Here is a 57,294-nt window from a genome sequence, read left to right as displayed (position 1 = left end):
GGCCAGCAGAACAAGATGGTCGAGGAGCGCGCCTACCAGATCTGGGAAGAGGAAGGCTGCCCCGAGGGCAAGCAGCTCGACCACTGGCTGCGCGCGGAACAGGAAGTCGCCGAGCTGTCCAAGCTTCATTGACCCAGAGGCCCGGCTTGGCGGCCGGCTACTCGGCCGCCATCAGGATGCGCGGATCATGGTGGTCGGCGGCCGGCGTGCCGGCCGCCTTGGCCTGCCCGCCATCGTCAGGACGGCGATACCCGGACACGTAGCGGTCGAGTGCGACAAGACAGTCGGCGAGCGTGCCGGAGCCGATGGCCTTGCAGTCCTCGAAAGCATGCGGCTCCGGCCGCATCCAATGGGTAAGGTAGCAGTCCTCCCGTCCATCGAGTGTCAGCGTCAGGGCAAAGCGCCCTTCCCGGCCGATGCCGGCGTGGGCGGAGCGAAGGCGCGCCTGGACCTGATCGATGGTCAGGGCGCCGCGTCGATTGCGTTCGGTCATATCAGGCAGCCTCCTCGAAGGCTTGGGTCTCCATCCGCCGCGCCCAGGCGGCGTCGCGCGACAGCGCGTCGATGAGTTCGGTGGCCGGTCGGGCCGCATCGGGGGCGGTGTCGGAACGCAGGAGCCGGCCAAGCTGCATGGCCAGCCCCTCCGCCTCGTCCTCCACCCAGCGGATGAAGCGCCGGCGTCGTTCTCCCGCGTTCCAGTACCAGGCGGGAAGCTGGCCGTGGGTGCGCTCCACCTCCCCCTCCCAGCTTCCCATCCGGAACAGCCCGCTTGGGGAGCGGTCGGCACGACCGATCGTGGGCATTTGAGTGGATGTTGTCATGCGGCCTCTCGGCCATCCTCCTCCTCGCGGCGGAGGATCTCGGCCTTCTTCTGGGCAAAGAGCCCGGTTATGCGGTGTTGAGCGGCGCGGTCGACGGTTCCGATGTCGCGCAGGCGGGTGCCGACACCGGCACGCCAGACCTCCTCCAGATCATCCAGGTCCAAGCAGCCACCCAACCGGCGTTTCACTTCCGCCTCGAACGCCTCGATGGCGGCGGGCTGCAGATCGGGGTTGCCCTTGGCAGCGTAGAAGGCCTCCGACTCCTCGCGGTACTTGCTGTCGTCGAACTGGCCCATATAGACATCGGCGGCCAGCCCGAGCTGCAGCAGGCATTTGCCGACCGCATCGGTCATCGACATCTTGAAGCACTCGTCGTCCGGCATCTCGATGCCGTTGCGGCGACGGACCATCTCGGTGCCACCCCATTGCGGCCCGGTCCAGCATTTCTCCCCATTGGCCGGGTCGAGATACCAGACGCGGGCGCAGATGAAGACCATGCGCTCCGCAATGGTCCAGTCCACCTGCTCGTAACCCCAACCCTTGCCGACCGGGCCAAAGGTTTCGGTCATCATCTGGAAACGCCAGGTGGGGTCGATCTGCGTCCCGCGGAATCCGCCGGATCGGGTGAAAGGCTTGGTGGCCTTCGGGTCCGTGCGCTTCAGGCGGTTCCAGATATGCAGATGGTCCATGCCCCCCGCGGCGGCCGGTGCTTCCGGCGGCGGGGGCTGGGGCATGTCGGCCTTCGCCGACGCATGGCCGGCGGCCTCGCGCGTGCTCTCCTCACGGACGTTCTCGACGACGGTGTCGGTCTTGCTCATACGGCCCATCGAAACGAATCCTCTTTCTCACACGTCCTTGTGTTCCCCTCACCCCAGCCGGCGGCCAGGACGGCCTCCAGGCTCGGGTGAGGGGAATAATCCGGCTTCCAGACCTCGGCACCGTCGAGCGCCCGGCGCGACGGCAGCCCGTAACGCAGTGACAGCCGCCCGTCCCGATCGCGGCTGACATACACCCCGTTCGCAAAGGCGATCCGGGCGTCGTCCGGCATCAGGGCCTTCAGAGCGGTCTCGACCTCCCTCACCGTTCGGACGGTGTGGCGCTGCCCAGCCAGCGTGGCGGCCAGAGCGGCGAAGCGGTCGTGCCGGCCCATATCGACCACCCGGAATTCCTCCCGCCGCGGGGCGTCCACCGCCGGTTGACCGGATGGCTCGACATCGTTGGTGACGTACCACCAGAAGGCCTGAAGCGTGTCCAGCAGGCGCCCGGCGTCGGACGCGGAGCGCTCGATCCATTCGACCTCATGCCCGGTGGGGCGCAGGATCGAAAGCAGACCACGCTCCATTCCCGTCACCAGGAACTGGTGCTGGAGCTGCCACCAATAGCGTTCGACCAGTGCGGCGTTCGTCTGGAAGCCGGAGCTGAACTTGGCTTCCACGATCAGGTCGGACGGCGCTTCGGTCGCCTCCCCCTCCCAGGCGAAGAAATCGGGATGCGCCACCATCCAGTCGAAGTCCGGGTGTGCGGCTGTCACCTTGGCAGCCACACAGGACAGGCCGGTCGCGCGCGTGACGAAGCGAGGGTGCAGGTGTTCCGTAGCGATCCCGATCTGCACCGCCGCTACGAAATCGAGCTCGGCCGGCTCGGCCCGCCCGGTCTTCTCCCGCCACAGCGCCGGCCACTCCCCGGCCATGATCCGCACCGCGTCGGACGATCCGACGCATCCCGCGCGGAGTGCACGCTGCTCGTTGCTGATGGTCATGGATTCAACCGTCCGATGCGTTCCCGCAACTCTCCGGCACGCTCCGCGGCCGGAGTCATCAGATAGTGTGCGAAGTCGCATCATTCAAGAACAAAAACAGAACCTTGAGCCTTGCAGTACCGATTATAAAGTTTATGCCCAGAATATTTCCGATAATATACTTGAGTATATGGCAATCTTCATTGCCAGAAACGAAAATTTTATAAAAATTATTGAGGCGCTACAAAATATCTAACGAGTTATCCACTGAATTAATTTTACAAACCCTGCCGTCAGGTCAAGCGGAATCGGCACCCACCGTTACAGCCTAAGGACTCGCAAAACGTGCACCGCGACTCCGGCAACCCTCGCATCCGCAATACTGGCCGGGCCGCAACCCGGGTCGGTGGACACCGGCAGAAGGTGGGGCGGGAAAAAGCGGTAGGCGCAAAAGGCTCCACCGCCGACCGTCACCACCACGTCACCAACCCGCGGCTCCAGCACGTCGGGAGGTTCCAGCACCACCTTGTCCTCCGGCAGCACCCCGGCCGCATCAAGACTGCGTGACGCGATGGTGAGAGCGAAGGCCCGCGGCGAGGCCGACGGCTCCACAGCCACACACCCTCCGTTCTGCCGCAGCGCGGCGGCCAGGAACGCCTCCGCCGCACGACGGCCGAGGGCCAGCAGAGCCACCACCTGGTCATGGTCGAGCAAGGGAACGCGCACGACAGGCGCAGGCTCCATCCCGTCAATGAACCGTGGTTCGGACCCGGCCGCCCGTGCCAGCCGGCCGATCGTTTCGGCACTGGGCAGGCTGCCGCGGGCAGGATCGCTGAGGAAGCGGGTCAGGCTGCTCGGCGTGACCTGGGCAAGCCGGGACCAGTGGGCGGCGCTCCACCCCCGCGCTTCCATCACCGATGTCGTCCAACGCAGTAGCGCGCGCCGCGTGTCGTCCATGCTCCGCCTTCCCGCTACGCGGTCCACCGCCTGATAGCCAGCCCGCCACCGGCGCGATTATCTGGCCGCCCCTACCCGATGGCGCAAGGCATCCTTCCGGACGACGGCGGGCCACCGCCACGCTTGCGCCGGGTCCGGACGCTCCCCACCTTGCTGCGGAACATTGCAGGGAGAGGGACCATGATCATCACCACCACCGATTCCGTCGAGGGCCGCCGGGTCGTGGAGTATCTGGGCGTCGTCACCGGCGAGGCGATCATCGGCGTGAACATCTTCCGCGACATGTTCTCCGGCATCCGCGACATCATTGGCGGCCGGGCCGGCGGTTATCAGAACGCACTGCGTGACGCGCGCGAGGCCGCCTTCACGGACATGCAGGACATGGCCCACAGCCGTGGCGCCGATGCGATCGTCGCCGTTGACGTGGATTACGAGGTTCTGGGCAAGGAGAACGGTATGCTGATGGTGTCGGTCAACGGGACGGCCGTCCGCCTCGGCTGACGAAAGCGGGCGCGTTCCACAATCCGTGCATCACCGGCATGTCAATGCCGGTGGTTTGCCATAATCTCTCTGGCCGGACCCACCCCGCGAGGAGCCCGGCCATGAGAGTTCCGCCCCTATCGATCCGCACCGTGGCGAACGCCGCGCGCGCCCTGGCATTCACCCTGATGGCGTTGCTGCCGGTTCATACGGTGCGAGCCGATTGCCTGCCCATCGCCGGGCTTCCCGGCCTGCTCATGCCGGCGAGCCTGACGCTTGCGGCAGCACCCGCTTCGGGATCGGTGCGGCTGACCTTCCTCGGCCATGCCAGCTTCCTCATCGAAACGGCAGGGGGAGTGACGGCGGTCACGGACTACAACGGCATGTTCCGGCCGCCGATGCTCCCCGACATCGTCACCATGAACAACGCCCACTCCACGCACTACACCGAGCTTCTGGACCCCGGCATCACCCATGTCCTGCGCGGGTGGGAAACCGGCGGCATGGCCAAGCACGATGTGGAGGTGAAGGACCTGCGCGTGCGCAACGTGCCGACCAACGTGCGCGACTACGGCGGAACGCGGGTGGCCGGCAATTCCATCTTCGTGTTCGAGACGGCGTCGCTGTGCATCGCCCATCTGGGCCACCTGCACCATGACCTGACCGACCTGCATCTCGGCGAGTTGGGCCTGATCGACGTGTTGCTCGTACCGGCCGACGGCGCCTACACGTCAAGCCACGAGACGATGCTGAAAGTGATCGACCAACTCAAGCCGTCGGTCATCATCCCCATGCACTGGTTCTCGCAATCCCGCCTCGCGCAGTTCCTGGCAAAGCTGGAAGGGACCTACACGGTGCGGACGCTTGGAACGGCTGATGTGACCCTGTCCCGCGCCACCCTGCCCCATCGCACCGTGCTGGTGCTGCCGGGGGATCATTGACGGCCGGGATGCCTCACGGCCCGATGTAGAGGCCGGAAACGCTGCGCTGATCGGCGATGTAGACCGAGCATCGGCTGTCCTGGTCCTCGAAGAAATAGACCTTTCCAGGCGCACGCTGGGACTGGGCATCGAGAAGGTTGGTGCCGTTGCCGAAGGCGACGCCGTAACGTCGGTCGGCGGCGCGAGCCCAATAGAAGCCGTCGATCCTCTGGACGAAGGCACCGCGGCGGCAGAGGTCGGACAGGCGGCGGTCACGTGTGGCAATCCCACGCAACCCGTCCGGCAGTTTGTAGACGACCTGTGAACGCCGATACTGGGTCCGTGGCGGGTGGAATTCGGGGATCCCATAGGTGCGCATCGGAGGGCGCAACGACGTGCCGTCGCTCGGGGGTACAAGGCCGAGCCGTTGCTCGGCCAAACCCGGCCCGGCAAGCAGCGCAAGCAGCAGAGCGAGGAATGGTACGCGCATGGTCACCTTCGGAACGGGTGCCACATGTTACCACCCTGTAACCGTCAACGCACGGACGGGTTGTTGGCGACGAAGGCGAAATACGGCAGCCGCCGCAACGCGTCGGCGACCATCAGATAGGCGACGACGAAAGCCACCAGCGAGGCCATGAAGTAGCCGTATCCGTACCAGGCGAAGCCCAGGTCGCTGAACAGCAGGGTGAAGAGACCGTTGGCGACCAGGTAGACGGTCTGGGCCAGCAGGTTTCGGCGCCGCAGGTCGAAATAGGACAGCACCACCGTGCACACCAGGAACAGCACCTGGAACAACGCCCCCAGCGCGCCGAAGCGGAACATGCCGATCTGCTGGAAATGCAGGCCGAGTGCCCCGACGATGGCGGGCGCCAGAAAGATGGCGAGAGCGCAGACGGCTCCCTGGAGAATGACGAGATTGCGCGAGCTTTCAAGCAGGGCGGTGACGATCAGCCGATGGTTCCGCTCGATCTGCGCCCAGGTGGCGTGCCGCTGGATGTCGCGGTAAAAGGCTTGGTAATGCTCGAAGAAGCGCGTCTCGATGTTGACGGTGAACAGCGTCAGCGCCGGCACGATGGTCAGATAGGCCATGAACATGGCGCTGTCGTAGGGAGTGTAGATGACCATCGCCCCGGTCACCACCTCACGCTCCGGCGCGAACCACATGATCCATTTGTCGACCCACACGGCCAGCGTGGCGACCAGCCCGATGAGCGCCAGATCCCAGTAGCGCCGGAAGTAGGCTAGGAAATCGAACAGCCGCGCCACCCGATACGGATACTCGGCGAAGACCCGCGCGATCAGCGCGAATTCGATGGCCGCCAACCCCGCGGTGAACCCCCACAGCATGCCGACCGGTCCCAGCCACGCGCCCAGCAACGCCGACCCCACGAACCCGGCGAACATGCCCGCCGCGAAGGCGACGGTGACCGTGACATAGTCCTTCAGCGCCGACAGGAAGATCGACACCACCCATATTCCGGCAACCACCACGAAATTCGCGATCGCGGCAAGGGCCATACCCGCGGGGAGACCGCTCAGCAACAGATAGAAGGGGCCGGCGGTCAATGCCGAGACCGCGTTGGCGAGGCCGAGGCAGGCCAGAAGCATTCCCGGCGCCACTTCCACCCGCTTGGCATAGATGGCATCGGCCAGGAAGCGTGTGGCGACCAGCACCAGCGGCCCGGTCAGAACGACGCTGAAGCAGAAGTTGTAGATGACGACGACGCGGAATTGGGTGAGTTCCACGTCGTCCACGATGGTCCGGCCGATCACGTTGATGCCGGCCAGCGCCAGGATGGTGAACATCCAGGGACCGGAGGTGATGAAAGCCGAATGGGCATAGCCCTGGACGATGCCGAGCAGATCATCCCGGCGGGCGAGCTTCCGCAGCGCGAAACCAATCCCCGCCATACTAAGCCGCCTTCCCGACGGTTACCGGCCGGTCCGGCTTGTCGATGTGTTCGTTGTAGAGCGCGCGGTAGATGCGGTCGATCTCCACCTTGTCGTAATAGCGGCGCACCCGCTCGCGGATGGCGGCGGCGCAGCGTTCCCGCCAGGGAGCGTCGAGCAGCAGCGCCCGCAACTCCCGTGCGGTGGCGAGCGGCGAGGCGAGCGGCGTGATCGCCCCACCCGGCCCCAGGGGCGGATCCTCATCCGGCCGGCCGAGGATCAGCTCCGAGCAGGAGCCGACGTCGGTCGCCACCGTCGGCACCCCGGACGCTCCGGCTTCGAGGATCACCAGCGGCTGTGCCTCCGACACGGACGTGAGCGCGATGGCGTCCACACGGCCCAGCCAGTCGGTCAGCTTCACGCGGCCGGCGAAGATCACCGTCCGCTCGAGACCGAGATGGGCGACGATCGACCGGCACTCCTCCACATAGCCTTGATCCTCCTCGGTCGGGCCGAGGATCATCGCCTGGAGATCCGGGATTTCCTCCCGCAGGATGCCGGCGGCGCGAATGAAGGTTTTCACGTCCTTGATGGGCACCACACGGCCGATCAGCGCGATGGTCGGCGGCCGCTCGCCATCCTGCCGGACCACCTTGGAATAGCCGGCGTAGTCGATGCCGTTGGGGATGATGCGCAGCTTGGCTGGATCGGCCCCCTGCCGGAGCTGGAAGACCTGGTTGCCGCCATACAGGGTCACGATGGCGTCGCAGGCGTCGTAGCAGGCCTTGGAATAGCTGGCGAAGGTGTCGAGCCAGAGGTCGCGCAGATCGCGCTTCTTGCGCTCGACGGCGAGGGAGGAATCGCCGCCTTCGAACAGCCACTCGGCCATGAGGATCTCGATGCGGCGCTCGTTGGTGTAGATGCCATGCTCGGTCAGGATGGCCGGGCGCCCGCTTTCCAGCCGCGCCCGCGTCGCGAACAAACCGGCATAGCCGGTGGACACCGCGTGGTAGACCCGCGCCGGCGGCATGGGGGTCAACATGGTCGCGTACATCCCGCCCATCAGGGCCCGCATGCCCCAGAAATATTCCAGAAAGGACGCGTCGGGCAGCGTTTCCCGGCAGAGACGGGTGACGAGATGAAAGGCCTCCTCCGAATTGAGGAGCACCCGCCGCCCGATTTTCGGCCGCAGCGGAGCGAGCAGCGTCAGGATTTCCGTCACCTCGGGCAAGCCGCCGCCCTGTTGCAGGTGTTTCAACGGGGCTTCCAAGCGGCGCATCAGCCCGGCGGCATCACGCACCCATCCGCGGCCGGGGTCCGGCTCCTGCAGATACACATGGGTCATGCCATTGACGTTGGCCGGCAACTCGTAGGCCAGCTTGCGCGCGCCACGGTCGGCGACCAGGGCCACGACATGGAAGGTCAGGTCGGGATGGGCCTTGATGAGGTCGTGCGTCCAGGTCGATACGCCTCCCGCCACATAGGGGTAGGACCCTTCCATCAACAGACAGACGTCGGCCACCGACGGACGCGCGATCATGCGGCGGACTCCATCGCCACGGCGTCGCCACCCGCCCACAGATTCACGACCGATCCCAAGGCATCCGGCGTGGCGGCCCCTCCCCGCATCACCGCCGCGTGGGTGCGGCACAGGCCGCGGAGGTCGTCGAACCGGCCGAGCCGGAACAGGCATTCCGCGTACCACACCAGAACGCCGCGCTCCGCACCATCGGCGATCAGCGGGGCCATGATGCGTTCGGCCTCCTCCACATGGCCAAGGCGGAGCAGCAGCCGGCCAAGGTCATGGCGGAGCGTGCCATCACCGGGAGCCCGATCGAGTGCTTGGTGGTAGCCGGCCAACGCCTTCTCCCGCAGTTCCGCCTCCCGGTTCGTGTCGAGCAAACCGCAAAAGGCGTATGCGTCGAGATGCCGCGCCAGCGCGGTGCGTCGAACCGGATCCTCCGGGTCCTCCCGCACCGATTCGTCGAGAGCCAGCCACCGTTCGTTGAACTCGTGCTCCACCCGGGCGGTTGCCGTGGCCGCCTGTACGCGCACCGACGGATCGGAGTCGGCAAGGCCCAGCTTGAGGGCCGGGGTGAAGGCCGGACGAAAGTGGCGGGAGACGAGTGCGATCACCGCCTGCTTCTGCACCGGCGTCCCGACCGTCATCACGTCGGTGAAGGATTCTGACGCCGCGACATGCGCCTGTTCGCGGCCGGACACGATCAGTTCGAACAACTCCTGGGCGGGGGCCGTCTCGCTTTCCGGAAAGAGCGAGAGATACCAGTCGTGGAAGCCGGTCGCGTGACGGCGGAACACGGCATGGAAAAGTGCCGAGAACAGCACGGCAACAACCCCGGCGGGGCCAAGGACCGGTGTCGAGACGGCCAGCAGCCCCGGCAGCCGCAGGTCCAGCCCGCGCCGCCACCGCGACCGCAGCCAAATGACGAGAAGGGCCGATACCACGAAATGACCCGCCAGGGCCGCCGCGACGGTCACGGGCGTCCACCCTGAAACGGGAGGCACCGCCGCGAGCGTCGCTTCGGTCGCTAGCGTCAGCATGGCTACGGCCACCAACTCCGCTCCGCCACCGTCAGGCGCCGCCTCTGACGGCTCCACCGCGGGAGTCATGGTCACGGCGCGTCCCCAACCCGCTCGGCGGCGAAGGAGATGGGGATATCCGCAAGCGGCTGGGGAAGCGCTCCACGGACCGCCTTCTCCAGCTTGGCCGCCACGATGCGCGCCTGCTCCATCGCCGTTCCAGGGAGCACCACACCGAAGACAAGCCCGTGCTGCCCGAAGTCGCAGGCCAGATCCGTATCGCGCAGGCTCTGCCGCACCGCTTTGCCGATGGCCGTAGCAACCTCCATCCGCTGGTCCGGCAGGAGACGCGACAGACCGGAGGGCCTGATGGTGATGGTCGTCGTCTCGAAGCCGAGGCGTCGCCCGAGGTGGGCCAGAAATTCCGCCTGCCGCCCGATGTAGGTCGAGGAATACAGGGTGCCGTCATCGGCGAACACCCTCTGCTCGTTGGCCTCGCGATAGCGGCGCGCCTTGGCGAGCGCGGTGCCGACCCATTCGCAGAGGATGCGGAAATTCTCCACGGTGTTCGCGCTGAAATCGGCGAAACCGAGGCTCTCGATCTTCACCATCCCCACGACCTCGCCGGTGTCCTCGCTGACCAGGGGACCGGCCAACACCCCCTGGCCCATCAGGATCCGCTCGTCCTCCGGTCGGGCGACGCACAGCGTGCGCTGGCGTCCGACCACCGTCTCGAACAAGGTCGACGACGCATCGAACCAGCGGGCGAAGGGATCCTCGTCGTCCCAGCCGTCGTTCGTTACCGATTCCAAAACGTCGTTGTTGAGCAGGAACAGCGAGAACTTCTCCGGTCGCATGACCGAGCGGACGAGATCGGCCACGCCCAGCATGACCTCGCCCTCGTCCAGCTTGTCGATGGCGCGCGCGGCCTGATAGAGCGTGAAGACGGTGCGGAGCTGTCCGGCAACCCTGGCTTCGAGATTCTCCTTCACGACCTTGAGCTGACGGTAGGACCGTGCGATGGCGTCGCTTTCCCGATTCGCAAGGGAAAGCTTGGCGTGCAACTCGTCACGCTCGCGTCGTTGTCGCATCCGCAACTCACCGAACAGGACGGCGGCCACCAGCCACAGGATCGGTTCGCGGCTGACCACGTGCAGGTACTCGTACAGATCCTGCCCGATGGCCTGTTCCGGCAGGTTCCAAAGACGCAGGGCGGCTGTGGCAGCGACCGCGGCGATCACCCCTTCGTTCGTCCCGTACTGGACGGAGAGAAGCAACACGATGACCCAATAGGGATGCGGCTGAACGCCGTCGAAGCGCGTCAGCCCGGCCGCCCACCAATCGACGAGGAAGCAGAGCGTGAAGAACAGGGCGAGTTCAACCAACGCCACGCCCCGAAATCCGAACAGCCGGAACGGACGACCGCCGGGCGGTTCCGCCGCGGCGTGGGATGGGGCCGGTATGCCCTCGCTCATGGGAGCATTCCCCCGTCTGGATGGTCCCCAAGCCGTCGGGTGTAGCGGGGTATGGCTACCGAATGGTTAATTGCGGAGGGCGAAGTAGACGCCGACCGCATTCACGCCGGCATCGCTCCCCCGCGCCGTCGATCGGGCATGGCTCGCCCGGAAGCCCATTTCCACGGCCGTCAGCGGCTCATAGGCAACCGTCACAGCGGCGAAGGGGCCGCCGGAGTTGCGCCGGTCATAGGCATAGCCTCCCTGAACTCCGTATCGCAGCACATCGCCGATCTCATCATCGATCCCGAGCGAAAAGGAATGCACCTCCCGTGTCGCGACGGGCAGCGGTGCGTAGGGATTGCCGAGGGGATCGATGCGGGTTTCACGCTCGATCACGTATTCGGCGTCCAGGCTGTAGCCGATGCTGGCGACCGGCCGCCCCAGATCGACCGCGTAGCGCAATGCCCCTTCCGCTGTGGCCGAGCGGGCGAGGTCGTCGTTATCGTCCAGGCCGTACCGGCTGAAGCCACCGCCGAGCATGGCCGACCAGCCCTCCCCCAACCGGAATTCGTGCTGAAGGAATGCGCGGTCGCGCCGACCGGCCCCGACGATGCCCTCCACGAAGGTGTAAGCGGGTTCGCTTGCAAGTATGCCGGCGCGCGTCACACCGATGTCGGTTCGCATGGAATGGATGAGACCGGCTCCCAGAGTGCGCTCGGCGGCAAACAGGCTTGCGGTGGTTCGATGACCATCGTCCCAGTCCTGCGCCACCGTCACTTCGCCGCGGGTGCGCCATCCGTGGAATGGCGTGATGCGACCGTCGGCGCGCACCACCTGATCCGTATCGACGCGCCGCGTCTCGATGAGGGCGACAAGGCTGCGGTGCCCGCCGAGGTCCTGGCGTGCGGACAGGCGTGCGATCCGCTGGGTATCGGCGTCCTCGACCTGGAACAGATCCACGTCGAGCCGCACCTGATCACCATGCTCGCGGAACAGGGTCTGGCGGCTGCGGAGCAGCGACGGCTCGTCCGGGGCCAGCGTCAGCGCGCGGTCATAGACGTCCAGCGCTTCGCGCCAGCGACCGGCCCGCTCTTCCGCGTTGCCGAGCAGGACCAGAGACGAGACATCCTTCGGATCGGTGTCGACAAGGGCACGGGCCCGTGCCCGTGCCTGGTGAAGGTCTCCGTCTTCCAGATCGGTCACGGCACGGAAATAGTCCAGCCGCCGTTCCGCCTGCCGCTCCGCCACCCGCTCGGCGGCGACGTCCGCGGGCGGGCGGCTGACGGCGGCGGCGCGGACGAAGTCGACACGCACCGCCGCACCGTCCTTGACCACCATCGCATCAACACCCGACGGCAGGACCAGAAGCACGCTGTCATAGCCGAAGGCCGTGTTCTCAACCCACCCCGGCAGGCGGCCGGGCACCGTGTCCAGGGGCAGATCGCCGAGTGGCCGGTTGAACCGAAGCGTCAGCTCCCGCCCGTCACGTTCGCTTGCGACGGAGACCGCGGCATCCCAGGTCAGCGACAGGCGGGCGCCTCCATCCCCGACCGTCGCCTCCATGCGCGCCGCCGGCAGAGCGGGCGCCGACGCCAGCAGCCAAACGGCCACGGCGACGGTGGCGATCCCGGAACCGCGCCGGATGTCAGCGTTCCAGGACACGGCGCGCCTCCTTCATGCGCCCGCTCTCGATAAGCACGGACACGTAGTCGGCCTTGATCTGACGGTCGTCCGGACGCTGGTGACGCAGCCGCTCGAACAATGCCACCGCTTCGTCGACATGACCCAGCCGGTGCAGAAGGTTGGCCTCCGTCAGCCCGGCTTCCGCGCCACCCGCAACACGCGACCGAAGAAGGTCGAGCGCGCGCCTCCAGTACGGCACGGCATCCGCGCGGCGTTTCAGGCCGTTCAGCGCCTCGCCCAGGAAGTAGTTGGCCTCATGATCGTCGGAGCGCACGGCCAGATATCGGCGCAGGTGCCGTTCGGCCTCGGCCAGCCGGTCTCCGTCGAAGGCCAGCATGCCGAGCTGACGCAGGGCTTCGGGGTCCTCGGGCCGCAGCGCTGCGAGCGCCCGCCATGCCGCCGCGGCCACGTCACCGGCGCGCGCCTGCTCGGCGAGGCGCGCGTAGCGGCGCAACCGTTCCGAATCACGTTCGGCCGGAAGCGCAACACGCAACGCTTCCGCCAGCGCTGGGCCGTCATCACGGGCCGCGAGCGCATCGATGTACACGGTGAGCAGCGACGGATGTTCCGGCCGTCCTCCCGGCGCGACCGCCCTCACGACCCGCGCGGCGCCGCCGGAGGCCAGCATGCGTTCATACCACCTGACCTGCTCCGCCGGCGACGTCGCAGCCCTGGCACGCCGCTCCATCCACTCCATGGCACCGCCCGGCGGGCGCGGTCCCCAGAGGAACAGAAGCTGGCGGACATCGGGTCCGTCGGGATCCTGAGCCGCTGCCAACGTCAGGAACACCCGCTCGGCTCCGGCCTTGTCGCCGAGTTCAAGCAACGTGAACGCCATGCGCCGACGCTCTTCCAGCGGTTGGCGTTCGTCCCGGGCGAGGGCCGCCAGGAATGCTCTCAATTCCGCCGTCGCGCCGCTCCGCCGCGCCGCATCGGTGTATGCGTACAGCCACTCACCACCGTGTCGCGTCGCCATGTCCCGCAGGAAAGGCAGGGCAACGGTGTATGCCTTGCGCTCCAGCAGACCGTACAGCAGGCGCTTGCGCTCGTTCTCAGGCAGATCGGCGGCCTGAAGCTTGGCCGACCAGAGTCCAACAAGCTCGGCGGTATGGCCGGCAGCCTCAAGCGCTGTAGCATAAACCTCTTCCACCTCCGGCCCGGCACCGCCCAACAGCGGCCGGATCAGGGTGATGGCCGGTTCCGGCTGACCAGCGATGATGAGCGCGTTGGCAAGTGCCAGGGCCGAGGTAGGGGTCGGCTGACGCTCGTGCACCCGCCGGGCAGCCGCGAGGGCCAATCCCGTCGCTCCACGCTCCAATGCGGCGGACGCGATGTCCTGAAGCGCACCGACATCCACCGTCGCGGTGTCGTCCAGCCATAGCGAAACCTTGGAAACGTCCCCAACCCGCACGGCCATCCGCGCCCAGGCCGTTGCCAGGGCCGGTGTCGGGCGATCGCGCAGCCGGGCCTCCGCCCAGGCAAGCCCGGCTCGAGGCCGTTCGAGCTGCAGGTAGAGTTCGGCCAGTTCGGCCGCCGCGTCGTCCGGCATGTCGCCAACGGGAACAATGCGGTCAAGCGCCGCCGTCGCCACTTCCCGACGGCCGGCCCGGGCCATCAGGCCTATGGCCGACAAGCGGTCGGGCAGAGGCTGGGCGGCATCGTCCAACACGCGTGATGCCCAACGCGCCGTCCCGGCCATATCCCCCCGGGCCAGCGCAATGTTCGCGGCCAGAAGCGGGTTTTCGTCGAGAAACTTGTCTCCGAGCTCGGTGGTGAGCCGGTCGAGGGTCGAGCGGTCCCTTTCCGCAAAGGCGGCCTCGGCCACTCCGGTCAGCGCCCAATCGGGAATCAGTTCCAGGGCGCGCCCGCGCATCACATCGAGTGCCAAGCGCGGCATACCGGCCCCGAAGGCCAGGGCGACGAACCGTCCGAGCCACGCATCCTCGATCGGTCCGCGCCCCATCAACGCCCGCAGACGGTGGGCTGCCCCCTCACGCGCTCCTGTGGCGATGCTCAGATCGACAAGGGTCAGGGCAAAGGCAGGGTGGCCCAGGGACTGATCGTCATAAGGCCGGAGCAGACCAAGGGCGAGGTCCGCCCGCCCGGCATCGACGAACTGGTTGCCAAGGCCGATCAGATCGCCAACTGCCGGACGCTCCCCCAGCCAGCGTGACGCCCGCCGGACCGCCTCGTCCGTGCGGCCGAGCTCGAGAAGCAGGCTCATCAGCAACTCGCGCGCGTCGCCGGTAACTCCACCGCGCAGACGGTCGTCCAGCGCCAGAAGACGCGCCGCTGCCGGCTCGATCCCGCCGCGTGCGGCCAGGAGGGTCGCCAGCTTCGTCACGATGTCCGGGTCATGGGGAAGGCGGTCGGCAAGACGTCCAAGCGCGATCGCCAAGCGATCGAAATCGGCATAGAAATCATAAAGGGTCGCGAGTTCCCGCTCGACCTCCTCGGACGGCGCCAGAGCCTCGATCGCCTCGAGATTGGTCAGATAGTCTCCCATCCGCTGGGCACCGCGATACAGCACGCCGAGAAGTTGACGTGCATCCACGGATCGCGGCTCCACCGCAACGAACCCTTCCATCACGGCAATGGCGCGGTCCACCCGCCCTTCCTGCTGGTGCAGTCGGCTCAGCGGAATCACCGTCGCGGCCGAGCGGTCACCGTCCGCGTAACGCCGCTCGTAGGCCGGAAGCGCCTCGTCGTAATCGCGATCGCGGAACTTCATCAGCGCAAGTTCATGACCGCCGGGGATCAGCATCAGGCTGGCCCCGACCGCAACGACCACCGTGACCAGGACGGTGAGCAGGCTGCGCCACACAGCACCGTCCCCTGTCAGTCCAGCCGGTCGGCGCCGATGCGCAACGGTGTCTCCGCAGCGACCGGTATGGTGAGGCTCAGCCGGTGATCGACGCCCGCCACGGCCTCACCCCGCCAGAGCACGCGGCCGGCGCGCTCCGCCGTCACCGCGTAACGGCCGGGAACCGGCATCCACCACGACATGGTTCCCGCCCCGAATCCCTGGGCGCCCGCAAGAAATCCGTTTGCGTACACCTCCACCCCGTCGAGCATCCAGCGCCCCTCGATCAGATAGGGACGAGGTGCCGGCGGGGCGACATCGGTCCGATCCACCGCGGCAAGTGCCACCACCGGCTCCTCCACCGCCGGATCGAGCGCGATATAAAGGCTTCCCTGGTGGTGGCGCTGCCCGACAATGCCCTTGGAACGGGGAAAGTCCACAGCGTCGAAGCTCGCACCGTCGAACCGGATCGTGGTCAGTGCGCCTCGATCGACCACGCGCCAACGCCGTTGCCCTTCGGGGACCAACCGTATGGACTGGAAGCCGTCCGCCATGGCCGCGTAGTGGCTGGCCGTAACCGGCGCGATGTCCGCAACGCGGGCAGCCCCGAGTATCTCCTTCAACGCCGCCAAGCTCGCCGACTTCTGGCCCGAATACATGTGGTAATATACGTTGAACGGCTTCACCCGGATGGGTGTATCGGTGTTCCGCAGCGTATGGACGAGGTTGCGGAAACCGTAGAATCGATTGGTCCACAGGTCGGTGTAGGTGTTCTCGTTGCTGGCTGCGGCGTATGTCTGCCGCTGGTCACCCATGGCCACGCCGATCGGGGCTACGGCGGTATAGGACGGAAACTCGGCATCGAAGCGGGTGTCGCCACCGTTGATGTTGCGGACGCCCGCCGCGCGGGTGGCGGCGATCGCCGCCGCATAGGGTTGGGTGTCACCGGACCACTGGATCAGGCGCGCCGGTTTGCCCGCAGGCGCGATGCCGGTCATGTAATCGAGCGACCCACCGACCTCCCGCGCGATGTCGAACGGTTCCTCAAGAAAGGCGCGGGGAACGGCGTAACGGCCGATGTCGGGACCACCGGCGTGACCGCCCTCCCCCACCACCTCGTCCTCAGTGATACGCGTGCGTCCGAACCAGTTGGCCAGATAGCCGCCCCGCGCGCGTCTGCCAGAGGCCGGTGCGAAGGCGGCCTCCTTGTCCGGCGTGTAGTCCTGGAAGAATCCCCAGAAGAACGGGTGCGACCAGGTGTGGCTTGCCGGCTCGACCTGCGGCAGGGCGAACAGCGCCTTGGCCGCGGCGAGGGACGCGGCGGTTCCCTTCCACGCGGGATCCAGGTCGGCGCCGATCGGTGCCACGGTCACCGGCAGATCCGGATAGGGCTCGATCGCCTCGCGCCGCACCACATCCGCGGCGATGGGTCGGTCCTTGCCGAAACTCTCGATCTCCGTCGCGTTCCTCCAGCCATCGCCATCGATGTGGCTGAAGTAGAGGCGGCGGCCGGACACCGTGGTCACGTCCGGCTTCGGCAGGTCGTCCGTACCGAAAGCCGCACGGAAGAAGGAAAACGGGTTGATGATCCACTGGCGCCGGACCAGTTCCGGATCGTAATGCCGCACATACCCTTCGACGGCCAGACCGCCGGCCGGACCGGTCACCACGATGTGGCTGTCGCTTTCGGGTTGGCCACCCCGCCGCAGGACAAGATGGGAGGTGACCCGCGGGTCCACCGCGCGCATGAGCGGATACCCCGGCAACGGGCCGTCCAGCGGACGCTCGAACCCGACCATCTCGTCCGCCACCACCGGGCGCGACCTGTGCGTCAGGTCCGAGTAGCCATCATCGTCACGCAGCCCGAAGCGACCGAAAAAGCGGTTCGCCAGGGACATGGGCATGGCCGTTCCGGCTCGTGACCGCCGGATCCCGCTCTGTCCGAGCGCCACGACCCGCAACCCCTGATCCATCGCTTTTCCGATCCAGGTGGCATAGCCCCGCGGATCATCGAAGGGATCGCCCGCGAACCACGTCAGCACACCACGCAAGTCCCCGAAACGCGCGAGATCGGGCAGACCGTCGGCCACGTCCCAATAGACGACGGTCAGGCCAAGATGGTTCAGCGGCATCTCTGCCATGGTGTGGATGCGCGACAGCCGCAGTTTCTGCTCTTCCCGCGTGTCGTAGAGCGCGAGGATGGCGCGCGGCACCGGCTTCGCCCCATCCGCCCGCAATGGCCCAGCGGCCAGGAGGACCAGCAGAAGGATGCCCGATGCCCAACTCCGCCCGGTCAAGGCTTCGGCTCCGGCAAGACTCGATCGAGTTCCACCGTGGAGACATACGGTGAGAAACCGTTCGCCCGCTGCAAGGCATAGATTCGGGCGATCATGGCCGTATCGGCCGGATCCCAATAGTCGAGGGTCATGATGTCCAGCCGCGGATTGCGCGCCTTGGCGTCCTTCAGCGCCTCGACCTGAAAACTGTAGTCGCCGGCGGGCTGGAGATCGGCCTTGCCCGTGGCGAAATTCCACGTGGTGTAGACGCTCTCCCCCAGAGCGTAGTCCAGCTGAGCTGCGGTCTGCGGCAGGATCTCGTAGCCGCGGTTCTGCATGATGGCGATGTCCGGCCAATGCCGGCGGATGGCACCCACCAGCCTCGCGGCGCTTTCGGTCATGCCGGCCCAACGCTTGGGGTCGGTGCGTTCGAGATGCGGCGGGTTGTCGAGTGTGTCGAGGAAAACGCCGTCGAAACCCTTGCGGATGAGCGACGGGACCAGTTCCTCCACAACCAGCTTGACCCAGCGTGGATCACGGACATCCACATAGAAGCTGCCGGGCCAGTTCGGGTTCTCCTCCGACAGGATGCCCCAACCCTTGACCCGTGCGAACCAAGGGCGATGCTCCTCGACCTCACCGACGCTGATGTAGCCGAGCAGGCGCTTGCCACGGTCGCGCAGGGGCCGCAACGGCGGGTGATGGGTGCTGTCGAGCACCAGCAAACGATAGGGCTCGTAAGCGTTCACCGGCACCTTGTCGGTGTAGCACACCACCCAGGGCACCTCCGCCCTCGCCGCCACAGCCATCGTGAGAATCGCCACCGCCGCCATAGCGCGCAGCCCCGTCAGCCAAGCCATGCGAGCGTATCCCGCAGCCCGTCCTCCAGCGATGTCCCGCACGCCATGCCGAAGGCGGCGACGAGACGGGAAGGATCGCCGATGGAGACACGGATGTCGCCGGAGCGCGGCGGACCATGGCGCCGGTCGAGCGGCCGACCGGCCAAGTCCGCCAACACCTCCGCCAGCCGGTTGACCGTCGTGGGAACACCGGTGCACACGTTGTAGACCGGCGCTCCCGGAACCGGCTTGTCCATGGCGGCCGTCAGGTAGCGGACGAGATCACGGACATACACGAAGTCACGGACCTGTTCACCGTCGCCGTTGATGGTGATCGGTTCCCCCCGCGCAATGCGCGCGGCGAAGATGGAAATCACACCGGAATAAGGCGACTTCGGGTCCTGCCGCGGGCCGAACACATTGAAGAAACGGAAACCGGTCGTCGGAACGCCGTGCACGCCATCGGCGACACGGGCGTGAAGTTCACAGGCCAGCTTGTCCGCCCCGTAGGCGGACAGGGGCCCGACGGTGGCCGCCTCGACAAGCGGGACATTCTGGTTGTCACCGTACACCGCGGCGGAGGAGGCATACACCACCGGCACCGGGGCGCCTCCAGCGGCCCGGCGGGCGGCATCGAAGACGGTGATGGTGCCGGCGAGGTTGGTGCGGTTGGTGCCCCGCCAGTCCTCACGCGATCGGTCCACCGACGCGACCGCGGCCAGATGGAAACACCCGTCCACACCACCCATCAAGTCGTTCACCAGATCCGGATCGGCGACGTCGCCGACGGTCAGTGGCACGCCAGATGGAAGATTGTCCTTGCGGCCCGTTGACAGGTCATCGAGCACGCGGACGTCGTTGCCTGCGGCGATCAGCCGCTCGATGAGATGCGAGCCGATGAACCCGCATCCGCCGGTGACCAGATAGCGCGCCATGCCGAAGGGCTCCCCGGTTGCCGATTGGGTGTGATCAGTTGGCGACCGCGGCCACGTCGAGGAAGCCGGAGACGGTCGCGAGGAACTCTCTCGGCTTGATCGGCTTCGACACGTGCCCATTGAAGCCGGCATCGGCGAGACGGCGTTTGTCAGCCGGCGTGGCGAGATTGGTGACCGCGATCACGGGTGTGGGCGCGAGTTCTGCGTCGGCGCGGATCAGACGGATCAGTTCGACACCCGAGATGCCCGGCATCACGATATCCATCACCACGAGGTCCGGGAGCGCCGCCCTCATCAGGTCAATGGCGCCACGGGCATCGTCGGCTTCGACCACGGTGAAGCCGCCTTCCTCCAGACAGCGGACGAAGAGCTTCCGCATGAGGACATTGTCCTCGACCACCATGATGGTGCGCGCATTTTCCATGTCCGGCCTCGTTACGCCCACAGTACCTGGTCTGCATCGAAGCGCAGTCTTAAACCTGCCGCGCTGATCGGATCGCCATCGCGACGCCTCATTACAAAATGAACATTAACATTTAATGAGAATGCTGAACAAGTTGGTACGACAAGCAAATGACCAGAATGCACAGACGCTCCGGGAGGTGGCTTATGGCGCGTCCCGACCGCCCGTGATACCCGATGCATTCCAAACATGGGGGAGGACGCGGCATGCCCGCTGGATTTACGGTCTACGGCAACTTCCATTCACAGCCCGCAGCACGTGTGGTGCTGTTCCTGAGCATGGCGGACACACCCTTCACTTATCGCCATGTCGATCTGAAGTCCAAGCAGCAGAAAAGCCCCGAGTACTTGGCCATCAGCCCGTTCGGACGTGTGCCGGCGCTGCGCCATGGCGATCTGTGCCTGAGTGAATCCGGCGTCATCTTGACCTATCTCGCCGACCGGACCGGCAAGTTCGGCGGCAGGAACGAGGTGGAAACGCTCAAGCTGGCCCAGTGGATCTCGTGGATGGCCGACGTGCTGCTGCCGCTCCAGCGGTCGCGCGCCATCCGACGCTTCGGCCTCGATCCGAATGCCAAGCCCTTCATGGACGCCGCCTCCGCCTCTGGCATGACTCAGCTCGACGCGCATCTTGCCGGCAAGAACTTCGTCGAAGGCGGACGCGTCACCATCGCCGACATCTTCGCCTTCCCGTTCATCGATCTGGCGCCTGAGGCGGATGTGGACTTGGCCGCCTATCCCCACATCAAGGCGTGGTATGAAGGTATGCTGACGCTGCCCGGCTGCAGGCGGCAGTACGACCTGATGCCGCAGCAGGACGTCGGCTGACGCGGCTTCGGCGTCAGGGATCGAGGGCGTGGCGGAAACTGTCGAGCGCCCTCGCTCCTTCCTCCCGCAGGCGGTATGTGCCACGACCCACCCGCTCGAACCACGCGTACACGTCGCGGCGCAGGATGGTCGCGACGTCGGCCGGCGCCCCCGCAGCCCGCAGAGCCGCGAGTGTCATCGTCCCTTGTACCTGCAAGAGCCGGGCGCACCGCAGCGCGTCCTGGCGATAGGCGGTGACGATCGGCTGGCGGGTGGAACCGCCGCGATTGGGGTCCCCGACACGCCGCCGGTGCTCGCCCAACAAACGCCCCAGCCGCTTGCGGTCGCGGCGGGGCGCGTAGGGGGTGGGATCGCACAGCACGTCGACGCGATGTCCCGCCGCCCGTGCCGGGTCCACCACCAGTAACCCCACACCCAAGCGCCGGCACAGCTTGCGTATGTCCGAGTCGTACGGCGAGGGTGACGTACGCCGTCCCGGCTGCGGCACCGCCAGATACACGAGGTCCGTCACCGCAAGCCGGTTCACCCCTTGCAGCACAAGATCGAGGGTGAAGCGGCGCTTCAACTCCACGATGACCGGGGGCTCGTCTCCGCGCACGGCTAGGAGGTCGCAGCCACCGACCTCCCCCTTCACCGCATAGCCTTGCGCCTCCAGCAGATCCTTGACGGGGCCGTAGAGGTCGGTTTCAGGGCCCGTCGTCACGCTGCCAGCTTCTTACCCCGCAGGATCTGCAGGATCTCCGACGCCGCCTTCGGGATGTTGGTGCCCGGCCCATAGATGGCCGCCACGCCGGACCGGTACAGGAACTCATAATCCTGCGGCGGGATCACGCCGCCGCAGACGACCAGGATGTCGCCGGCACCCTGCTTGCGCAGCTCCTCGATCAGATGCGGCACCAGCGTCTTGTGGCCGGCGGCCTGGCTCGACACGCCGATGACGTGCACGTCGTTCTCGACCGCCTGACGGGCGGCTTCCTCCGGGGTCTGGAACAGCGGCCCGATGTCCACGTCGAAACCGATGTCGGCGAAGCTGGTGGCGATCACCTTGGCACCGCGGTCATGCCCGTCCTGCCCCATCTTGACGACGAGGATGCGCGGGCGCCGCCCCTCTTCCTCGGCGAAGCGACCGACATCGTCCTGGATCGCCTTGAAGCCGGCATCGCCCTCGTAGGCCGCGCTGTACACACCAGACACCGACCGGATGATCGCCGTGTGGCGGGTGAACACCTTCTCCAGCGCGGCGGAGATCTCGCCGACGGTGGCACGGGCGCGCGTGGCCTTCACGGCCAGATCGAGCAGGTTGCCGGACTTGTCCGCCGCCGCGGCGCTCAACGCGTCGAGCGCCGACTGGCAGGCGGCCTCGTCACGGCCGGCGCGCACGGCCTTCAGGCGGGCGATCTGCGCCTCGCGCACGGCGGTGTTGTCGATGTCGAGCACGTCCACCTTGTCGGGGTTTTCGACCCGGTACTTGTTGACGCCGACGATGACCTCCTCGCCGCGGTCGATGCGCGCCTGCCGGCGGGCGGCGGCCTCCTCGATCATCAGCTTGGGCAGGCCGCTGTCCACGGCCTTGGTCATGCCCCCCATCTCCTCCACCTTGCCGATCAGCTCCGAGGCCGCCTTGGCGAGGGAGTGGGTAAGGTGCTCGACGTAGTAGGAGCCGGCCAGGGGGTCCACGACCTTCGGAATCCCGGTCTCCTCGGCGATGATGAGCTGGGTGTTGCGGGCAATGCGGGCGGAGAAGGGGGTGGGCAGGCCCAGCGCCTCGTCGAAGCTGTTGGTGTGCAGAGACTGGGTGCCGCCGAGCACGGCCGCCATCGCCTCGACCGCGGTGCGCACGACGTTGTTGTACGGGTCCTGCTCGGTCAGCGAGACGCCCGAGGTCTGGCAGTGCGTGCGCAGCGCCAGGGAGCGCGCGTCCTTCGGCTCGAACTTCTCCTGCATCAGCTTTGCCCAGAGCAGCCGGGCGGCGCGCAGCTTGGCGATCTCCATGAAGAAGTTCATGCCGATGGCGAAGAAGAAGGACAGGCGCGGCGCGAACTTGTCCACCGCAAGCCCCTTGGACTTCGCCGCCCGCACATACTCCAGCCCGTCGGCGATGGTGAAAGCCAGCTCCTGCACCGCCGTCGCACCGGCCTCCTGCATGTGGTAGCCGGAAATGGAGATCGAGTTGAACTTCGGCATGTTGAGCGCCGTGTACTCGATGATGTCCGCGATGATCCGCATCGAGGGTTCGGGCGGGTAGATGTAGGTGTTGCGGACCATGAACTCCTTGAGGATGTCGTTCTGGATGGTGCCGCTCAGCTTGTCCTGCGACACCCCCTGCTCCTCGGCGGCCACGATGTAGCCGGCCAGCACGGGCAGCACCGCGCCGTTCATGGTCATGGAAACGGACATCTTGTCGAGCGGGATGCCGTCGAAGAGGATCTTCATGTCCTCCACGCTGTCGATGGCGACGCCGGCCTTGCCGACGTCACCGACGACGCGCGGGTGATCGCTGTCGTATCCGCGGTGGGTTGCGAGGTCGAAGGCGACGGACAGGCCCATCTGCCCCGCCTTCAGGTTCGCCTTGTAGAAGCGGTTGGACTCTTCGGCCGTGGAAAAGCCGGCGTATTGCCGGATGGTCCAGGGCCGGACCGCGTACATCGTGGCGCGCGGGCCACGGGTGAAGGGCGGGAAGCCGGGCAACTCCTCCAGCTCCAGCCCTTCCAGGTCCGCGGCGGTGTAGAGCGCCTTGACGTCGATGCCCTCGGGCGTCGTCCAGACGAGATCCTTCAAGGAGCCGTCCTTGCCGATGTCCTTCGCCGCCAGGGCTTCCCAATCGGCCAGGGTCTTCTTCGGAAAATCGGTCATGGACGCATCCTCCAAGCTCGGACTGTCAACATGGGCGGCGTTGGCCGCCCTGTCCCTTCCGGGACGGATTTATACGATCACGGACGGCTGGCCGTCCCGCGTCACGACGCCGCCGAGCGGCGCCGCACCACACGCCATGCGGCCTGCATGACGGCGGCTCCCAGCAGAGTCTTCAGCAGCGTCGCCGCCCAGAAGGGAGCGAGACCCACGGCGTACGCCTTCTCCGCCCCGAACAGCACCGACAGCCACGCCACGCCGAGTGCCAGAACCACCGCATGACCGAACGCCATGGCGGTCAGGGCTTTCACCGGGCTGCGGTCCCAGCCGCGCTCCGCCAGCCAGCCGATGAGGACAGCGGCGACGGCAAAGCCGACGAGGTAACCGGCGGTCGGCCCCATGATGTAGGTGTAGCCCGGCGCCGGACCGGCGAAGACCGGCAGCCCGGCCACGCCCTGCCCCAGATAGAACAGCACCGTGCCGCCAGCCAGACGGCTGCCGTACGCCATGCCGATGACCATCACGGCCAGGGTCTGCATGGTCATCGGCACGGGCCAGAACGGCACCTGCACCTTGGCGGACGCCGTCAACAGCAGGCTGCCGAGCACGATGCAGACGAGCGCCTGGAGAAGCCCGCCTCGCGGGGCGACGGTCGCCAGCAGCGTGGCGTTGCGGGGGGTAAGGGTCGTGGCGAGGGGCATGGCGTTTCCTCCCTTTCTCGTTCTTCGAATTGTCGGCTTACGCGAATTCCAGGATCTTCTGATCCACCGCGAGGCTGGAGCCGGGGGTGGCGTGGACCTTGGAGACGGTGCCGTCCTGCGTGGCGCGCAGGATGTTCTCCATTTTCATCGCCTCGACCACCGCCAGCACCTCGCCGGCCTTGACCTCCTGCCCCTCCGAGACCGCCAGCGACACCAGCAGGCCCGGCATCGGCGACAGCAGGAACTTGGAGAGGTCCGGTGGCGCCTTCACCGGCATCAGCGCGTCCAGCTCAGCCGCGGCTGGCGTCAGCACCTTCGCCATCGCCTGACTGCCGGAGTGGAACAGCTTGTAACCGATGCCGGTCGGATCGACCTGCACGCAGACATGGTGCCCGTCGATGGTGGCGCGGAACAGCGGCTCGCCGATCTGCCAGTCGCTCCACACGGTCATCGCCTTGCCGTTCAGCGTGACGGCGTAGCCCAGCCGCTGCGGGCTGCCGGCGACGGGGTGGACGTTCACCGGGTGGCGCTGGTCGTTCAACACCACCACCCAGTCCTCCCGCACCTTGGGCGTGAAGCCCTGCATGCGGCCGGAGATCTGGATGTTGCGATCGTTGATGCAGCGATGGATGACCGCGGCCGTGGCCACCAGGATTGCCGGGTCATCGGGCGGCAGGTCGGCAGCGTGGAAGCCGGTCGGGTATTCCTCGGCGATGAAGTTGGTGGTCAGCCGCCCCTCGACGAAGCGCGGGTGCGCCATCAGCGAGGCGAGGAACGGGATGTTGTGGCTGACGCCACGGATGTAATACTCGTCGAGCGCCTCCCGCATGCGGGCGATGGCCGCGTCGCGGGTCGAGCCCCAGGTGCAGAGCTTGGCGATCATCGGGTCGTAGAACATCGATATCTCGCCGCCCTCGAACACGCCGGTATCGACGCGGACGTGCGGATCCTCCGACGGCGGACGGTACTGGGTGAGCCGGCCGGTGGAGGGCAGGAAGTTGCGGAAGGGATCCTCCGCGTACACCCGCGCCTCGACGGCCCAGCCGTGCAGGCGCACATCCTCCTGCTTGACCGTCAGCTTCTCGCCGGCGGCGATGCGGATCATCAGCTCCACAAGGTCGAAGCCGGTGATCAGCTCGGTCACGGGATGCTCGACCTGGAGGCGGGTGTTCATTTCCAGGAAGTAGAAGTTGCGCTCCGCGTCCACGATGAACTCGACCGTGCCGGCTGACTTGTAGTCCACGGCGCGGGCGAGCGCCACGGCCTGCTCGCCCATCGCCTTGCGGGTCGCGGCGTCGAGGAATGGGCTCGGCGCCTCCTCGATGACCTTCTGGTGGCGCCGCTGGATCGAGCATTCGCGCTCGCCGAGGTAGAGGGCGGTGCCCTGCCCATCCGCCAGCACCTGGATCTCGATGTGGCGCGGCTGCTGGACATACTTCTCGACGAAGACGCGGTCGTCGGCGAAGCTGGAGCGTGCCTCGTTCTGGGCGGAGCGGAAGCCCTCGCGCGCCTCCTCGTCGTTCCAGGCCACGCGCATGCCCTTGCCGCCGCCACCGGCCGAGGCCTTGATCATCACGGGGTAGCCGATGTCCCGCGCGATGGTCACCGCCTCGCTGTCGTCGGCGATGACGCCCAGATAGCCGGGCACCGTGCTGACGCCGGCCTTCTTCGCCAGCTTCTTGGACTCGATCTTGTCGCCCATCGCCTCGATGGCGTGGGCGTCGGGGCCGATGAAGGTGATGCCGGCCGCGGCCAGCGCCTCCTGGAAGGCGCGCTTCTCGGACAGGAAGCCGTAGCCGGGATGAACCGCCTGCGCGCCGGTCTTCTTGCACGCGTCGACGATGCGGTCGATCAGCAGGTAGCTCTGAGCCGAGGGCGGCGGGCCGATGTGCACGGCCTCGTCCGCCATCTCCACGTGAAGGGCGTTGCGGTCGGCGTCGGAATAGACGGCGACGGTCTTGATGCCCATGCGGCGGGCGGTGCGGATGACGCGGCAGGCGATCTCGCCGCGGTTGGCGATGAGGATCTTGGAGAACATGGGTCGGCCTGCCTTCAGAGCGGGATGTTGTCGTGCTTGCGCCAGGGGTTGTCGAGCTGCTTGTTCTTCAGCATCGCCAACGCGTGGTTGATCCGCTTGCGTGTCCCGAACGGCATGATCACGTCGTCCAGGTAACCGCGCGAGGCCGCGACGAAGGGGTTGGCGAACTTCGACCGGTACTCCTCCGTCCGTGCCTCGATCTTGGCGGGATCGCCCATGTCCGCACGGAAGATGATCTCCACCGCGCCCTTCGGCCCCATCACCGCGATCTCCGCCGACGGCCAGGCGTAGTTGACGTCGCCGCGCAGGTGCTTGGAGGCCATCACGTCGTACGCGCCGCCGTACGCCTTGCGGGTGATCACGGTCACCTTCGGCACCGTCGCCTCGGCGTAGGCGAACAGCAGCTTGGCGCCGTGCTTGATGATGCCGCCGTACTCCTGCGCCGTGCCGGGCATGAAGCCGGGCACGTCCACGAAGGTGACGATCGGGATGTTGAAGGCGTCGCAGAAGCGCACGAAGCGCGCCGCCTTGATCGAGCTGTCGATGTCCAGGCAGCCGGCCAGCACCAGCGGCTGGTTGGCGACGAATCCCACCGTCGAGCCGTTCATGCGGCCGAAGCCGATGATGATGTTCTTGGCGTGCTCGGCCTGGAGCTCGAAGAAATCGCCTTCGTCCACGACCTTCAGGATCAGCTCCTTCATGTCGTAGGGCTTGTTGGGGTTGTCCGGCACCAGCGTGTCGAGCGAGTGGTCGTAGCGGTCCCACGGGTCCAGCGTCGGGCGGGCCGGCGGCTTCTCGCGGTTGGACGAGGGCAGGAAGTCGAAGAAGCGGCGGATCTGCAGGATCGCCTCGACGTCGTTCTCGAAGGCGAGGTCGGCGACGGAGGATTTGGTGGTGTGGGTGATGGCCCCGCCCAGCTCCTCGGCGGTGACGATCTCGTGCGTCACGGTCTTCACCACATCGGGACCGGTGACGAACATGTAGGAACTGTCCTTCACCATGAAGATGAAGTCGGTCATGGCCGGGGAATACACGGCACCGCCGGCGCACGGCCCCATGATCAGCGACACCTGCGGGATCACGCCCGACGCCATCACGTTGCGCTGGAACACCTCGGCGTAGCCGCCGAGCGAGGCCACGCCCTCCTGGATGCGCGCCCCGCCGCTGTCGTTCAGGCCGATGACCGGCGCCCCGGCCTTCACGGCCATGTCCATGATCTTGCAGATCTTCTCCGCGTGCGCCTCGGACAGCGAGCCGCCGAACACGGTGAAATCCTGGGAGAAGACGAACACCAGCCGGCCGTTGATCGTGCCGTGACCGGTGACCACGCCGTCGCCGGGGACCTTCTGCGCCTCCATGCCGAAGTCGATGCAGCGGTGCTCGACGAACATATCCAGTTCCTCGAACGACCCTTCGTCGAGCAACAGCGTCAGCCGCTCGCGCGCGGTGAGCTTGCCCTTCGAATGCTGCGCGGCGATGCGCTTCTCACCACCGCCGAGGCGGGCCGCGGCGCGCATCGATTCCAACTTGGCCAGGATTTCTTGCATCAGGCGCTTCCCACTTCTTGGTGCGGCCGCCAGGACCCGCAGGGGCCGGCGGCCACGCTCGAAACGGCGCGATTATTCACAAGATTTGCAATCGCGCAAAGGTCGCGTGGACGAAAACGTGCGAATTTGCGAACACGTTCGCGCGCGAACTCATAAAGTTGCGAGGGCTGCGAACGCCGTATGGCGACTTCCGGCCACGGTCGATGTAGGATGGCACGGACAGCACCGGTCGGACCATGCAGACGAAGAAGCTCTATCTCGGGTACAAGCTGCGGCGGCTGCGCGAGCAGCGCGGCATGACGCAGGCCACGCTGGCCAAGGCGCTGGAGCTTTCGCCCAGCTACCTGAACCAGTTGGAGAACAACCAGCGGCCGATCACCCTGCCCGTCCTGCTGCGGGTCACCGGGGTGTTCGAGGTGGACGTGACCAGCTTCGTCGAGGACGAGGAGGCGCGGCTGGTGGCGGATCTGCGGGAGGCGCTGGCCGACCCGCTGTTCACCGGCGCCCCCCTGACCACGGCGGAGCTTCGCAACGTCGTCACCGCCTCGCCGGAGCTGTCGCGGCGGATCCTCAGCCTGCACCAAGCGTACCAGAAGCTGCACGAGCGCGTACAGTCGCTGGCCGACAGCCTGTCCAGCTCCGACCGGGACGGGGCAGCGCTGGCGGGGGCGCAGTTTCCGTACGAGGAGGTGCGGGACTATTTCCACTACTGCAACAATTATGTGGGCGCCCTGGACGAGGCGGCGGAGCGGCTGTGGGAGACGGAAGCCTTCCGCCCCGCCGACCTGCTCAACGACCTGACCGCGTATCTCAAGCGCCGGCACGATGTACGCGTGCGCATCGTGACGGAGGACGGGCAGGAACCGGCCATGCGGGTCTATGACGGGGAGACGGGAACGCTCAGCCTCTCCCCCCTGCTGACCGCGGCGTCGCGGACCTTCCACCTCGCCCACCAGATCGCGCTGCTCGGTCACGCGGACATCATCGAGCGGCTGGTGGCGGACGCGCATTTCTCCAGCGAGGACGCGAAGAGCATCTGCCGGGTCGGACTGGCCAACTATTTCGCCGGGGCGCTGGTCATGCCCTACCGCGCCTTCGCGCAGGCGGCGCGTGCGCTGAAGCACGATGTCGAGCAGTTGCAGAGCCGCTTTTCCGCCAGTTTCGAGCAGGTCTGCCACCGGCTGTCGACCCTGCAGAGGCCGGGGCTGCGCGGTGTGCCCTTCTATTTCGTGCGGGTGGACATGGCCGGCAACATCACCAAGCGGCATTCGGCCACGCGATTCCATTTCGCGCGGTTCGGCGGCGCCTGCCCCTTGTGGAACGTGCACGACGCCTTCGCGCAGCCGGCCAAGATCCTGGTGCAGCACGCCCGTATGCCCGACGGCACGGCGTACATCGGGATCGCGCGTACGGTGGTGAAGCGCGGCGGGGCGTATCTGCGCCCGTCCCGCCAGTTCGCGGTGGGGCTGGGCTGCGAGGTCAGCCACGCCGGGGAGCTGGTGTACTCCGCCGGCATCGACATCGCGGACGAGCAGGCGGCCGTCCCCATCGGGGTGAACTGCCGGATCTGCGAGCGGACGGACTGCCAGCAGCGCGCCTTCCCGCCGATCGGCAGCCAGCTGTCGGTGGACGCGCACCACCGCAGCTTCGTGCCGTACCTGTTCACCCAGGCCGGGCGGGCCGAGGAGCCCGCCTGACCCGTACGCCTTCCCTCCCCCGCCCCCGCCGCCGTCAGTGCGCGAACAGCACGGGCATGGTCATCTCCCGCAGGATGTTGCGGGTGTTGCTGCCGCGCAGGCCGAAGGGGAAGCCGTAGTTGCCGTAGGCCCCCATCACCAGCAGGTCGGACGCCAGATCGGCCCCGCGGTTGAGGATCATGTTGGTGACCCCGGCCTCGTTCGGCGGCACGAGATCGACCTCCGCCGTCACCCCGTGGCTGGCGAGATGGGCGGCGATGTCCACCGGCGGCACGCGCCCCGCCACCGAGGATTCGACCGCACCGCGCAGCGACAGCACGGTCACGGCATCGGCCCCGGCCAGGAAGGGCATCGAGTCGCCCAGCGCCCGCGCCGCCTCGCGGCTGCCGTTCCACGCGACCAGCGCGCGGCGGCCGACGGTGGCGTAGGACCCCGCGGCCGGCACCACCAGCACCGGCCGGCCGCTGTTGAGGATCACCTGCTCCACCAGATCCTCCGGCACCGGGGCGTCGCCCGCCGGGTCGTACTGGCCGAACACGGCGAGGTCGGCGTAGCGGGCGCAGATCACGGTTTCCGCCACCACGTGGTTGCGCTCCCCGTGCAAGAGCTGCCACCACTCGCACGCCACCCCGGCGGCGGCGCAGGCCGCCTCGGCCGCGGCCTTGGCGGCGGCGGCCGCCTCCTCCAGCGCGGGGCCGGCGCGGCGGGCCACGATGCCGGGGCCGTAGCGGTCGGACTGCGCGAACAGCGCGGTGACGCGGGCGCCGAAGCGGGTCGCCAGTTCGGTGGCAAGCGCGAGGCGGACGGCGGTGCGCTCGCCGGAATCGAGATGGACGAGGATATGACGGATACCCATGGGCACTCCCCCTTGTCAGCCTTGTGATCGGCGTGTTGTGCGGGCCGGTTTGCGGGCCGGCCGTTCGGTGGTCCCCACCATGATGCACCATTCCCGGCCCGATGTGCGCCGGCAAAGCCGCAGCCCCGCCCCAATGGAAAAGCACCGCATGGGGGCTGGCCCGCGCCGCGCCGACAGGGTAACCAGACAGACCCGCGGCACCACCGTCAACGACCAGCGATCGAACGAACCCCAGAGGGAGGGAGACATGACCGAGATTCCGCAGCAGATGCGCCACATCCGCGCCAGCGGCCCCGGCGGGCCGGAGGTGCTGTCCCTCGACAGCATGGCGGTGCCCGCCCCGGGACCAGGCGAGATCCTGATCCGCGTCGCCGCCGCCGGGGTGAACCGGCCTGACGTGCTGCAACGCGCCGGGTCCTACCCGCCGCCCCCCGGCGCCTCCCCCGTGCTGGGGCTGGAGGCCGCGGGCACGGTGGCGGCGCTGGGCGAGGGGGTGACGCAGTGGGCGGTCGGCGACCGGGTGACGGCGCTGACCCCCGGCGGCGCCTACGCCGAGTATGTGACGGCCCCGGCCAGCAACGCCCTGCCTGTCCCCGACGGCATGGACATGGTGACCGCCGCCGCCGTGCCGGAAACCTTCTTCACCGTCTGGACCAACGTGTTCCAGCGCGGCCGGCTGCAACCCGGCGAGTGGTTCCTGGTGCATGGCGGCTCCAGCGGCATCGGCAGCACCGCCATCCAGCTTGCCCGCCAGTTCGGCGCCACCGTGGTGACGACCGCCGGCAGCGACGGGAAATGCGCCTACTGCCTCGATCTCGGCGCCCACCACGCCATCAACTACCGCACCGAGGATTGGGCGGCCAAGGTCCGCGAGCTGACGGACAAGCGCGGGGTCGACGTGATCCTCGACATGGTCGGCGGGGACTACATCGCCCAGAACATCCGCAGCCTCGCCGTGGAGGGCCGGCTGGTCAACATCGCCTTCCTCCAGGGCAGCAAGGCGGAGATCGACTTCACCCCCGTGATGATCCGCCGCCTGACCCTCACCGGCTCCACGCTGCGCCCCCGCACGCCGGAGCAGAAGGCCGCCATCGCCGCCGAGTTGCGCGAGCGGGTGTGGCCGCTGCTGTCCGCCGGCACCGTCAAGGTCCACCTGCACAGCCGCTTCCCCCTGGCCGACGCCGCCGAGGCCCACCGGCTGATGGAGACCAGCGCCCACATGGGCAAGATCGTCCTGACCGTGGACGAGACCGCCTGACGCGGAGCCCCCATGCGACATCGTGCGACGCTTTTTGGCGGGCGCGCCAGGTGTCGCACCGGGCGTGATGGGGGTTTCCGACGCCCCCTCAAGGGGTTGCGCGGAGTCGTTCGTGAGCGAACGTGCGACGGGGGTGTCGCATGGACGCCGATCACCTCTCCCCCCCGGGGAGAGGTCGGCGCGCAGCGCCGGGTGAGGGGGAATACCCTCTCCCGCCCCGGGAGAGGGTGGCCGGCGCCAGCCGGCCGGGTGAGGGTCCGCGGCGGCAACGCCGGACGAAGCCGCGGCACCGCCCCCCTCACCCCGACCCTCTCCCCGGGGGGGAGAGGGGGCGCGCGCCGCGGCCTCCCCCGCCCCCTCCATCCGCGCCCACATATCCTTCTGCCAGTCCGGCACCAGCACCGCCGGCAGCACATAGGCGTTGTTGCGCCGCAGCCGGGCCCGCGCCTCGGCGATCATGGAGTGGTATTCCCAATAGGTGCGGTAGCGGAAGTCGTCGGCCTCCTTCCACGCGTTGCGCAGCGCGTCCGGGCCGATGCCCAGCGACTCCGACACCCGACGCGGCGAGTACCCCGCCGCCAGAGCCCGCGCCGCCCGCGCCCACACCCGATCCGGCGTCCGCGACCGCGGCACCAGCCGCCCCTCCGGCGCCCGGATGGTCGGCGGGCCGGGGATGGCATCAGGACCGGATTCCGGAAGCCGGCGACCACGCTTGGCGTGCCCGGCCTCCGCGCAGGCGATGCGCGGGTCGTTGTTCAGGAACGCGATCTGCGTGAAGCTCTGGGAAAACCCCAACGCCGCCAAGCCCTGCGACCGGTCACGGGGAACAGCGCGGAGACCGCGGCGTAGTCCGGGAGCGACGGGCATGGCGGATCCTCCCGCTTGCCGGTTTCATGGACTTTAATCCTATCAACAAGTCAATCCCGGCGCAAGGCGGAGAACACCGGCCCCACCGCGTTGCGCCCCGCGCCCCGGTCTCGCGCACCACGTGCACGAGTGGGTGACAGGCTCCCACCGCCGTGATACGTTCCGCTGCCGTTCTTTTTTTCGAGCGCTCCGGTGCACGCAAAAACCCCGGCAGCGCTCGAATCCGGCGGGTCGTTGATTTTCTTGGGTTCTTTGACATCGTTGAGAACAGAACGGAACGAAATTCGGCCCGTCACGAGCCGGTTCGTCGGACCCCTCGCAAACGCGTCGATTCGTCGGCCCTTATCAGCGGCTTGGCACCCACCCTCTATCCCCGGCAGAAATGCCGGGGCCTCATTGAAGCCGTGTTGGCGTTCGCGCCCGCCATCAGCATTGGCCGCGCCTCCTATCCCCGGCAGAAATGCCGGGGCCTCATTGAAGCTCCATCCGCTTCTTCGCCTGCTCCGCCTGCCACTCGCCTATCCCCGGCAGAAATGCCGGGGCCTCATTGAAGCCGGATTTTCTGTACGTTATCCCAGTAAGCCTTGTTCCACCCACTATCCCCGGCAGAAATGCCGGGGCCTCATTGAAGCTAGTTCTTGAGCGTGGTGACGATCAGTTCGGCGATGTTGGCTATCCCCGGCAGAAATGCCGGGGCCTCATTGAAGCCCGCGCTGCTCGGCGTCGTCACCGACGAGTTGGCCCGCCGCGCTATCCCCGGCAGAAATGCCGGGGCCTCATTGAAGCATGTCGATGTCGGAGATGCCCTGGAAGGCCCGGAGGTTCCATCCCCGGCAGAAATGCCGGGGCCTCATTGAAACCGGGCTCCGTCTCCGTCGTTGTCGCGGAATGCCAGCCGCTCCCGCCCGGGCACGAGTGCCGGGATCCGGAGTGGACCGTGGCGCAGGACGGAGGGCGCGGGCTTTTGGCAACGCGCTGCCCTCACCCTCCCACGCCTTCGGCGCGGGCCCCTCCCTCTCCCGCCGGAGGCGGGCGAGGGGTTATGGGTCGGAGGGGATTGTCCGCAGAGGTCCTGCGACCCTGCACCGTCACCGTTCCGCGTCAAGAACCTTCATCACCACATCAACCACGGATCGGGCGCGGTCCAGGGCAGCCGCGGCGCGATCCGGCGGGATCTCGGCGTCCGGCCCGAGTTCGTAATCGGCCACGGCCTTTAAGCTGTAGGCCTGCGAAAGGAAGCGCCGGGATTCCGGATCGAAGGCCGGTTCGTCGCGGGACAGCCGGTGGAATTCCGCGTGCACGCCCTGATGCGACTTCGCCACCTTTCCCGTGCACTCGAAGATAAGCGCCTGGGCGGCGTGGAACGCGGCGAGGTAGGCGTTGCGGGCAGCGTCGTTGCCGAGGCCGACCGACAGGTTGCGGCGGGCGTAGTCCAGGCAGCGCGCCGCCTTCTCAAGATAGCGTTGCGCCTCCGGCGTCACAGATCCACCCCCTCCCGCCGCAGCTCGTGCATCAGCGGCGTGCGTTCCCGGTAGGCGCCGGCGCGGTAGGGCATGGCGTGGAGGAAGGCGCCGGTCTCGTCCATCAGGTCGCTGCTGATGGCGCCGAGGCGTTCGAGTTCGGCCCAGCGGTCGTCCAGGTCCTTCAGGAAGACGGCGACGTCGTAATCGGATTCGGGGCGGGCGTCGCCGCGGGCGCGGGAGCCGAACAGGACCACGCGTTCGATCCGGTCGCCGTAGGCGCGGTCGAGCGCGGCGCGGAGCTTGGGCAGGATCGGGTCGGTCATGTCCATCGGGGCGGTGTCCATGCGGGGAGTGTAGCACGGATGGGGCGGCGGTGCTTGCCGGAGCCTTGCCCTCACCCTCCCACGCCTGCGGCGCGGGTCCCTCCCTCTCCCGCCGGGGGCGGGCGAGGGGTATGCTTGGCGGCGGGGGCGTTTGGCGCGGGCTGGTGCGTCGGAGGATGACGTGGTTCGGAACATTGCCGCGGAGATTCTGGAAGGCTTGGCCGATGCCGCCGATTTTCTTGACGGCAAGCCGGCCGCGGTGCGCGTGACCGCGGTCAACATCCCGGAGCACATCGACGTCCGCGCGTTGCGTGAAGCGGTCGGGGCGACGCAGGTCGAGTTTTCCCGGCGCTTCGCCATCCCGGTGGACACCCTGCGGAAATGGGAACGCGGGGTCCGCGAGCCGGATGCCGCGGGTCGGGCCTATCTTGCGCTGATCAAGCGCGACCCGAAGGCCGTCGAGGCGTTGCTCGTCGGGCCTTGACCGACACCCGGCCAGGGTTGCGAGGGGCGTGCCGCATGGATGGGGCGGCGGTGCTTGGCCAGGCCTTGCCCTCACCCTCCCACGCCTGCGGCGCGGGTCCCTCCCTCTCCCGCCGGGGGCGGGCGAGGGGTTGGAAATTGGGGCGGTGATGGACCCCGGATGGGGGGGCTTCGGGAAACGGCGGTGTTGGTCCGCAACGGAATGGCCCCGTCCGCGTTTACCTCGTGACCGCGGCGCCGAGGACGAGGGACCATGAAAAGGACGATCATCACAGCGCTCGCCCTGCTGGCCGCCGGCGCTGTCGGTGCCCTGCTGTTCGCGTGGTCGGGCCTCTACAACGTCGCGGCCAGCCGCGAGCATTGGGCGGTCACCAACTGGGTCCTGCATTTCACGCTGCGCAACTCGGTCGAGACGCACGCGATGGCGATCCAGGCGCCGCCGCTCGACGACGAGTCCATGGTGTTCCGCGGGCTCGGCCATTACGAGGGCGGGTGCAAGCCCTGCCACGGGGCGCCGGGCGACGCCGGCAACCCCATCGTCCAGCGGATCCTGCCGCAACCGCCGAACCTGGCGGAGAGCGTCTCGGACTGGTCGGACGCCGAACTGTTCTGGATCGTCCGGAACGGGCTGAAATACGCGGGCATGCCGGCCTGGGTGGCGCCGGAGCGCGACGACGAGGTGTGGTCGGTGGTCGCCTTCCTGCGCCGCATGAGCGGCATGCCGGCCGAGGAGTATCGCCGCCTCGCCCGCAACGACACCATCTTCGACCCCGAGGCGGTGGAGCAGACCGCCGCCCTGCTGGCCCAGGCCGGGCCGGTGGGGGGAGGGCTGCTGGCCTGCGCGCGCTGCCACGGGCTGCGCGGCGAGGGCGGTGGGGCCGGCGCCTTCCCGCGGCTGGCGGGGCAGAAGGCGGAGTATCTGGAGGCGGCGATGCTGGCCTACGCCCAGGGCACCCGCCCCAGCGGCATCATGCAGCCCATCGCCGCCGAGCTGAGCGGCGAGGAGATCCGCCGCCTGTCCGACCATTACGCCGCCATGGACCCGGCCGACGGCGCGCCCCGGCCGGCGGCTGGGGATGCGGTCAGGCTGGCGCCGGATCATCGGGAGACGCTGGCGCTTGGGCGCCGCATCGCCGAGCAGGGGCTGCCCGAACAGGGCGTGCCGGCCTGCGCCTCCTGCCACGGCCCCTCGGGCCGGGCCGAGCCCGGGCAGCGGCACGCGCTCTATCCGGCGCTGGAGGGGCAGTTCGCCCCCTACCTCGTCCAGCAGCTCACGCTGTGGACACAGGGCAAACGCGGCGGCAACGCCTATTCCCGCATCATGGAGGCGGCGGTGCGCACCCTGCGGCCCGAGCAGATCGCGGCGGTCGCGGCCCACTACGCCGCGCTTCCGCCGGCCGGGGCGCAAGCCGGGACGCAGGCCGGGGAGCGGCCGCAATGAGGGCGTCGTTCCCCGGTGCCGCGCTGGCCGGTGCCGCGCTGGCCGCGCTGTGGCTGACGGGGTGCGGCGGCGATGCCGGCCCGCCGCCCGGCGCCGTCGCCGGCGACCCGGAGGCCGGGCGGACCCTGATCGGGCGGCTGGAATGCGGCACCTGCCACAGCATTCCCGGCGTGACCGGGGCGCGCGGCATCGTCGGCCCGCCGCTCGACGGCTTCGGCCGCCGCGCCTACATCGCCGGTATCCTGCCCAACCGCGCGGACACCCTCGCCCATTGGGTGCGCGCGGCACCGGAGCTGGCGCCCGCCACCGCCATGCCGGCCATGCCGATCGACGCGCGCGCGGCGCAGGACATCGCCGCCTATCTGCACACGTTGCGCTGACGGAGCGGTGCTGTGAAGAGCGCGCGGTGACGGCGGACGCCGCGTGGCCGGCGGGCCGGGACGGCTTCGTGGCCGTCGCCGGCGCCTATCTCTTCGGATCCATGCCGGGGGTTTTGCCGGAAACGGTTTGCCCGGAATTCCGGTTCATCATGCGGACCGCCATACCCCGCGGCTTCGTCACCGCCGGCCGGAGGTCGCCCACAGCCGACAGGAGCCACCAACCATGACCATTCCCCGCATCGCCATCCTCGGCCTGCTCGCCGCCACCGTCACCGCCGCCGGACCGGCGATGGCGCAGACGCAGATTCCCGTCTGCGGCACCCAGGAGCAGCTGGAACAGCTCATCCGCGACCAGGGGCGGATCATCCCCGACGGCTGCCGCAAGGTCAGCATCACCGCGGTGGAAAGCCAGTCCGGCCCGCTGTGCGCGATCGACACCGCCGCCAGCGATCCGGGCATCATCGGCTCCCTCCGGCAGGCGGCGACGGACACCCGCTGGTGGACCGCCTGCGAGAACCTCCGCCCGCGCTGACGCCCCGGCTCAACCGCCGCCCAGCGTCATCAGCGCCGTCTTCCGGCCGTCGCCGCGGGCGGCCAGCGCGAAGCCGGCGTGGGTGAGGCCGCGGTCGAGCAGCGTGCCACGCTGCTGGCCCGCCTTCAGCCATTGCTCGACGAAGAAGCGCACGTCGGCGTCGGTCGGCCGTGTCCCGCAGCCGCCGCATCGACCGGCGACGCTGGCGACGCGGCGCCAGCGGGTGCGCGCGTCGGTCGGCAAATGGTCGAAGGGGGAGGCGATGGCGTCGGAACCGCCCTCCGGTCCGGCCGCCAGCGCCGCCCGCCCCGCCTCGGCCAGCGCGGGAGCGCCGGCCAGCGGCGGCACACCCGCGTCCCTGCGCGCGCGGTTGACGAGGTCGAGCGCCAGCCGCTGGCTGTCCTCCGCATCCAGGGCGCGCTCCGGCCCGCCCTCCCCGGCCCCGCGGGAGGAGCCGGGGCCGGCGAAGGTCTGCACCGCGTAGAGGCGTCCGCCGCCGCCGGCGATGCCGAAGCCGAACCGCTCGATGCCCGGCGCCAGGATGTTGCGCCGGTGGCCGGGGCTGTCCATCCACCCCTGCTGCAGCCGCTCGACCCGCGCCTCGTCGGGCGGCAACGGGCAGCCCTCGCACAGGGCGATGTTCTCCGCCACCAGCCGCACCCCGCTGCCGCCCGCCGCCAGGAAGCGGTCGCGCACCGTCCCGCCCTCCGGCGATGTGTGGCTGTAGTAGTCGCGGCGCAGCATGTCCTCCGCATGGCGCTGCGCCGCCTCGTCCAGCGCGGTGCCGGGTTCGAGCCGCGCCTGCCCGTTGCTCGCACGGTCGCGGTTCACCAGCTCCAGCGCCCTGACCCGCAGCCGCTCCAGCGCGGCCTGGTCCATCGCCGGCGCCGCGGTCGCGGTCAGGCACAGCAGCAGCATCGCCGACAGCACCACCCTCATCGTGACGATCCTTCCGCCCTTGGTTGCGCGCCGAGGCGCAGGACCCGCCCGTCCTCCGCGTCGGTCAGGACGTAGACCGCGCCGTCCGCGGCCACCGCCACGTCGCGGATGCGGGCGTCGAGCGGGATGCGCTCCTCGTCGGTCACCGCCCCGTCCGCGATCGTCAGCCGGACGATCCCCTTCGAGGACAGGCCGCCGACCAGGGCGCTGCCCGTCCAGGCCGGGAACTGGTCGCCACCATAGAACACCATGCCCGAGGGGGAAATCACCGGCGTCCAATGCCGCACCGCGTCGGCGAATTCAGGCCGGGTGGGCGGGTCGGGGATGTCGCGGCCGTCGTAATGCCGGCCCCAGCTCACCAGCGGCCAGCCATGATTGCGTCCCGCCTCCGGACGGTTCAGCTCGTCGCCGCCGCGCGGGCCCATCTCCGCCACCCACAGGTTGCCGGTGGCCGGGTCGATGGCCGCCGCCTCGATGTTGCGGTGGCCGTAGGACCAGATCTCCGGCCGGGCGCCGGACCGGTTGGCGAAGGGATTGCCGTCCGGCACCGAGCCGTCCGGCCGGATGCGGACGATGGTGCCGAGATGGTCGGAGAGGTCCTGCGCCGGGTCGAATTTGAAACGCTCGCCCATGGTGAGGAACAGGGTGCCGTCGGGCGCGAAGACGATGCGCCCGCCGAAATGGTTCGGGCCGGCCAGCTTGGGCTGCTGCCGGAAGATCACCTCGAAGCCCTCGATCCGGTCGTCGGCCAGCCGGCCGCGGCCGAGCGCCGTGGAGGCGCCGCCCTCCCCCGGTTCCGCGAAGGACAGGTAGACCGTGCGGTTGGTTCGGAAATCGGGGTCCAACGCGACGTCGAGCAGGCCGCCCTGCCCCTCGGCGAACACCTCCGGCGTGCCGCCCAGCGGGTCGGACAGCGAGCCGTCCATGCCGACGATGCGCAGCCGCCCAGGCCGCTCGGTCACCAGCAGGCGCCCGTCGGGCAGCACGTCGACCGCCCAGGGGTGGACCAGCCCGCCGGCCAGCGTGGTCACCACGACCATGCCCGCGGCGGTGTCCACGCTGTCCGGCTGCGCCTGGACGCACGCCACGGGAAACACCGCCGCCGTCACGGCAACGGCCATCGTCGCGATCACGCGCGCCATCATCCTGCTCCCGGTCCTGTCGATTGCCTTCCCTGCAAACTGCCGGGGAGGGAGGCGGTTCCGGCGGGATACGGCGCCGGGGGATGCAGCAGCACCGGCAGGTCCGCCACCGCCTCGCCCCCGTGGGCGAGGTCGGCGAGGAACCGCAGCGCGATGTTGAACAAATCGGTGCCGAACAGGTCGCCCGCCGCCGTCTCTTGGCGCCGTAGCCGCAGCGCCGAGACGAAAACGACATCGGTTGTTCCGGTCCTGTCCAGTGGGCATCGCGCCCCGGCAACCGGGGGTGCCGGCGACGGTTGCGGAAATTGTCGGGAAACCGCCGGCCCTTTCCGGCGTTAGCCAGGGGACGACGCGAAAACAGCCGCGCCGCCGCTTCGGCTGCGCGCGGTCACGGGATGGGAGGCCACCTTGCCGACACGGCGTACCGGACGACCGCGCACGCCGCCGAGGTGGCCGCGACTGGACGGGGGGCTGGCGCTCGCGGCCGTCCTCCTGCTCGCCGCCTGCGAGGGGCGCCAGTCGGCGCTCGACCCCGGCGCGGCCAACGCGCGCGACATCCTGGTCACCACCTGGGTGCTGTTCGTCGGAGGAACGGTCATCTTCGTCGGCGTCATGGCGCTCGCCGTCTGGGCGGTGGTCGCGAGCCCCGAACGCTTTCCCGGCGCGCGGTCCTGGGTGATCGGCGGCGGCATCGTCTTCCCCGTGGTGACGCTGACGGTACTGCAGGTGCACGAGTTCGGGCTGGCCCGCCGGCTGGTGACGCTGGCCGCCGACCCCGCGCTGACCGTCGAGGTGACCGGCCACATGTGGTGGTGGGACGTGCGGTACCGGGAACCGGGGGGCGGGCCGCTGCGCTCCGCCAACGAGATCGTGATCCCCGCCGGCCGGCCGGTGGAGTTCCGGGTGGACAGCGCCGACGTCATCCACAGCTTCTGGATGCCCAGCCTCGCCGGCAAGATCGACATGATCCCCGGCCGGGTGAACCGGCTGTCGATCGTGGCGGAGCGGCCGGGCGTCTACCGCGGCCAGTGCGCCGAATACTGCGGTGCGCAGCACGCGCTGATGGCCTTCGACGTGATCGTGATGGAGCCGGAGCGCTTCGACGCGTGGCTGGCCGACCAGCGCCGGCCGGCGCCCGATCCCGCCGAGCCCGAACTGGCGCGCGGGCGCGACGCCTTCTTCGCCTTCGGCTGCCAATCCTGCCACGCGGTGCGCGGCACCCCGGCGGTCAGCCGCATCGGCCCGGACCTGACCCATGTCGGCGGCCGGCTGTCGATCGGTGCCGGCAGCTTCGCCACCAACGTCGGCTCGCTGGCCGGCTGGATCGCCAGCGCCCAGCACCTGAAGCCGGAGAACCGCATGCCGTCCTTCGACGTGATGGACGGGGAGACCCTGCGCGCCATGGCCGCCTGGCTGGAGAGCCTGAAATGACCCCACCCGACCAGCACGCGGCACCCTCCATAGGTCCACTGCCCAGCCCCCTGCCCAGCCCATTGCCGCGCCCGCCGGAGGAGCTCCGGGCGTTGCGGCGGGTGTGGCGGATGCCGAAGGGGATCGCCGTCCTCACCGAGGTGAACAACAACCTGATCGGCTGCCTGTACATCGGCACGGCGCTGCTGTTCTTCGTGATCTCCGGGCTGCTGGCGCTCGCCATGCGCGCGCAGCTCGCACTGCCCGAGAACGACCTGCTCGACCACGGCACCTACAACCAGTTCTTCACCGTGCACGGCACCGGCATGATGTTCCTGTTCGCCGTGCCGATCGTGGAGGCGATCGGCGTCTACCTGATCCCGGCGATGCTGGCCGCCCGCGACCTGCCCTTTCCGCGGCTGTCGGCCTTCGCCTTCTGGGCCTATTTCTTCGGCGGCACCTTCTTCTTCTGCTCGCTGATCTTCGACGCGGCCCCCGACGGCGGCTGGTTCATGTACCCGCCGCTGACCAGCTTCGAGTTCTCCCCCGGCATCAACGCCGATTTCTGGCTGCTCGGCATCGGCTTCATCGAGATTTCCGCCATCGCCGGGGCCATCGAGATCATCGTCGGCATCCTGCGCACCCGCCCGCCGGGCATGACGCTGGACAAGCTGCCGATCTTCTGCTGGTCGATGCTCGTGATGGCGGGGATGATCGTCTTCGCCTTCCCCGCGGTGATCGTGGCGACGCTGCTGCTGGAGCTGGAGCGCGTCTTCCAGTGGCCCTTCTTCATCGCCGAACTGGGCGGCGACGCGCTGTTGTGGCAGCACCTGTTCTGGTTCTTCGGGCATCCGGAGGTCTACATCATCTTCCTGCCGGCGGCGGGGCTGGTGTCGATGATGGTGCCGACGCTGGCCCAGCGGCCGCTGATCGGCCACAACCTGGTGGTGCTGGCGCTGGTGGGCACCGGCTTCTTCAGCTTCGGGCTGTGGGTGCACCACATGTTCACCACCGGCATCCCGCAGCTTTCGCTGAGCTTCTTCTCCGCCGCCAGCATGGCGGTGGCGGTGCCCAGCGGCATCCAGGTCTTCGCCTGGATCGCCACCCTGGGCAAGGGCCGGGTGCGGTGGATCGTGCCCACCTGGTTCATGATGGGCTTCCTGTTCATCTTCGTGCTGGGCGGGCTGACCGGGGTCATGGTGGCCGTCGTGCCCTTCGACTGGCAGGTGCACGACAGCTACTTCATCGTGGCGCACCTGCATTATGTGCTGATCGGCGGCATGGTGTTCCCGCTGTTCGCCACCCTCTACTACTGGTGGCCGACGCTCAACGGCACGATGCTGTCGGAGCGTCTGGGGCGCTGGGCCTTCTGGCTGATGTTCGGCGGCTTCAACATCGCCTTCTTCCCCATGCACATCGCCGGCCTGCTGGGCATGCCGCGGCGCGTCTACACCTACCCCGGCGACCTCGGCTGGAACGCGCTGAACATGGTGTCCACCGTGGGAGCCTTCATCCTGGCCGCCGGCGTGGCCATCGTGCTGCTGGACATGGCGCGCAACGCGCTGGGCCGCGGCCGGCCCACCGGCGACAACCCCTGGAACGCCGGCACGCTGGATTGGATCCCCAACGACAACTACGCCACCCGCAGCATCCCGCGCGTCACCAGCCTGTACCCGCTGTGGGACCAGCCGGGCCTGTCGCGGCAGGTGCAGGAGGGCGGGCACTACCTGCCCGGCGCGCCCACCGGCCGCCGCGAGACCATCATCACCAGCCCGATCGAGGCGAAGCCGCAATATCTGATGCCGATGCCGGGGCCGCACTGGGGGCATGTGCTGGCCGGCCTGTTCACCGCGCTGCACTTCATGTGCCTGACCGTGCAGTGGTACTGGCTGTCGCTGGTTCCGGCGGTGCTGGCGATCGCCATGGTGATGTGGTGGCTGTGGGGCCTCGACCTGGGGGAGGACGCGCCGCCGCAGGACATCGGCGGCGGCCAGCGCGTGCCGGTCTATGTGCAGGGGGCGTCCAACCATTCCTGGTGGGGGATGGTGGTGCTGCTGCTGGTGGACGGCACCGCCTTCACCTGCATCGTCTTCGCCTATCTCTTCCTGTGGACGGTCAGCCCGGACGTCTGGCCGGCGGATTCCGGCGCCCTGCCGGGGCTGGAATGGTACGCCGGCGGCGTGGCGCTGTGGGTGGCGGCGGCGCTGGCGCTGCGCTGGGCCAGCGGGTCGCTGCGCCGCAACCGCCGTGCCGGCCTGCTGGCCGGGCTGGCGGCGACGCTGCTGCTGATGGTCGGCGGGATCGTGACGGACGCCTGGGCGCAGATCGACAGCGGGCTGGTCGGCGCCGCCAGCGCCTATGGCGCCATCACCTACATGCTGGTGGCGTGGCAGGGCTTCCACGTCGCGGTCATGCTGCTGATGATCGGCTACACGCTGGCCCGCACGGTCTGCGGGCTGGTCCACGCGGAACGCCGCGTGACCTTCGACAACATCGCGCTGATGGGCTGGTACACCGCCGCGCAGGGCGTCCTCGCCCTGTCGGTGGTGCATCTGTTCCCGCGCTTCCTGGCGTGAGGCCGGCCATGGCGACGCGCAACTTCCCGACCACCTTCACCGCGATGATGGCGCCCTTCCTGATCTGGGCCGGGCATTTCGGGCTGGTCTACGCCGTCAACGGCATCGCCTGCGAACGCGGTCTCGACGGGGCGCGCCTGCTGGGCTTCCCCGCGGTGCCCTTCCTCGTCGTCGTCGCGACGGTGGTCGCACTGCTGGTCACCGGCTGGATCCTGCTCCGCTGCGTCACCGGCGGCGGCCCGGCCGAGCATGTCGGCAGCCAGGACCCGCGGGAGTTCGCCCGCTGGTTCACCGGGGCCGGCGCCGCCTCCAGCCTGCTCGCCATCCTGTGGGTCGGCCTTCCGGCCCTGCTGGTGCCGGCCTGCGGGTAGGGGCGCAGCGGGGCACCCGCGCGCGTCACAGTGCCGTGGGACATTTCGCGGTCTGGAGCGTTTGCCTCAAGGTCAACGGCTTTGGAGGCGCCCGTGCCCGAACCCCATCCCGCCGAGAAGATCCGCACCGGCATTCCCGAATTCGACATGATCCTGCGCGGCGGCTTTCCGAGGGAACGGCTTCATCTGCTGGAGGGCGCCCCCGGCACGGGCAAGACGACCATCGCCCTGCAGTTCCTGCTGCACGGGCGCCGGGACGGGCGGCGCGGGCTCTACGTCACCCTGTCGGAGACCACGACCGAGCTGCGCACCTCCGCGGCAAACCATGGCTGGTCGCTGGACGGCATCGGGCTGTTCGAGCTGGTGCCGCTGGAGGCCCGGCTCGACCGGCAGCAGAGCGTGCTCTACCCCTCCGAGGTCGAACTGGGCGAGACGATGCGGCTGATCACCGAACGCATCGAGGCCGACGACCCCGAGCTGGTGGTGATCGACAGCCTGTCGGAGCTGCGCCTGCTGGCCCAGGACCAGCTCGCCTACCGCCGCCAGATCCTGGCGCTGAAGCAGTTCCTGCACGGGCGTCGCTGCACCGCGCTGGTGCTGGACGACCTGACCGGGCCGAACGGTGTGCGGGAGCTGCACAGCCTGATGCACAGCGTCGTCTCGCTGGAGCAGATCGAACGCTCCTACGGGGCCGCGCGCCGTCGCCTGCGCATCGCCAAGATGCGGGGTGCCGAGTACCAGAGCGGCTGGCACGACTTCGCCATCACCCCCGGCAATGTCCTGATCTTCCCCAGCCTGATCGCCGGGGAGCACCAGCCCGACTTCGACCCCGGCACCGTGTCCAGCGGCCTGCCCGCCCTCGACGAGCTGTTGGGTGGCGGGCTCACCCGCGGCACCACGACCATGCTTCTGGGTCCCTCCGGTGCCGGAAAATCGTCGGTGGCGCTGCAATATGTGGGCGCCGCCATGGAGCGTGGCGAGCGCGCCGCGGTCTTCTCCTTCGACGAGACCTTCGAGACGCTGGTGCAGCGCAGCGCCGCACTCGGCGTCGATGTGGCCGACGCGGTGGAATCCGGGCGGCTCGGCTGGGAACGCCCCAACCCGTCGCGCCTGTCGCCGGGAGAGTTCGTCTGGCAGGTCCGCCGGCAGGTGGAGGAGCTGGGGGCCCGGGTGGTGGTGATCGACAGCCTGAACTCCTACCTCGCCGCCATGCCGGAGGAGACGGCGCTCATCCTGCAAATGCACGAGCTTCTGACCTATCTCAACAATCAGGGGGTGGTCACCGTCCTGATCCTGGCCCAGCAGGGGATCGTCGGCAACGTCCAGAACCCCATCGACCTGTCCTTCATGAGCGACACCGTCGTGCTGCTCCGATTCTTCGAGGCGGACGGCGAGGTGCGCAAGGCGATCTCCGTCGTCAAGAAGCGCACCGGCGTGCACGAGCTGTCGATCCGCGAGTTCCGGCTGTTTCCCGAAGGCATGCAGGTCGGCCCGCGGCTGATGGATTTCCGCGGCGTCCTGACCGGTGTCCCCTCCTTCGACGGATCGCGGGACGCGCTGTTGGGCGGCCGGAACGAGGCGGGTTGACCAGCCGGCATGTCCGCCCCCCTGCTGGTCCTGTCGCCCGAAGGGCGGGATGCCGAGGTCATCGGGCTCGTCCTTGCCGAGGTCGGCCTCTCCACCCGCACCTGCACGGACATGCGGTCGCTGTGCGCGATCCTGTCCGACGACGCGACGGCCCTGATCCTGTCCGAAAGCGCGCTCGCCGCCGGGACGGATTCCTTGTCCGCCAGTCTGGAGGCGCAGCCGCCCTGGTCGGACATACCGGTCATCATCCTCACCGCGCGCGGATCCCGTGTCGGAACGCGGGAGCGCCGGGATCTGCTGCGCGCGCTCGGCAACGTCACTCTGCTCGACCGCCCGCTGCACGCCGAGGCGTTGCAGAGCGCGGCACTCGCCGCGGCACGGGCGCGGCGGCGGCAGCACCGCACCCGCAGCCACCTCGCCACCATCGAGGAGACCAACCGCCTGCTGGAACAGCGGGTGGAGGAGCGGACGCAGGCCCTGCGGGCCGAGGTGGTGGAGCGCCGCAAGACGGAGGAGCAGCTCCGCCACGCCCAGAAGATGGAGGCGATCGGCCAGCTCACCGGCGGCATCGCGCACGACTTCAACAACCTGTTGCAGGCCATGCTCGGCAACCTCGACCTGCTGAAGATCAGGCTTGGCGCCGAGACCCGGTTGCAGCGCCATGTCGACATGGCGATCACCGCCGGGGAACGCGCGGCCACCCTCACCCAGCGGCTGCTGGCCTTCGCGCGGCGCCAGCCCCTGTCGCCTCAGCCGCTCGACCTCAACGCGCTGGTCACCACCATGACCGGGCTGGTGCGGCGCTCGGTCGGCGAATCCATCCGTGTCGAGCTTTCGCTGGCCGACGGGCTCGGCCGCACGCTGGCCGACGCCAACCAGGTGGAGAACGCGCTGCTCAACCTCGTCATCAACGCCCGCGACGCCATGCCGGACGGCGGCACGCTGCGCATCGAGACGGCGAACGTCGCCTTGCGCGGCGGTCCCGGCCAGGGCGAGGCCGAGGGTGTGTCCCCCGGCCGCTACGTCCGCCTGCGGGTGGTGGACAGCGGCACCGGCATGCCGGCCGATGTCCGCGAACGCGCCTTCGAGCCGTTCTTCACCACCAAGCCGATCGGCCAGGGCACCGGGCTGGGTCTCAGCCAGATCTATGGCTTCGCCCGCCAGTCGGGCGGCCTTGCCACCATCCGGTCGGAGCCCGGCCGCGGCACCGCGGTGTCGCTCCACCTGCCGCTGGTGGAGGAGGACGGGGCCGCCGAGCCGGGGCCGGCGGAGATCAAGCCGGAGATGACGGCCGCCGGCGATGCCGGCACGATCCTGGTGGTCGAGGACGAGGCTCTCGTGCTGATGCTGTGGGTGGCGGCGCTGGAATCGGAGGGGCACCGCGTGCTCCAGGCACCGGACCCGCCGTCCGCCCTGGAGACGCTGCGCAGCGACGCGGCCATCGACCTGCTGGTGAGCGACGTCGGGTTGCCCGGCATGACCGGGCCGGAGCTGGCGGAGGAGGCGCGGCGCCTGCGGCCCGGCCTGAAGGTGCTGTTCGTCACCGGCTACGCCCACCACGCCGCCCTCGACCCCGCGGATTTCGCCGCCGGCACCCGGATGCTGGGCAAACCGGTGGCGCTGGAGGCGCTGCTGGCCGAGGTCCGGAGCATGCTGGACGACGGCGCCTCTTGATCCCGACAGCCTCCTCACCGAAATACACCGCGTCGCGTGGTGCGCCGCAAGGCGGCGAACGGCGTTTACCGCAACAGCCGCCGCGACACCGGACCACAGCGACCCCAGACCGCCGCGGCGCCGCCACGGAGACCGCATGCCCGCCATTTCCCCCGATCCACAGCCGGACACCACCGCACGGCCGTCAACGCGGCGGCGCGCCCTCCTGATCGTCAACGGCAAGGCGCGCCAGGGGCAGAGCGCGCTGGACAGCGTGCTGGAGGCCTGCGAGGCGGCCGGCGTGACCGTCGAGCGCGCCGAGTGCGGCCGGCGGGAGGAGCTGGGTGAGGCGATCCGCGCCAGCGCCGGCAGCGTCGACCTGGCGATCATCGGCGGCGGCGACGGCACGCTGAACGCCGCCGCCGGGGCGCTGGCGGAGACCGGGCTGCCGCTGGCCATCCTGCCGCTGGGCACCGCCAACGACCTCGCCCGCACGCTGGGCATCCCGTTGGACATCGAGGAGGCGGCGCGCGTCGCCGTCACCGGCCGGATCCGCCGGATCGACCTGGGCGAGGTCAACGGGGTGCCCTTCTTCAACGTCGCCAGCATCGGGCTCTCGGTCGAGCTGGCGCGCGAGCTGACCCGCGACATGAAACGCCGCTGGGGCACGCTGGGCTACGCCATCGCCGCGGCGCGCGTGATGAAGCGCATGGCGCCGATGCGCGCCCGCATCCGCATCGACGGGGTGGCGCACCGGGTGAAGGCGGTGCAGATCGGCGTCGGCAACGGCCGCCACTACGGCGGCGGCATGACGGTGGACGAGGGGGCGTCGGTCGATGACGGGCGGCTCAACGTCTACAGCATGGACCTGCGGGGCTGGTGGGAATGGCCCCTGCTCTACCCCTCCTTCCGGGCGGGGCGGCAGGGGCGCTGGAAGAACGTCCACACCTGGACCTGCACGGAGGCCGAGATCGTCACCCGCCGGCCCCGCCCGGTCAACACCGACGGCGAGCTGACCACCCACACGCCGGCCCGCTTCCGCCTGCTGCGCCGGGCGGTGGCGGTGGTGTGCCCGGCGGAGGAGGCGGAGGGGTGACCACGGCGCCGGCGCTGCCCTACCAGCCGATGGCGCGCGGCAGCCAGGTGGCGAGGTCCGGGTAGAGGAAGATCACCGCCACGGCGGCGAGCTGGAGCAGGATGAAGGGCACCACCCCCTTGTAGATGTCGAGCGTCGCCACCTCCGGCGGCGCCACGCCGCGCAGGTAGAACAGCGCCCAGCCGAAGGGCGGCGTCAGGAAGGAGGTCTGGAGGATCACCGCGATCAGGGTGGCCGTCCACACCGGATCGACGTTGCCGGCCTGGAGCACCGGCAGGAACATCGGCACCACGATGTAGCTGATCTCGATCCACTCGATGAAGAAGCCGAGCACGAAGATCAGCGCGATCATGAACAGGATGACCCCGTCCACCCCGCCCGGCACCAGGGCGAAGGCGTCCTGCACCAGCTTCTCGCCGTGCAGCCCGCGGAAGGCCAGCGCGAACACCTGCGAGCAGATCAGCACGAACATCATCGCCGCGGTGATGCGGGCGGTGGAATGCACCGTCTGCACCAGCGTGCCCCAGCTCAGCCGGCCGGCGATGGCGGCCACCAGGATGCTGCCGATGGCGCCCATGGACGCGGCCTCCGTCGGCGCCGCCACGCCGCCGATGATGGAGCCCAGCACCGCCAGCACCAGCGCCACCGGCGGCAGGCCCACCTTCAGCACCTTCTCCAGCAGGACGCGGCGCGGCAGGGCGCGCCGCTCCTCGATCGGGATGGGGGGCACCATGTCCGGGCGCAGCACGCCCAGCAGAAGCATCGCCGCGCAGAAGATGCCGGCCAGCAGCAGCCCCGGCACCACGGCGGCGGCGAACAGGGTGCCCACCGACTGGCCCATGATGTCGGCCAGCAGGATCAGGATGGTGCTGGGCGGGATGAGCTGGCCCAGCGTTCCCGCCGCGCAGATGGTGCCGCAGGCCAGCCGCTTGTCGTAGCCGCGGCGCAGCAGCGTCGGCAGGGTCAGCAGCCCCAGCGTCACGATGGTGGCGCCGACGATGCCGGTGGTCGCCCCCATCAGCACGCCGACCAGGATGATGCCGAGCCCCATGCCGCCGCGCAGGCTGCCGGAGACGTGGCCGATCACCTCCATCAGCTCGTCGGCGATGCGCGACTTCTCCAGCATCACGCCCATGAAGACGAAGAGCGGGATGGCGATCAGCGTGTAGTTCGCCGTCACCCCGTAGATGCGCGCCGGCAGCAGATTGAACAGCAGCGAGCCGAAGCCCAGCCAGCCGAACACGAAGCCGCTGACCGCCAGCGTCAGCGCCACCGGGATGCCGATCGCCAGCATGGCGAAGAAGGACAGGATGCAGCCGATCGCCAGGATCTCATTGAGCGGCATGGCGCCCCTCCCCTTCCCGGCCGGTGCCGGCGGGCGGCAGAAGCGGCACGATGGCGCGCAGCACGGAGGCCAGGCTGTGCACGCCGAGGATGGCGAAGCCGGCCGGGATCATCGCCTTGAGGATCCAGCGGTGGGTCAGCCCGCCAGGGTCCGAGCTGCTCTCGCCGATGCTGTAGCTCTGCATCACGTAGGGGATCGACAGCTTGACCACCAGCACGCAGAGCGCCAGCGCGAACAGGCAGGAGACCAGCTCGATCACCTGCTGCGCCCGCGGCGCCATCCGGCCGTACAGGATGTCCACCCGCACATGCCCGTCGTGGCGGATGGCGTAGCCGATGCACAGCAGAGCCAGCGGCGACATCAGGTGCCATTCCAGCTCCTGCATCGCCACCGATCCCGTGCGGAACGCGTAGCGCAGCAGCACGTTGCCGGCCATCACCAGCACCAGCGCCAGCCCGCTCCAGGAGGCGGCGCGGCCGAACGCGTCGACCACCCGGTCGAGCGCCCCCGCCGTCGCGGTGAGGGCCTCCGCGACGGAGGCCCCCGGTTCACGGTTCCGATCCGGCACGGTCACGCCCCGAGCTGGCCGCGGATCTGCGCCTGGTACACGGCCTCCGAGATGCCGGCCCAGCTGTCGTGCTTGGCCTTGAAGGCCATGAAGCTGTCGTGGACCTTCTTGACCAGCGGGTCCTTGGCCGCGGCGTCGGCCAGCACCTGCCTGGTGGCGTCGCGCAGCTTGGGCAGGATGCTGGCGGGCAGCGGCTGGGCGATGACGCCGTTGTTCTTCACCAGATCCTCCAGCGCCTCGGCGTTGGTCGCCTCGCACCAGGTCTGGCTGATGGTGTTGCAGGCTGCGGCCGCGGTGCGCACGATCTCCTTCAGGTCGTCGGGCAGCGAGGCCCAGGCGGCCTTGTTGATGATCAGTTCGGTGACCGTCGAGGTCTCGTGCCAGCCGGTGGTGTAGTAGTATTTGGCCGCCTTGTGCAGGCCGAGCCGGCGGTCCTGGTAGGGGCCGACGAACTCCGCCGCGTCGATCACCCCGCGCTCCAGCGCCGGGAAGATCTCGCCGCCGGGCAGCAGCTTCACGTCCACGCCGAACTGGGCGAAGACCTTCCCGGCAAGGCCGGGGATGCGCATCTTCAGGCCCTTGAAGTCGTCGATGCTCTCGATCGGCTTGCGGAACCAGCCGGTCATCTGCACGCCCGTGTTGCCCATCGGCATGGGCACGAGGTTGAAGGGGGCGTAGACCTCCTCCCACAGCTTCTGACCGCCGCCGTGGTACAGCCACGCGGTCATGCCCTGGAAGTTCAGCCCGAAGGGCACGGCGGTAAAGTATTGGGCGGCGAAGGTCTTGCCGGCCCAGAAATAGCTGTTGGCGGCGTTCATCTCGATGGTGCCGTTCGACACGGCGTCGAAGCCCTCCAGCGCCGGGATCAGCTCACCGGCGGCGAAATGCTGGATTTGCAGCCGCCCGCCCGACATGGTCTTGACCATCTCGATGAAGTGCGTGGGGCTGCCGGGTCCGGCCACATAGAAGGGCGAGCCGGGACCGTAGGCGTTGGTCATCTTCCATTGGAAGGTCTTCTGGGCGCGGGCGATGCTGGGTGCTGCGACGCTGCCGGCGGCGGCGGCGGTTCCGGCGACGGCGGCCGAGACGAACGAGCGGCGGTCCATGATCCGGTCTGCTCCTGATTGGGTACGGGTCGGAGCCGGTCGAATGCATGCTGTATGCCAACATACAATGCGCGCCGCTCCGTCACGTCCCCGCAGCGCCTTGCCCGGATTTCCGGCACCGCCCAACGGGTTGCTTCTTTTGTATGCGAAATTGTGGACAGCCGGCGGTCAGCGGCGCCGCACCCACCACCGGGCCGCCCACCGGGAGGCTGCGGCGACGCCGAGGCCGACCGCCACACCGGCGGCCAGCGGGCCGGCGCGGGACACCGCACCCTTGATCAGGTGGGCGACCCGCCGCTCCCGCTGCCGCGGTGATTCCGGGTTGAACGGATCCAGGTCGAGCAGTGCCGCCTCCGTCTCGCCGACCTCGCGCACCGCCAGGGGCCGCAGGCTGCGGCCCTGGTCGCGGCGCAGACGGTCGATGGCGGCGACCAGCGACCCGCCGGCCGTCGCGGCCTCCAGCTCCTCCGCCGGCACGTCCAGATGCTCGGCCAGGAGGCGGGTGCGGAAGCCGACGATGGCGGTGCGCAGCGCCGCCTCGTCCCGCTGCCCGGCGGCGTCGATGGCGACGTCGCACTCGGTGTCGAAACCCATCGAGCGGTTGTTGAGGTTGGAGGAGCCGACGCGCAGCAGCCGGTCGTCGATCACCATCACCTTGGCGTGCACATAGATCGGTGTGCCGGCGGCGTTCACCGGGTGGTAGATGCGGAACCGGTCGTGGCGGTCGGCCCGGCGCAGGGCGTTGACGATCCGGCAGCGTGCGGTGTCCATGCTCCAGGACTCCAGCCAGCCCTCCGCACTCTCCGGGTTGACGACGACGATCTCCGGCCCGTCCGGCTCCTCCAGCCGGCGGGCCAGCGCGTCGGCGATGGCCGACGACGACAGGTACTGGCTTTCCAGATAGATGGTGCGCCGGGCCGCGGCGATGGCGGCCAGATACAGCGCCTGGATCTCGCGGGCGCCGGGCTCGCGGCCATAGGCGGGTTCGGTGCGGGCGATGGCGATGTCGACGTCGCGCATGGAGACCGACGCCCCGCGCTCCGGCCATTCCACCCGGCGCAGCGGCACCGGGAGCAGGCGCCGGCCGCCGGCCAGCCGCCAGCGCCGCCGCGCCAGCTCGCCCAACGCCGCCGCCGCCTCGCCGTCGAACATGGCGGCGACGTCGTGGAAGGGGCCGTAGGCGGTGCCGTCCGGCTCCACCCGGCAGGGATCGGCCTCGCGGTGGTCCTGGGTATCCCAGCGGTCACGCGTCATGTCGATGCCGCCGCAGAAGGCGGCGCTGTCGTCCACCACCAGCAGCTTCTGGTGATGGCAGGCGTCGAGCGGGTGGCGGCTGTCCAGCCGGAAGCGGATGCGCCGCAGGGTCAGCCAGCGCATCGCCAGCAGCGGGATGATCTGCCGCGTGATCGTCTTCAACGCCGCCATGTCCCATTTCAGGATGTAGGCGCACAGCCCCGGCCGGCTGGTCACGAGATCCTGGACGAAGTCCCCCAGCCGGTCGGGCTGGCGGGCGTCCGGCCGGTCCGGCTCCAGCCGGATCTGCAGGTCGAAATCCCAGCCGATCATCATGATGCGCCGGCGCGCGGTCAGCATCACCGCCTTGGCCGCCGCGAAATAGTCCCGCGCATCGACGATCAGCGACACCCGGTCGGCGCGCGCGATGCGCCAGCAGGTCTCGCCGGGCACGAGGATGGGCCGCTCGGCGGGCGGGGCCGGGGCGGTGGGGCGCACGGGAAGGGAATCCGGCATGGCGCGGCGCTCCCTGGCTTCAGGGCGCCGTGGACGGCCGCGGGCGGGCCATGGCGCGGGCGGCGGTGGACCAGCCGCGATCCGCGGTTGCCGGAGTGCGTTGCATCGATGGGCTCCCTGCCGGACAGTGACGCTTCCGTCAACGTCCAGGACCGATCACGGTTCCAGCCGGAGCGGCGGCATCGTCCGCTCCCCTGGCGCCGGGGGCGGAGGGGATTCCGTGGTGGAGAGCGGTCAGAACTCGTATTCCAGCCCGATGCTGCCCTTGAGGAAGGGGGTGGCGCGGAGGTGGTGGTCCTCCGGGTCGCGGGCGGGGCCGAAGGTGACGATGGGGGCGGTGACGGTGGCACCGGGGCCAAGGCCGAGGACCAGATGCAGGCCGGGCTTCTCCGGCCGGCCGGTGACCTGGAGATCGAGCTGGATCTTGTGGGTCACCTCGCCTTCCAGACCGGCGGCGCGGCCTTCCCACATGGCGGCGAGGGAGAGTTCGGTGATGGCCTCCAGCACGCCGCGTTCACCGAGTTTCAGCGAACCGGCGGTCAACGCCACCGTGCCCTTGCCGGTGTAACCGACGGCCTCGCCGTCGGTCTCCGCCGACAGGCTGGCCCCGATGGTGAGGCCCTTCACGCGGTTCTTCAGCATCGGCCATTCCAGCGCGAACTCCACCTCCACCCCGTCGAACTTCGATTTCTTGGGGTCGATCTGATGGTTGGCGGCCGTCTTGAGGGTGATCGTGTACTCCCGCCCCTCCTCCGTCACCGGAAGCTGGCGGCGCGCCAGCGGCTGCGGCGGGACGGCGGCGATCACCACCGGCTGGCGCGGCACCGGCGGGGTCACCGGCCCGAGCAGGCCGCTCCAGTCCGGCTGGAACCAGGGGTTGACCGGCTTCAGCTCCGGCAGGGGCGGCTTGGGAAAGGGACGGTCCCACCAGGCCCGGAAGGCCGCCTGCTGGCGCGCCAGCTCGGCCAGCGCGGGGTTCAGCCACACGGCGAGGTCGGGATCGGGCCGGCGCAGGCCGGGCGTTCCGGGCGCCCCGACCAGGGCCGGGGTCCGGATCACGGCGGGAGCGGCGTTGAGCCGGGCGACGCCAAGCGCCGCGCGGCCCAGCGGCGTGAGAGGCGCGGCCAGGACCCGGCGGCGGCTGCGCTGAAAGCGCGCGCGCCCCGTCAGTTGCGCCCGCTCGAACAGCGTGTCGAGCGTGAGCGGGCCGACGATGCCGTCGGTCCGCAGCCCTTGGCGCTTCTGGTGGTCCATCACCCGTTTCAGGGTGAGCGGGCCGAAGATGCCGTCGCACACCAGCTTCGGCAGGAACTCGGTGACACGGTTCAGCGCGAACTGGAGCGCCACCACCTGGTTGCAGACCGCCCCCTGCTTGAGCATGGCACGCCCCGGCTGCCGCTTGGGAAGTCACGATGATGGCCGCACGCAACCGATCGGCGTCCAGGGCGGCAAAGGGGGTGGCGCCATCGGGCGCCGGTTCGCCGAAAATGCGGTGTGGGGACCGGCCGCCCGATCAGTTCGCAGCGACCGGGACGATGCAATAGAGCGACGGCTTGTGCGTCAACTTGTTGAAGTAACCCCGGAAGAAAGGTTTGATCTCCGACGCCGGCACCCGGTACTCACCGAGATTCGAGTCGAAGAAATACAGGTGGCTGCCGAATCCCCATTTTCCACCGGACTTGTAGCCGCAAGTGGCGTGGCCGCCCACCACGTCGTTGCGGTGCAGCAGCAGGAAGTACTGGTGGGTGCGATTGACCTGGCTGTTGATCTCGGTGAGGAAGGAGAAGGCGTTGTCGGAATCCGTGCCGATGTCGATGTTGCGTGTCCTCTCCTCCCCAACCACGGTGATCTCGGTGAGGGCGGCGGCGTCGCCAATCGAGGACACAGAGGCGGCCATCTTCGCCTTGTCCGGCAAGGGGGAGAATTCATTCCACATCTCGTGCGCCATCTGCGCCCGGTTGACCGCCTGCGTGTTGCGTTGCTCCAACACAAGTTGCATTTCCAAAGCATCCTGGATGCAACGATTGGTCGACAGGGCCGCCATTCGCTTCGCAGCACCCTCGCTCTTGAACCACTTGTGCCGACGTATCCACAGGATGGACAAGGCGAGGCAGTAGCCGTGCCGGAAGGACTTGTATTTCGGATCGGCGTTGTATTTCCCGATCAGAGCGCTCTGCTTGTAAGCCGCCGAAAGGTACTTGTCGATCATGGCCCTGCGCCGGAAGAAGGGAGCTTCCGATGGTTTTATTGGCGGCAACCGCGCGCTGGCAAGATCAAAGGTGGTAGCGGGGAAAACCGCCTGCGGTTGTTACACACCCAGGCTCACGCCTGAGCCTCCGCGGCGGCCAGCGCCGTCGCCGGCGCCGCGGCCGGGGCGTGCCAGTGGAGGACGAGGCCGGTGATGTCGTCGGACTGCTCGGCGCCGGTGGCGAAGGTCGCCACCGAGTCCATCATGCGGTCCAGGCCGGCGCGCGAGGTGGGGAGCGGGCCGTCGGCCAGGGTGTCGATCAGGCGCTGCTCGCCATACATCACGCCGGCGGCGTCGAACGCCTCCGACACGCCGTCGGTGAACATCACCACCACGTCGCCCGCGGCCAGCGTCACGCTCTTCTCGCCGTAGGGAAGGTCGGGGAAGGTGGCGAGTGCTATGCCCTGGGTGTTGGGCAGAGCCTCCACGGCGCCCGTTTCCGCCACGCGGTAGGGCGGGTTGTGGCCGGCGTTGCAGTAGGTGAAGACGCCGGTGTCCAGGTCGATCTCCCCGTAGAAGACGGTGACGAACATCATCTGCTCGTTCTCCGCCGCCAGCAGGTTGTTCAGCCGCCGCATGGTCTCGGCCGGGCCGGGGCTGGGGGTGCCGCCGGCGATGGCGCGCAGCATGGTGCGGGTGATCAGCATGAAGAAGGCGGCGGGGATGCCCTTGCCCGACACGTCGGCGATGGTCAGCGCCAGCTTGCGTTCGTTGATGAAGAAGAAGTCGTAGAAATCGCCGCCCACCTCCTTCGCCGGCATCATGCGGGCGCAGAGATCCAGCTCCGGCAGGTCGGGGAAATCCTGCGGCAGGATGGAGAGCTGCATGGTGCGGGCGATCTCCAGCTCCTGCTGCAGGCTGATCAGCCGGCGCTTGTCCTCCAGCGCCTCGCGCAGGTCGCGCACGAGGCCGGTGAGCTGCACCTGCTGCATGCTGACCCGCGTCGCCAGCCGCGAGAAGCCCAGCGCGATCAGGCCCAGCTCGTCGTTCACGCCCTTGGACTGGGCGGATTGCGGGTTCTGGGCGGCGGATTCGATCTGGTTCAGCTCGTCCAGCAGGGCCTGGCGCGCGTCGTCCTCCAGGGTCGAGGCGAGCTGCTCCATCTGGCGGCGGATGAAGCGCTGCTGACGGCGCAGGCGCCGCTCGCGCTGGCCGGCGGAGCGCTCGATCTCGCGCACCGCACCGTCGAACACGGTGACCGCACCGGCGATGCGGCCGATCTCGTCATTGCCCGACGGCAGCTCGACATAGCGCGCCGCCCCGCCCTTCGACAGATCGTGCAGCGCATCGACGGCGGTCTCCAGCGCTTCGAAATGGCGGCGCAGGAAGATGTAGAGCAGGGCCAGCGCGCCGATGACGATCAGCGCGATGCCGCCGCCATAGACCGCGTCCCACAGGCGGCGCTTGGTCACCGCCTCCGTCACCTCGGCGGCCAGCAGCAGGGTGGCGACGCGCCCGCCGGTGAGGTCGGCGATCGGCACGGCGGTCAGGGTGAAGTGCCGCCCGTCCTGGGAGAAGCCGGTCAGGCTGCGCGTGGTGCCGGCGAGCGGGCGGACAGCCGGCCACAGCGGGTCGGCCTGCCCGTAGATCGGGTTGCCGTTGCGGTCCACCGCGAAGATGCGCCCGCCGGCGATGCGGTGCAGCGCGTCCAGCGCCAGGGACAGCGGGCGCCCGGACACCAGCGCGCCGACGATGCGCCCCTTCGAATAGACGGGCAGGCTGCCGATCATCACGATCGTCCCGTCCTCCGTCGCGCGCGGCCCGCGCGGCGCCACGTCGCCTGCCAGAAGCTGGTCGATCTGCGCGCGCCCGACCAGCGGGCGCGGCTCGACATCGTTGCCCGTGCCGTAGAGCAGCTCGCCGTTGGAGCCGAACACGTTGAGGCGCGTCCGCCCGTCCGCCTCCGCCGGCCGCATCAGCGCCCACAGGAAGGACCGGTCGCTGCGCTCCAGCGCGCCGGCGAGGGCGTCGTCGGTCAGCACCGCCCCCAAGGGGCGCTGGATGCGGCCGGCGGCCTCGGCCACCGCCAGATCCCAGGCGGCCTCCAGCCGCTCCAGCTCCAGCTCGCGCAGGCGCGCCTCGCCGGCGCCGCGGCGCAGATCGGCCACCACCAGCAGCAGCGCCGACACCACCGCCACGGTGGCCAGCACGATCAGGATGATCCGGGTGCGCAGCAGCATCAGACCGACCCCTCACGCATGGTCAGGCGCACGGCCCACACCGCCGCCGCGAGCGCCAGCGCCGCCGCGGTCACCCCCTGCGCCGCGGTGTCGCCGAACAGCGGGTAGGCGGCCAGCCCGCCGGCCAGCGCCCCCAGAAGCAGGCTGAGCAGCAACCGGCCGCTGCGCCGCGCGCCGCTGACCCGCCGCGCCTTCAGCGCCGAGCCGGCGCCGAGCCCGGTGGCGGCGGCCACCGCCGGCAGCAGCCAGACGCCG

The 57,294-nt window shown here is 69.0% G+C and carries 50 protein-coding genes and 1 CRISPR repeat array (1 of these 51 only partly in view); of the genes, 16 read left to right on the top strand and 34 right to left on the bottom strand.

Translation table 11 applies throughout. The features are described from left to right. Window positions 1–132, top strand: partial view of a DUF2934 domain-containing protein gene (locus HL658_RS00250; protein WP_180279894.1) — the end only. The gene continues 390 nt to the left of window position 1, outside the view; the window shows 132 of its 522 coding nt (coding positions 391–522); the start codon falls outside the window, past its left edge; the stop codon is at window positions 130–132. Between the two features lie 25 nt (window positions 133–157). Here the strand turns inward: HL658_RS00250 and HL658_RS36780 are convergent, their stop codons facing one another. From HL658_RS36780 to HL658_RS00225, 5 genes are all read right to left on the bottom strand, one after another. Beyond that, a complete protein-coding gene (locus HL658_RS36780) occupies window positions 158–493 on the bottom strand; it encodes a hypothetical protein (RefSeq protein ID WP_246337210.1) in 336 nt (111 codons plus the stop codon). Window position 494: 1 nt separating this feature from the next. Beyond that, window positions 495–803, bottom strand: coding sequence for a hypothetical protein (locus HL658_RS00240; protein WP_246337209.1), 309 nt, complete (start codon window positions 801–803; stop codon window positions 495–497). Between the two features lie 14 nt (window positions 804–817). After that, window positions 818–1,639: a hypothetical protein gene (locus tag HL658_RS00235; protein ID WP_246337208.1), complete on the bottom strand. Its 822-nt coding sequence runs from the start codon at window positions 1,637–1,639 to the stop codon at window positions 818–820. After that, window positions 1,636–2,580, bottom strand: coding sequence for a YqaJ viral recombinase family protein (locus HL658_RS00230; RefSeq protein ID WP_180279892.1), 945 nt, complete (start codon window positions 2,578–2,580; stop codon window positions 1,636–1,638). The genes HL658_RS00235 and HL658_RS00230 overlap by 4 nt, the downstream gene beginning before the upstream one ends. Before the next feature lie 300 nt (window positions 2,581–2,880). Further along, window positions 2,881–3,516: a helix-turn-helix transcriptional regulator gene (locus tag HL658_RS00225; protein WP_180279891.1), complete on the bottom strand. Its 636-nt coding sequence runs from the start codon at window positions 3,514–3,516 to the stop codon at window positions 2,881–2,883. A gap of 180 nt (window positions 3,517–3,696) precedes the next feature. Between HL658_RS00225 and HL658_RS00220 the strand changes: the two genes are divergently transcribed. Together HL658_RS00220 and HL658_RS00215 are read left to right on the top strand one after the other, a co-directional pair. After that, window positions 3,697–4,017 carry a heavy metal-binding domain-containing protein gene (locus tag HL658_RS00220; RefSeq protein WP_180279890.1) on the top strand — a complete coding sequence of 107 codons (321 nt, stop codon included), beginning with the start codon at window positions 3,697–3,699 and terminating at the stop codon, window positions 4,015–4,017. A 101-nt stretch (window positions 4,018–4,118) separates the two neighbouring features. Next, the gene (locus tag HL658_RS00215) at window positions 4,119–4,937 is read left to right on the top strand and encodes an MBL fold metallo-hydrolase (RefSeq protein ID WP_180279889.1); all 819 of its coding nucleotides are present in this window, start codon (window positions 4,119–4,121) and stop codon (window positions 4,935–4,937) included. Between the two features lie 13 nt (window positions 4,938–4,950). Here HL658_RS00215 and HL658_RS00210 read toward each other — a convergent pair whose 3' ends face one another. The 11 genes from HL658_RS00210 to HL658_RS00160 all read right to left on the bottom strand — a co-directional run bounded on the left by HL658_RS00210 (window position 4,951) and on the right by HL658_RS00160 (window position 19,767). Further along, window positions 4,951–5,406, bottom strand: a complete 456-nt coding sequence (locus HL658_RS00210) for a hypothetical protein (RefSeq protein ID WP_180279888.1) — start codon at window positions 5,404–5,406, stop codon at window positions 4,951–4,953. Window positions 5,407–5,450: 44 nt separating this feature from the next. Then, window positions 5,451–6,830: an exopolysaccharide Pel transporter PelG gene (gene pelG / locus HL658_RS00205; RefSeq protein WP_180279887.1), complete on the bottom strand. Its 1,380-nt coding sequence runs from the start codon at window positions 6,828–6,830 to the stop codon at window positions 5,451–5,453. A gap of 1 nt (window position 6,831) precedes the next feature. After that, window positions 6,832–8,349, bottom strand: coding sequence for a GT4 family glycosyltransferase PelF (gene pelF / locus HL658_RS00200; RefSeq protein WP_180279886.1), 1,518 nt, complete (start codon window positions 8,347–8,349; stop codon window positions 6,832–6,834). Further along, on the bottom strand, window positions 8,346–9,308 hold the full coding sequence (locus HL658_RS00195; RefSeq protein WP_343054963.1) for a tetratricopeptide repeat protein: 963 nt from the start codon (window positions 9,306–9,308) through the stop codon (window positions 8,346–8,348). The genes pelF and HL658_RS00195 overlap by 4 nt, the downstream gene beginning before the upstream one ends. Window positions 9,309–9,442: 134 nt before the next feature. After that, window positions 9,443–10,825, bottom strand: coding sequence for a GAF domain-containing protein (locus HL658_RS00190; protein WP_180279885.1), 1,383 nt, complete (start codon window positions 10,823–10,825; stop codon window positions 9,443–9,445). Window positions 10,826–10,891: 66 nt separating this feature from the next. After that, window positions 10,892–12,469, bottom strand: a complete 1,578-nt coding sequence (locus tag HL658_RS00185; protein WP_343054962.1) for a tetratricopeptide repeat protein — start codon at window positions 12,467–12,469, stop codon at window positions 10,892–10,894. Then, window positions 12,453–15,314, bottom strand: coding sequence for a tetratricopeptide repeat protein (locus HL658_RS00180; protein ID WP_180279884.1), 2,862 nt, complete (start codon window positions 15,312–15,314; stop codon window positions 12,453–12,455). The genes HL658_RS00185 and HL658_RS00180 overlap by 17 nt, the downstream gene beginning before the upstream one ends. A 14-nt stretch (window positions 15,315–15,328) precedes the next feature. Further along, a complete protein-coding gene (locus tag HL658_RS00175) occupies window positions 15,329–17,506 on the bottom strand; it encodes a polysaccharide deacetylase family protein (protein WP_180279883.1) in 2,178 nt (725 codons plus the stop codon). 80 nt (window positions 17,507–17,586) lie between these two features. Continuing rightward, the gene (locus tag HL658_RS00170; protein WP_180279882.1) at window positions 17,587–18,429 is read right to left on the bottom strand and encodes a glycoside hydrolase family 191 protein; all 843 of its coding nucleotides are present in this window, start codon (window positions 18,427–18,429) and stop codon (window positions 17,587–17,589) included. Next, complete coding sequence (locus HL658_RS00165) at window positions 18,417–19,343, bottom strand: NAD-dependent epimerase/dehydratase family protein (RefSeq protein WP_180279881.1); 927 nt, start codon at window positions 19,341–19,343, stop codon at window positions 18,417–18,419. The genes HL658_RS00170 and HL658_RS00165 overlap by 13 nt, the downstream gene beginning before the upstream one ends. 34 nt (window positions 19,344–19,377) lie before the next feature. Beyond that, a complete protein-coding gene (locus HL658_RS00160; protein WP_180279880.1) occupies window positions 19,378–19,767 on the bottom strand; it encodes a response regulator in 390 nt (129 codons plus the stop codon). 245 nt (window positions 19,768–20,012) lie between these two features. On the opposite strand from HL658_RS00160, the gene HL658_RS00155 reads away from it, so the two are divergent. Continuing rightward, window positions 20,013–20,633: a glutathione S-transferase family protein gene (locus HL658_RS00155; protein WP_180279879.1), complete on the top strand. Its 621-nt coding sequence runs from the start codon at window positions 20,013–20,015 to the stop codon at window positions 20,631–20,633. A gap of 13 nt (window positions 20,634–20,646) precedes the next feature. On the opposite strand, the gene HL658_RS00150 is transcribed toward HL658_RS00155, so the two are convergent. From HL658_RS00150 to HL658_RS00130, 5 genes are all read right to left on the bottom strand, one after another. Next, complete coding sequence (locus HL658_RS00150) at window positions 20,647–21,336, bottom strand: DUF2161 family putative PD-(D/E)XK-type phosphodiesterase (protein ID WP_180279878.1); 690 nt, start codon at window positions 21,334–21,336, stop codon at window positions 20,647–20,649. Further along, on the bottom strand, window positions 21,333–23,486 hold the full coding sequence (gene scpA, locus HL658_RS00145; RefSeq protein WP_180279877.1) for a methylmalonyl-CoA mutase: 2,154 nt from the start codon (window positions 23,484–23,486) through the stop codon (window positions 21,333–21,335). The genes HL658_RS00150 and scpA overlap by 4 nt, the downstream gene beginning before the upstream one ends. A gap of 101 nt (window positions 23,487–23,587) precedes the next feature. After that, window positions 23,588–24,184, bottom strand: a complete 597-nt coding sequence (locus tag HL658_RS00140; RefSeq protein WP_180279876.1) for a biotin transporter BioY — start codon at window positions 24,182–24,184, stop codon at window positions 23,588–23,590. A 37-nt stretch (window positions 24,185–24,221) separates the two neighbouring features. Then, a complete protein-coding gene (gene accC, locus HL658_RS00135) occupies window positions 24,222–26,222 on the bottom strand; it encodes an acetyl-CoA carboxylase biotin carboxylase subunit (protein WP_180279875.1) in 2,001 nt (666 codons plus the stop codon). Window positions 26,223–26,236: 14 nt separating this feature from the next. Beyond that, window positions 26,237–27,769, bottom strand: a complete 1,533-nt coding sequence (locus tag HL658_RS00130) for an acyl-CoA carboxylase subunit beta (RefSeq protein ID WP_180279874.1) — start codon at window positions 27,767–27,769, stop codon at window positions 26,237–26,239. Window positions 27,770–28,005: 236 nt separating this feature from the next. Here HL658_RS00130 and HL658_RS00125 point away from each other — a divergent pair, with 236 nt between their 5' ends. Continuing rightward, window positions 28,006–29,466, top strand: coding sequence for a helix-turn-helix domain-containing protein (locus tag HL658_RS00125; protein WP_180279873.1), 1,461 nt, complete (start codon window positions 28,006–28,008; stop codon window positions 29,464–29,466). Window positions 29,467–29,500: 34 nt separating this feature from the next. Here the strand turns inward: HL658_RS00125 and HL658_RS00120 are convergent, their stop codons facing one another. After that, entirely contained in the window at window positions 29,501–30,322 is an 822-nt protein-coding gene (locus HL658_RS00120) for a universal stress protein (RefSeq protein ID WP_196242049.1), read from the bottom strand. Window positions 30,323–30,569: 247 nt separating this feature from the next. On the opposite strand from HL658_RS00120, the gene HL658_RS00115 reads away from it, so the two are divergent. After that, on the top strand, window positions 30,570–31,580 hold the full coding sequence (locus HL658_RS00115; RefSeq protein ID WP_180279872.1) for an NAD(P)H-quinone oxidoreductase: 1,011 nt from the start codon (window positions 30,570–30,572) through the stop codon (window positions 31,578–31,580). 1,234 nt (window positions 31,581–32,814) lie between these two features. Further along, window positions 32,815–33,307: direct repeats of the CRISPR family, unit length 36 nt; unit sequence CTATCCCCGGCAGAAATGCCGGGGCCTCATTGAAGC. A gap of 228 nt (window positions 33,308–33,535) precedes the next feature. Here the strand turns inward: HL658_RS00115 and HL658_RS00110 are convergent. Together HL658_RS00110 and HL658_RS00105 are read right to left on the bottom strand one after the other, a co-directional pair. Further along, complete coding sequence (locus HL658_RS00110; RefSeq protein ID WP_180279871.1) at window positions 33,536–33,928, bottom strand: HEPN domain-containing protein; 393 nt, start codon at window positions 33,926–33,928, stop codon at window positions 33,536–33,538. Next, on the bottom strand, window positions 33,925–34,239 hold the full coding sequence (locus HL658_RS00105; protein ID WP_180279870.1) for a nucleotidyltransferase domain-containing protein: 315 nt from the start codon (window positions 34,237–34,239) through the stop codon (window positions 33,925–33,927). The genes HL658_RS00110 and HL658_RS00105 overlap by 4 nt, the downstream gene beginning before the upstream one ends. Before the next feature lie 211 nt (window positions 34,240–34,450). On the opposite strand from HL658_RS00105, the gene HL658_RS00100 reads away from it, so the two are divergent. The 4 genes from HL658_RS00100 (at window position 34,451) to HL658_RS00085 (ending at window position 37,069) form a co-directional block, all read left to right on the top strand. Further along, window positions 34,451–34,717 carry a helix-turn-helix domain-containing protein gene (locus HL658_RS00100; protein ID WP_180279869.1) on the top strand — a complete coding sequence of 89 codons (267 nt, stop codon included), beginning with the start codon at window positions 34,451–34,453 and terminating at the stop codon, window positions 34,715–34,717. 252 nt (window positions 34,718–34,969) lie between these two features. After that, entirely contained in the window at window positions 34,970–36,157 is a 1,188-nt protein-coding gene (locus HL658_RS00095; RefSeq protein WP_180279868.1) for a c-type cytochrome, read from the top strand. Continuing rightward, on the top strand, window positions 36,154–36,537 hold the full coding sequence (locus HL658_RS00090) for a c-type cytochrome (protein WP_180279867.1): 384 nt from the start codon (window positions 36,154–36,156) through the stop codon (window positions 36,535–36,537). Before HL658_RS00095 ends, HL658_RS00090 begins: the two co-directional genes overlap by 4 nt. Before the next feature lie 223 nt (window positions 36,538–36,760). Then, window positions 36,761–37,069, top strand: coding sequence for a hypothetical protein (locus HL658_RS00085; protein WP_180279866.1), 309 nt, complete (start codon window positions 36,761–36,763; stop codon window positions 37,067–37,069). Window positions 37,070–37,078: 9 nt separating this feature from the next. On the opposite strand, the gene HL658_RS00080 is transcribed toward HL658_RS00085, so the two are convergent. Continuing rightward, entirely contained in the window at window positions 37,079–38,008 is a 930-nt protein-coding gene (locus tag HL658_RS00080) for a CAP domain-containing protein (protein WP_180279865.1), read from the bottom strand. Next, the gene (locus HL658_RS00075) at window positions 38,005–39,150 is read right to left on the bottom strand and encodes a PQQ-dependent sugar dehydrogenase (RefSeq protein ID WP_246337207.1); all 1,146 of its coding nucleotides are present in this window, start codon (window positions 39,148–39,150) and stop codon (window positions 38,005–38,007) included. The genes HL658_RS00080 and HL658_RS00075 overlap by 4 nt, the downstream gene beginning before the upstream one ends. 408 nt (window positions 39,151–39,558) lie before the next feature. Here HL658_RS00075 and coxB point away from each other — a divergent pair, with 408 nt between their 5' ends. The 6 genes from coxB to HL658_RS00045 all read left to right on the top strand — a co-directional run bounded on the left by coxB (window position 39,559) and on the right by HL658_RS00045 (window position 47,843). Beyond that, window positions 39,559–40,581 (top strand): cytochrome c oxidase subunit II, encoded by a 1,023-nt coding sequence (coxB, locus tag HL658_RS00070; RefSeq protein WP_246337206.1) that lies wholly within the window; start codon window positions 39,559–39,561, stop codon window positions 40,579–40,581. Beyond that, on the top strand, window positions 40,578–43,136 hold the full coding sequence (gene ctaD / locus HL658_RS00065) for a cytochrome c oxidase subunit I (protein WP_180279863.1): 2,559 nt from the start codon (window positions 40,578–40,580) through the stop codon (window positions 43,134–43,136). The genes coxB and ctaD overlap by 4 nt, the downstream gene beginning before the upstream one ends. A gap of 8 nt (window positions 43,137–43,144) precedes the next feature. Then, entirely contained in the window at window positions 43,145–43,507 is a 363-nt protein-coding gene (locus tag HL658_RS00060; RefSeq protein WP_180279862.1) for a hypothetical protein, read from the top strand. Window positions 43,508–43,600: 93 nt separating this feature from the next. Continuing rightward, on the top strand, window positions 43,601–45,094 hold the full coding sequence (locus HL658_RS00055; protein ID WP_343054960.1) for an ATPase domain-containing protein: 1,494 nt from the start codon (window positions 43,601–43,603) through the stop codon (window positions 45,092–45,094). A 9-nt stretch (window positions 45,095–45,103) separates the two neighbouring features. Further along, on the top strand, window positions 45,104–46,768 hold the full coding sequence (locus HL658_RS00050) for a response regulator (RefSeq protein ID WP_180279861.1): 1,665 nt from the start codon (window positions 45,104–45,106) through the stop codon (window positions 46,766–46,768). 136 nt (window positions 46,769–46,904) lie between these two features. Next, on the top strand, window positions 46,905–47,843 hold the full coding sequence (locus HL658_RS00045; RefSeq protein ID WP_180279860.1) for a lipid kinase: 939 nt from the start codon (window positions 46,905–46,907) through the stop codon (window positions 47,841–47,843). Between the two features lie 19 nt (window positions 47,844–47,862). Here HL658_RS00045 and HL658_RS00040 read toward each other — a convergent pair whose 3' ends face one another. The 8 genes from HL658_RS00040 to HL658_RS00005 form a co-directional block, all read right to left on the bottom strand. Next, the gene (locus HL658_RS00040) at window positions 47,863–49,188 is read right to left on the bottom strand and encodes a TRAP transporter large permease (RefSeq protein WP_180279859.1); all 1,326 of its coding nucleotides are present in this window, start codon (window positions 49,186–49,188) and stop codon (window positions 47,863–47,865) included. Next, window positions 49,175–49,756 (bottom strand): TRAP transporter small permease subunit, encoded by a 582-nt coding sequence (locus HL658_RS00035; protein WP_343054959.1) that lies wholly within the window; start codon window positions 49,754–49,756, stop codon window positions 49,175–49,177. The genes HL658_RS00040 and HL658_RS00035 overlap by 14 nt, the downstream gene beginning before the upstream one ends. Before the next feature lie 2 nt (window positions 49,757–49,758). Beyond that, window positions 49,759–50,862 (bottom strand): TRAP transporter substrate-binding protein, encoded by a 1,104-nt coding sequence (locus HL658_RS00030; RefSeq protein WP_180279858.1) that lies wholly within the window; start codon window positions 50,860–50,862, stop codon window positions 49,759–49,761. A 168-nt stretch (window positions 50,863–51,030) separates the two neighbouring features. After that, window positions 51,031–52,611: a phospholipase D-like domain-containing protein gene (locus tag HL658_RS00025; RefSeq protein ID WP_180279857.1), complete on the bottom strand. Its 1,581-nt coding sequence runs from the start codon at window positions 52,609–52,611 to the stop codon at window positions 51,031–51,033. A 234-nt stretch (window positions 52,612–52,845) separates the two neighbouring features. Next, entirely contained in the window at window positions 52,846–53,991 is a 1,146-nt protein-coding gene (locus HL658_RS00020; RefSeq protein ID WP_180279856.1) for a peptidoglycan-binding domain-containing protein, read from the bottom strand. Window positions 53,992–54,124: 133 nt separating this feature from the next. Then, window positions 54,125–54,820 carry a YopT-type cysteine protease domain-containing protein gene (locus HL658_RS00015; protein ID WP_180279855.1) on the bottom strand — a complete coding sequence of 232 codons (696 nt, stop codon included), beginning with the start codon at window positions 54,818–54,820 and terminating at the stop codon, window positions 54,125–54,127. Window positions 54,821–54,933: 113 nt separating this feature from the next. Beyond that, window positions 54,934–57,039, bottom strand: a complete 2,106-nt coding sequence (locus HL658_RS00010) for a SpoIIE family protein phosphatase (protein WP_180279854.1) — start codon at window positions 57,037–57,039, stop codon at window positions 54,934–54,936. Further along, window positions 57,039–57,294: hypothetical protein (locus HL658_RS00005; protein ID WP_211109630.1), on the bottom strand; the 256-nt coding region annotated here is incomplete at its 5' end. The genes HL658_RS00010 and HL658_RS00005, both read right to left, overlap by 1 nt.

It is taken from the genome of Azospirillum oleiclasticum, from assembly GCF_013423485.1.
In the GTDB taxonomy this organism is placed as follows: Bacteria; Pseudomonadota; Alphaproteobacteria; order Azospirillales; family Azospirillaceae; genus Azospirillum; species Azospirillum oleiclasticum.
The sequence above is the reverse complement of the archived record's forward strand: the minus strand, read 5'-3'. Positions and strand labels throughout refer to the sequence as shown.

Excerpts from the sequence above, each read along its gene's own strand:
- HL658_RS36780 (WP_246337210.1), bottom strand. The coding sequence starts at position 493 with ATGACCGAACGCAATCGACGCGGCGCCCTGACCATCGATCAGGTCCAG.
- HL658_RS00240 (WP_246337209.1), bottom strand. The coding sequence starts at position 803 with ATGCCCACGATCGGTCGTGCCGACCGCTCCCCAAGCGGGCTGTTCCGG.
- HL658_RS00235 (WP_246337208.1), bottom strand. The coding sequence starts at position 1,639 with ATGAGCAAGACCGACACCGTCGTCGAGAACGTCCGTGAGGAGAGCACG.
- HL658_RS00230 (WP_180279892.1), bottom strand. The coding sequence starts at position 2,580 with ATGACCATCAGCAACGAGCAGCGTGCACTCCGCGCGGGATGCGTCGGA.
- HL658_RS00225 (WP_180279891.1), bottom strand. The coding sequence starts at position 3,516 with ATGGACGACACGCGGCGCGCGCTACTGCGTTGGACGACATCGGTGATG.
- HL658_RS00220 (WP_180279890.1), top strand. The coding sequence starts at position 3,697 with ATGATCATCACCACCACCGATTCCGTCGAGGGCCGCCGGGTCGTGGAG.
- HL658_RS00215 (WP_180279889.1), top strand. The coding sequence starts at position 4,119 with ATGAGAGTTCCGCCCCTATCGATCCGCACCGTGGCGAACGCCGCGCGC.
- HL658_RS00210 (WP_180279888.1), bottom strand. The coding sequence starts at position 5,406 with ATGCGCGTACCATTCCTCGCTCTGCTGCTTGCGCTGCTTGCCGGGCCG.
- pelG (WP_180279887.1), bottom strand. The coding sequence starts at position 6,830 with ATGGCGGGGATTGGTTTCGCGCTGCGGAAGCTCGCCCGCCGGGATGAT.
- pelF (WP_180279886.1), bottom strand. The coding sequence starts at position 8,349 with ATGATCGCGCGTCCGTCGGTGGCCGACGTCTGTCTGTTGATGGAAGGG.
- HL658_RS00190 (WP_180279885.1), bottom strand. The coding sequence starts at position 10,825 with ATGAGCGAGGGCATACCGGCCCCATCCCACGCCGCGGCGGAACCGCCC.
- HL658_RS00170 (WP_180279882.1), bottom strand. The coding sequence starts at position 18,429 with ATGGCTTGGCTGACGGGGCTGCGCGCTATGGCGGCGGTGGCGATTCTC.
- HL658_RS00165 (WP_180279881.1), bottom strand. The coding sequence starts at position 19,343 with ATGGCGCGCTATCTGGTCACCGGCGGATGCGGGTTCATCGGCTCGCAT.
- HL658_RS00160 (WP_180279880.1), bottom strand. The coding sequence starts at position 19,767 with ATGGAAAATGCGCGCACCATCATGGTGGTCGAGGACAATGTCCTCATG.
- HL658_RS00155 (WP_180279879.1), top strand. The coding sequence starts at position 20,013 with ATGCCCGCTGGATTTACGGTCTACGGCAACTTCCATTCACAGCCCGCA.
- scpA (WP_180279877.1), bottom strand. The coding sequence starts at position 23,486 with ATGACCGATTTTCCGAAGAAGACCCTGGCCGATTGGGAAGCCCTGGCG.
- HL658_RS00140 (WP_180279876.1), bottom strand. The coding sequence starts at position 24,184 with ATGCCCCTCGCCACGACCCTTACCCCCCGCAACGCCACGCTGCTGGCG.
- accC (WP_180279875.1), bottom strand. The coding sequence starts at position 26,222 with ATGTTCTCCAAGATCCTCATCGCCAACCGCGGCGAGATCGCCTGCCGC.
- HL658_RS00130 (WP_180279874.1), bottom strand. The coding sequence starts at position 27,769 with ATGCAAGAAATCCTGGCCAAGTTGGAATCGATGCGCGCCGCGGCCCGC.
- HL658_RS00125 (WP_180279873.1), top strand. The coding sequence starts at position 28,006 with ATGCAGACGAAGAAGCTCTATCTCGGGTACAAGCTGCGGCGGCTGCGC.
- HL658_RS00120 (WP_196242049.1), bottom strand. The coding sequence starts at position 30,322 with ATGGGTATCCGTCATATCCTCGTCCATCTCGATTCCGGCGAGCGCACC.
- HL658_RS00115 (WP_180279872.1), top strand. The coding sequence starts at position 30,570 with ATGACCGAGATTCCGCAGCAGATGCGCCACATCCGCGCCAGCGGCCCC.
- HL658_RS00105 (WP_180279870.1), bottom strand. The coding sequence starts at position 34,239 with ATGGACATGACCGACCCGATCCTGCCCAAGCTCCGCGCCGCGCTCGAC.
- HL658_RS00095 (WP_180279868.1), top strand. The coding sequence starts at position 34,970 with ATGAAAAGGACGATCATCACAGCGCTCGCCCTGCTGGCCGCCGGCGCT.
- HL658_RS00090 (WP_180279867.1), top strand. The coding sequence starts at position 36,154 with ATGAGGGCGTCGTTCCCCGGTGCCGCGCTGGCCGGTGCCGCGCTGGCC.
- HL658_RS00085 (WP_180279866.1), top strand. The coding sequence starts at position 36,761 with ATGACCATTCCCCGCATCGCCATCCTCGGCCTGCTCGCCGCCACCGTC.
- HL658_RS00080 (WP_180279865.1), bottom strand. The coding sequence starts at position 38,008 with ATGAGGGTGGTGCTGTCGGCGATGCTGCTGCTGTGCCTGACCGCGACC.
- HL658_RS00075 (WP_246337207.1), bottom strand. The coding sequence starts at position 39,150 with ATGGCGCGCGTGATCGCGACGATGGCCGTTGCCGTGACGGCGGCGGTG.
- ctaD (WP_180279863.1), top strand. The coding sequence starts at position 40,578 with ATGACCCCACCCGACCAGCACGCGGCACCCTCCATAGGTCCACTGCCC.
- HL658_RS00060 (WP_180279862.1), top strand. The coding sequence starts at position 43,145 with ATGGCGACGCGCAACTTCCCGACCACCTTCACCGCGATGATGGCGCCC.
- HL658_RS00050 (WP_180279861.1), top strand. The coding sequence starts at position 45,104 with ATGTCCGCCCCCCTGCTGGTCCTGTCGCCCGAAGGGCGGGATGCCGAG.
- HL658_RS00045 (WP_180279860.1), top strand. The coding sequence starts at position 46,905 with ATGCCCGCCATTTCCCCCGATCCACAGCCGGACACCACCGCACGGCCG.
- HL658_RS00040 (WP_180279859.1), bottom strand. The coding sequence starts at position 49,188 with ATGCCGCTCAATGAGATCCTGGCGATCGGCTGCATCCTGTCCTTCTTC.
- HL658_RS00030 (WP_180279858.1), bottom strand. The coding sequence starts at position 50,862 with ATGGACCGCCGCTCGTTCGTCTCGGCCGCCGTCGCCGGAACCGCCGCC.
- HL658_RS00025 (WP_180279857.1), bottom strand. The coding sequence starts at position 52,611 with ATGCCGGATTCCCTTCCCGTGCGCCCCACCGCCCCGGCCCCGCCCGCC.
- HL658_RS00020 (WP_180279856.1), bottom strand. The coding sequence starts at position 53,991 with ATGCTCAAGCAGGGGGCGGTCTGCAACCAGGTGGTGGCGCTCCAGTTC.
- HL658_RS00015 (WP_180279855.1), bottom strand. The coding sequence starts at position 54,820 with ATGATCGACAAGTACCTTTCGGCGGCTTACAAGCAGAGCGCTCTGATC.
- HL658_RS00010 (WP_180279854.1), bottom strand. The coding sequence starts at position 57,039 with ATGCTGCTGCGCACCCGGATCATCCTGATCGTGCTGGCCACCGTGGCG.